Source organism: Paenibacillus terreus, assembly GCF_042138595.1.
GTDB classification, from domain to species: domain Bacteria; phylum Bacillota; class Bacilli; order Paenibacillales; family Paenibacillaceae; genus Paenibacillus; species Paenibacillus terreus.
Window position 1 is genome coordinate 115,344 of sequence record NZ_JBHIRX010000007.1, and the last position, 57,671, is coordinate 173,014.

At 50.8% G+C, this 57,671-nt stretch carries 57 protein-coding genes (2 of these 57 cut by a window edge); 39 read left to right on the forward strand and 18 right to left on the reverse strand.

Annotated elements, in window-relative coordinates; genetic code table 11:
- From ACE5KN_RS14520 to ACE5KN_RS14545, 6 genes are all read left to right on the forward strand, one after another.
- On the forward strand, positions 1-47 hold the 3' portion of the coding sequence (locus ACE5KN_RS14520) for an NAD-dependent malic enzyme (RefSeq protein WP_375523854.1). 1,708 nt of this gene lie to the left of the window's left edge; the window shows 47 of its 1,755 coding nt (coding positions 1,709-1,755); the start codon falls outside the window, past its left edge; its stop codon occupies positions 45-47.
- A 130-nt stretch (positions 48-177) separates the two neighbouring features.
- Entirely contained in the window at positions 178-915 is a 738-nt protein-coding gene (locus ACE5KN_RS14525; RefSeq protein ID WP_375523855.1) for an SDR family NAD(P)-dependent oxidoreductase, read from the forward strand.
- 154 nt (positions 916-1,069) lie between these two features.
- Positions 1,070-2,815: a S8 family peptidase gene (locus tag ACE5KN_RS14530; RefSeq protein WP_375523856.1), complete on the forward strand. Its 1,746-nt coding sequence runs from the start codon at positions 1,070-1,072 to the stop codon at positions 2,813-2,815.
- Between the two features lie 37 nt (positions 2,816-2,852).
- Complete coding sequence (locus ACE5KN_RS14535; RefSeq protein ID WP_375523857.1) at positions 2,853-3,719, forward strand: DNA/RNA non-specific endonuclease; 867 nt, start codon at positions 2,853-2,855, stop codon at positions 3,717-3,719.
- Positions 3,720-3,748: 29 nt separating this feature from the next.
- The gene (locus tag ACE5KN_RS14540; protein WP_511215700.1) at positions 3,749-4,927 is read left to right on the forward strand and encodes a DUF8225 domain-containing protein; all 1,179 of its coding nucleotides are present in this window, start codon (positions 3,749-3,751) and stop codon (positions 4,925-4,927) included.
- A complete protein-coding gene (locus tag ACE5KN_RS14545; RefSeq protein ID WP_375523859.1) occupies positions 4,927-6,516 on the forward strand; it encodes a Dyp-type peroxidase in 1,590 nt (529 codons plus the stop codon). The genes ACE5KN_RS14540 and ACE5KN_RS14545 overlap by 1 nt, the downstream gene beginning before the upstream one ends.
- Positions 6,517-6,764: 248 nt before the next feature.
- Here the strand turns inward: ACE5KN_RS14545 and ACE5KN_RS14550 are convergent, their stop codons facing one another.
- Both ACE5KN_RS14550 and ACE5KN_RS14555 read right to left on the reverse strand, forming a co-directional pair.
- Complete coding sequence (locus tag ACE5KN_RS14550) at positions 6,765-6,890, reverse strand: hypothetical protein (RefSeq protein WP_375533096.1); 126 nt, start codon at positions 6,888-6,890, stop codon at positions 6,765-6,767.
- Between the two features lie 24 nt (positions 6,891-6,914).
- The gene (locus ACE5KN_RS14555; protein WP_375523860.1) at positions 6,915-7,466 is read right to left on the reverse strand and encodes a hypothetical protein; all 552 of its coding nucleotides are present in this window, start codon (positions 7,464-7,466) and stop codon (positions 6,915-6,917) included.
- A gap of 352 nt (positions 7,467-7,818) precedes the next feature.
- Here ACE5KN_RS14555 and fumC point away from each other — a divergent pair, with 352 nt between their 5' ends.
- From fumC to ACE5KN_RS14635, 16 genes are all read left to right on the forward strand, one after another.
- Positions 7,819-9,207 (forward strand): class II fumarate hydratase, encoded by a 1,389-nt coding sequence (gene fumC, locus ACE5KN_RS14560; RefSeq protein ID WP_375523861.1) that lies wholly within the window; start codon positions 7,819-7,821, stop codon positions 9,205-9,207.
- 172 nt (positions 9,208-9,379) lie between these two features.
- The gene (locus ACE5KN_RS14565) at positions 9,380-12,151 is read left to right on the forward strand and encodes a CHASE3 domain-containing protein (protein ID WP_375523862.1); all 2,772 of its coding nucleotides are present in this window, start codon (positions 9,380-9,382) and stop codon (positions 12,149-12,151) included.
- 169 nt (positions 12,152-12,320) lie between these two features.
- Entirely contained in the window at positions 12,321-13,931 is a 1,611-nt protein-coding gene (locus ACE5KN_RS14570; protein WP_375523863.1) for a PucR family transcriptional regulator, read from the forward strand.
- A gap of 133 nt (positions 13,932-14,064) precedes the next feature.
- The gene (gene uraD / locus ACE5KN_RS14575; RefSeq protein WP_375523864.1) at positions 14,065-14,592 is read left to right on the forward strand and encodes a 2-oxo-4-hydroxy-4-carboxy-5-ureidoimidazoline decarboxylase; all 528 of its coding nucleotides are present in this window, start codon (positions 14,065-14,067) and stop codon (positions 14,590-14,592) included.
- On the forward strand, positions 14,592-14,954 hold the full coding sequence (gene uraH, locus ACE5KN_RS14580; RefSeq protein WP_375523865.1) for a hydroxyisourate hydrolase: 363 nt from the start codon (positions 14,592-14,594) through the stop codon (positions 14,952-14,954). Before uraD ends, uraH begins: the two co-directional genes overlap by 1 nt.
- Before the next feature lie 33 nt (positions 14,955-14,987).
- The gene (allB, locus tag ACE5KN_RS14585; RefSeq protein ID WP_375523866.1) at positions 14,988-16,391 is read left to right on the forward strand and encodes an allantoinase AllB; all 1,404 of its coding nucleotides are present in this window, start codon (positions 14,988-14,990) and stop codon (positions 16,389-16,391) included.
- 64 nt (positions 16,392-16,455) lie between these two features.
- Complete coding sequence (locus ACE5KN_RS14590; RefSeq protein WP_375533104.1) at positions 16,456-17,667, forward strand: M20 family metallo-hydrolase; 1,212 nt, start codon at positions 16,456-16,458, stop codon at positions 17,665-17,667.
- Positions 17,664-18,902 carry a (S)-ureidoglycine--glyoxylate transaminase gene (gene pucG, locus ACE5KN_RS14595; protein WP_375523868.1) on the forward strand — a complete coding sequence of 413 codons (1,239 nt, stop codon included), beginning with the start codon at positions 17,664-17,666 and terminating at the stop codon, positions 18,900-18,902. The genes ACE5KN_RS14590 and pucG overlap by 4 nt, the downstream gene beginning before the upstream one ends.
- A 36-nt stretch (positions 18,903-18,938) precedes the next feature.
- Positions 18,939-20,261, forward strand: a complete 1,323-nt coding sequence (locus ACE5KN_RS14600) for a 5'-deoxyadenosine deaminase (protein WP_375523869.1) — start codon at positions 18,939-18,941, stop codon at positions 20,259-20,261.
- 36 nt (positions 20,262-20,297) lie between these two features.
- Entirely contained in the window at positions 20,298-21,308 is a 1,011-nt protein-coding gene (locus ACE5KN_RS14605) for an XdhC family protein (RefSeq protein ID WP_375523870.1), read from the forward strand.
- Positions 21,253-21,876 carry a nucleotidyltransferase family protein gene (locus ACE5KN_RS14610; RefSeq protein WP_375523871.1) on the forward strand — a complete coding sequence of 208 codons (624 nt, stop codon included), beginning with the start codon at positions 21,253-21,255 and terminating at the stop codon, positions 21,874-21,876. Before ACE5KN_RS14605 ends, ACE5KN_RS14610 begins: the two co-directional genes overlap by 56 nt.
- Positions 21,873-22,745 (forward strand): FAD binding domain-containing protein, encoded by an 873-nt coding sequence (locus ACE5KN_RS14615; protein WP_375523872.1) that lies wholly within the window; start codon positions 21,873-21,875, stop codon positions 22,743-22,745. Before ACE5KN_RS14610 ends, ACE5KN_RS14615 begins: the two co-directional genes overlap by 4 nt.
- Positions 22,746-22,761: 16 nt before the next feature.
- Positions 22,762-25,080 carry a xanthine dehydrogenase subunit D gene (pucD, locus tag ACE5KN_RS14620; RefSeq protein WP_375523873.1) on the forward strand — a complete coding sequence of 773 codons (2,319 nt, stop codon included), beginning with the start codon at positions 22,762-22,764 and terminating at the stop codon, positions 25,078-25,080.
- Positions 25,080-25,613: a (2Fe-2S)-binding protein gene (locus tag ACE5KN_RS14625; protein ID WP_375523874.1), complete on the forward strand. Its 534-nt coding sequence runs from the start codon at positions 25,080-25,082 to the stop codon at positions 25,611-25,613. Before pucD ends, ACE5KN_RS14625 begins: the two co-directional genes overlap by 1 nt.
- A 181-nt stretch (positions 25,614-25,794) precedes the next feature.
- The gene (locus ACE5KN_RS14630) at positions 25,795-26,688 is read left to right on the forward strand and encodes an NAD-dependent epimerase/dehydratase family protein (RefSeq protein ID WP_375523875.1); all 894 of its coding nucleotides are present in this window, start codon (positions 25,795-25,797) and stop codon (positions 26,686-26,688) included.
- Between the two features lie 321 nt (positions 26,689-27,009).
- The gene (locus tag ACE5KN_RS14635; protein WP_375523876.1) at positions 27,010-27,801 is read left to right on the forward strand and encodes a glucosaminidase domain-containing protein; all 792 of its coding nucleotides are present in this window, start codon (positions 27,010-27,012) and stop codon (positions 27,799-27,801) included.
- Between the two features lie 78 nt (positions 27,802-27,879).
- Here the strand turns inward: ACE5KN_RS14635 and ACE5KN_RS14640 are convergent, their stop codons facing one another.
- Positions 27,880-28,413 (reverse strand): helix-turn-helix domain-containing protein, encoded by a 534-nt coding sequence (locus tag ACE5KN_RS14640; RefSeq protein ID WP_375523877.1) that lies wholly within the window; start codon positions 28,411-28,413, stop codon positions 27,880-27,882.
- A 183-nt stretch (positions 28,414-28,596) separates the two neighbouring features.
- On the opposite strand from ACE5KN_RS14640, the gene ACE5KN_RS14645 reads away from it, so the two are divergent.
- The gene (locus ACE5KN_RS14645) at positions 28,597-29,463 is read left to right on the forward strand and encodes a VOC family protein (RefSeq protein ID WP_375523878.1); all 867 of its coding nucleotides are present in this window, start codon (positions 28,597-28,599) and stop codon (positions 29,461-29,463) included.
- A gap of 74 nt (positions 29,464-29,537) precedes the next feature.
- Here ACE5KN_RS14645 and glsA read toward each other — a convergent pair whose 3' ends face one another.
- The 4 genes from glsA to ACE5KN_RS14665 form a co-directional block, all read right to left on the reverse strand.
- A complete protein-coding gene (glsA, locus tag ACE5KN_RS14650; RefSeq protein ID WP_375523879.1) occupies positions 29,538-30,479 on the reverse strand; it encodes a glutaminase A in 942 nt (313 codons plus the stop codon).
- A gap of 105 nt (positions 30,480-30,584) precedes the next feature.
- Entirely contained in the window at positions 30,585-31,838 is a 1,254-nt protein-coding gene (locus ACE5KN_RS14655) for a winged helix-turn-helix domain-containing protein (protein WP_375523880.1), read from the reverse strand.
- A gap of 169 nt (positions 31,839-32,007) precedes the next feature.
- Positions 32,008-32,226 carry a type II toxin-antitoxin system RelE family toxin gene (locus ACE5KN_RS14660; protein ID WP_375523881.1) on the reverse strand — a complete coding sequence of 73 codons (219 nt, stop codon included), beginning with the start codon at positions 32,224-32,226 and terminating at the stop codon, positions 32,008-32,010.
- Positions 32,226-32,576, reverse strand: coding sequence for an AbrB/MazE/SpoVT family DNA-binding domain-containing protein (locus ACE5KN_RS14665; RefSeq protein WP_375523882.1), 351 nt, complete (start codon positions 32,574-32,576; stop codon positions 32,226-32,228). The genes ACE5KN_RS14660 and ACE5KN_RS14665 overlap by 1 nt, the downstream gene beginning before the upstream one ends.
- Before the next feature lie 207 nt (positions 32,577-32,783).
- On the opposite strand from ACE5KN_RS14665, the gene ACE5KN_RS14670 reads away from it, so the two are divergent.
- From ACE5KN_RS14670 to ACE5KN_RS14690, 5 genes are all read left to right on the forward strand, one after another.
- Entirely contained in the window at positions 32,784-33,077 is a 294-nt protein-coding gene (locus ACE5KN_RS14670; RefSeq protein WP_375523883.1) for a DUF6809 family protein, read from the forward strand.
- The gene (locus ACE5KN_RS14675; RefSeq protein WP_375523884.1) at positions 33,074-33,253 is read left to right on the forward strand and encodes an AbrB/MazE/SpoVT family DNA-binding domain-containing protein; all 180 of its coding nucleotides are present in this window, start codon (positions 33,074-33,076) and stop codon (positions 33,251-33,253) included. The genes ACE5KN_RS14670 and ACE5KN_RS14675 overlap by 4 nt, the downstream gene beginning before the upstream one ends.
- 122 nt (positions 33,254-33,375) lie before the next feature.
- The gene (locus tag ACE5KN_RS14680) at positions 33,376-33,591 is read left to right on the forward strand and encodes a hypothetical protein (protein ID WP_375523885.1); all 216 of its coding nucleotides are present in this window, start codon (positions 33,376-33,378) and stop codon (positions 33,589-33,591) included.
- Between the two features lie 195 nt (positions 33,592-33,786).
- Positions 33,787-34,029 (forward strand): hypothetical protein, encoded by a 243-nt coding sequence (locus ACE5KN_RS14685; RefSeq protein WP_375523886.1) that lies wholly within the window; start codon positions 33,787-33,789, stop codon positions 34,027-34,029.
- 194 nt (positions 34,030-34,223) lie between these two features.
- Entirely contained in the window at positions 34,224-35,231 is a 1,008-nt protein-coding gene (locus tag ACE5KN_RS14690; RefSeq protein WP_375523887.1) for a LacI family DNA-binding transcriptional regulator, read from the forward strand.
- A gap of 96 nt (positions 35,232-35,327) precedes the next feature.
- Here ACE5KN_RS14690 and ACE5KN_RS14695 read toward each other — a convergent pair whose 3' ends face one another.
- The 7 genes from ACE5KN_RS14695 to ACE5KN_RS14725 all read right to left on the reverse strand — a co-directional run bounded on the left by ACE5KN_RS14695 (position 35,328) and on the right by ACE5KN_RS14725 (position 41,596).
- Complete coding sequence (locus tag ACE5KN_RS14695; protein ID WP_375523888.1) at positions 35,328-36,647, reverse strand: ISL3 family transposase; 1,320 nt, start codon at positions 36,645-36,647, stop codon at positions 35,328-35,330.
- Between the two features lie 19 nt (positions 36,648-36,666).
- Positions 36,667-37,848 (reverse strand): MFS transporter, encoded by a 1,182-nt coding sequence (locus tag ACE5KN_RS14700; RefSeq protein WP_375523889.1) that lies wholly within the window; start codon positions 37,846-37,848, stop codon positions 36,667-36,669.
- Between the two features lie 74 nt (positions 37,849-37,922).
- Entirely contained in the window at positions 37,923-38,213 is a 291-nt protein-coding gene (locus ACE5KN_RS14705) for an ArsR/SmtB family transcription factor (protein ID WP_375523890.1), read from the reverse strand.
- A gap of 152 nt (positions 38,214-38,365) precedes the next feature.
- Positions 38,366-39,874 carry an arabinan endo-1,5-alpha-L-arabinosidase AbnB gene (gene abnB, locus ACE5KN_RS14710; RefSeq protein ID WP_375523891.1) on the reverse strand — a complete coding sequence of 503 codons (1,509 nt, stop codon included), beginning with the start codon at positions 39,872-39,874 and terminating at the stop codon, positions 38,366-38,368.
- Positions 39,875-40,161: 287 nt separating this feature from the next.
- A complete protein-coding gene (locus tag ACE5KN_RS14715; protein ID WP_375524017.1) occupies positions 40,162-40,569 on the reverse strand; it encodes a PIN domain-containing protein in 408 nt (135 codons plus the stop codon).
- On the reverse strand, positions 40,565-40,804 hold the full coding sequence (locus tag ACE5KN_RS14720) for a hypothetical protein (RefSeq protein ID WP_375523892.1): 240 nt from the start codon (positions 40,802-40,804) through the stop codon (positions 40,565-40,567). Before ACE5KN_RS14720 ends, ACE5KN_RS14715 begins: the two co-directional genes overlap by 5 nt.
- A gap of 219 nt (positions 40,805-41,023) precedes the next feature.
- Positions 41,024-41,596, reverse strand: a complete 573-nt coding sequence (locus tag ACE5KN_RS14725) for a TetR/AcrR family transcriptional regulator (protein ID WP_375533097.1) — start codon at positions 41,594-41,596, stop codon at positions 41,024-41,026.
- 166 nt (positions 41,597-41,762) lie between these two features.
- Between ACE5KN_RS14725 and ACE5KN_RS14730 the strand changes: the two genes are divergently transcribed.
- Positions 41,763-43,439 (forward strand): MFS transporter, encoded by a 1,677-nt coding sequence (locus ACE5KN_RS14730; RefSeq protein WP_375523894.1) that lies wholly within the window; start codon positions 41,763-41,765, stop codon positions 43,437-43,439.
- A 167-nt stretch (positions 43,440-43,606) separates the two neighbouring features.
- Here the strand turns inward: ACE5KN_RS14730 and ACE5KN_RS14735 are convergent, their stop codons facing one another.
- On the reverse strand, positions 43,607-44,575 hold the full coding sequence (locus ACE5KN_RS14735) for an SDR family NAD(P)-dependent oxidoreductase (RefSeq protein ID WP_375523895.1): 969 nt from the start codon (positions 44,573-44,575) through the stop codon (positions 43,607-43,609).
- A gap of 42 nt (positions 44,576-44,617) precedes the next feature.
- Positions 44,618-45,379: an SDR family NAD(P)-dependent oxidoreductase gene (locus ACE5KN_RS14740; RefSeq protein WP_375523896.1), complete on the reverse strand. Its 762-nt coding sequence runs from the start codon at positions 45,377-45,379 to the stop codon at positions 44,618-44,620.
- Between the two features lie 241 nt (positions 45,380-45,620).
- Here ACE5KN_RS14740 and ACE5KN_RS14745 point away from each other — a divergent pair, with 241 nt between their 5' ends.
- The gene (locus tag ACE5KN_RS14745) at positions 45,621-46,232 is read left to right on the forward strand and encodes a TetR/AcrR family transcriptional regulator (RefSeq protein ID WP_375523897.1); all 612 of its coding nucleotides are present in this window, start codon (positions 45,621-45,623) and stop codon (positions 46,230-46,232) included.
- A gap of 181 nt (positions 46,233-46,413) precedes the next feature.
- Here ACE5KN_RS14745 and ACE5KN_RS14750 read toward each other — a convergent pair whose 3' ends face one another.
- On the reverse strand, positions 46,414-47,295 hold the full coding sequence (locus ACE5KN_RS14750) for a DMT family transporter (protein WP_375523898.1): 882 nt from the start codon (positions 47,293-47,295) through the stop codon (positions 46,414-46,416).
- A 319-nt stretch (positions 47,296-47,614) separates the two neighbouring features.
- Here ACE5KN_RS14750 and ACE5KN_RS14755 point away from each other — a divergent pair, with 319 nt between their 5' ends.
- Positions 47,615-48,517: a LysR family transcriptional regulator gene (locus ACE5KN_RS14755; RefSeq protein WP_375523899.1), complete on the forward strand. Its 903-nt coding sequence runs from the start codon at positions 47,615-47,617 to the stop codon at positions 48,515-48,517.
- On the opposite strand, the gene ACE5KN_RS14760 is transcribed toward ACE5KN_RS14755, so the two are convergent.
- Positions 48,518-49,396: an EamA family transporter gene (locus ACE5KN_RS14760; protein WP_375523900.1), complete on the reverse strand. Its 879-nt coding sequence runs from the start codon at positions 49,394-49,396 to the stop codon at positions 48,518-48,520. It lies immediately after the preceding gene.
- Between the two features lie 178 nt (positions 49,397-49,574).
- Here ACE5KN_RS14760 and ACE5KN_RS14765 point away from each other — a divergent pair, with 178 nt between their 5' ends.
- From ACE5KN_RS14765 to ACE5KN_RS14800, 8 genes are all read left to right on the forward strand, one after another.
- A complete protein-coding gene (locus ACE5KN_RS14765) occupies positions 49,575-50,810 on the forward strand; it encodes an aminopeptidase (RefSeq protein ID WP_375523901.1) in 1,236 nt (411 codons plus the stop codon).
- A gap of 83 nt (positions 50,811-50,893) precedes the next feature.
- Positions 50,894-51,928: an agmatine deiminase family protein gene (locus tag ACE5KN_RS14770; RefSeq protein ID WP_375523902.1), complete on the forward strand. Its 1,035-nt coding sequence runs from the start codon at positions 50,894-50,896 to the stop codon at positions 51,926-51,928.
- Between the two features lie 76 nt (positions 51,929-52,004).
- Positions 52,005-52,880, forward strand: coding sequence for an N-carbamoylputrescine amidase (gene aguB / locus ACE5KN_RS14775; RefSeq protein ID WP_375523903.1), 876 nt, complete (start codon positions 52,005-52,007; stop codon positions 52,878-52,880).
- Positions 52,881-53,139: 259 nt separating this feature from the next.
- Entirely contained in the window at positions 53,140-54,405 is a 1,266-nt protein-coding gene (locus ACE5KN_RS14780; RefSeq protein WP_375523904.1) for an MFS transporter, read from the forward strand.
- 230 nt (positions 54,406-54,635) lie between these two features.
- A complete protein-coding gene (locus tag ACE5KN_RS14785; RefSeq protein ID WP_375523905.1) occupies positions 54,636-55,241 on the forward strand; it encodes a TetR family transcriptional regulator in 606 nt (201 codons plus the stop codon).
- Positions 55,242-55,276: 35 nt separating this feature from the next.
- Positions 55,277-55,957 (forward strand): YqeB family protein, encoded by a 681-nt coding sequence (locus tag ACE5KN_RS14790; RefSeq protein WP_375523906.1) that lies wholly within the window; start codon positions 55,277-55,279, stop codon positions 55,955-55,957.
- Complete coding sequence (locus tag ACE5KN_RS14795) at positions 55,954-56,886, forward strand: LysR family transcriptional regulator (RefSeq protein WP_375523907.1); 933 nt, start codon at positions 55,954-55,956, stop codon at positions 56,884-56,886. The genes ACE5KN_RS14790 and ACE5KN_RS14795 overlap by 4 nt, the downstream gene beginning before the upstream one ends.
- Before the next feature lie 15 nt (positions 56,887-56,901).
- On the forward strand, positions 56,902-57,671 hold the 5' portion of the coding sequence (locus tag ACE5KN_RS14800) for a 5-methyltetrahydropteroyltriglutamate--homocysteine S-methyltransferase (protein WP_375523908.1). It continues 352 nt past the right edge of the window; the window shows 770 of its 1,122 coding nt (coding positions 1-770); its start codon is at positions 56,902-56,904; its stop codon lies beyond the right edge, outside the window.

The following is a 57,671-nucleotide window of genomic DNA, read 5'->3' on the forward strand; positions in this document are numbered from 1 at the left end:
AAGCCGTCTGGCAGGCTGAATATCCGGAAATTCACCCGCTTGGCTGAATGTGAGCAATGGGCTGTCCCGAACCGCATGGTTTTCGTTTGGGGCAGCCTATTTATTTTGGGTTTACGCTGCCGGATTTTTGATAGTATTAATTGTAGAACAGCAGATAGTAGCCAAGGGGGAGAAACAATGAGGAATTTTATGATCTTTGGAGCAAGCAAAGGGCTGGGGGAAGCTTTCGTCAAAGTATTGCCTGAGGCTGGAGACCATGTATGGATCGTTTCCAGAAGCCATGCCGAAACATTGCTGCTCAATGATGGAGTCAACAGATATTGGATCAAAGCGGATCTGGCGTCCGCCGAAGCGGGCAATGAGATTACCGTTGCATTCAAGGACACTGCATTGGATGTGCTTATTTATAACGTGGGGATATGGGAGAGCAATGGCTTCAGGGAAAACTATGATTTTGAGCAGGATGATCCCGCGGAAATCGCCAATATTCTGAATGTCAATGTCGTTTCCGCCATTACGTGTATCCAAAAGCTGCTGCCCAATCTGAAAAAATCGGATAATGCCAAAATCATCTTGATCGGTTCGACTGCCGGGCTTGAGAACAATCATTTTACCCAGGTTGCATTTACGGCTTCCAAGTTTGGACTGCGCGGCATCGGCAATTCCTTAAGGGAGCATGTCAAGAAGTACGGTATCGGAGTAACCATAATCAATCCTGGAGAAATTGCGACTCAGGTTCCATATGAAGACGGGGTGGAGAAAGTTTGGTCAGCGTATCAAGGCACACAAATTCCTTTGTCGGATATCGTTTCATTGGTCAAATGTGTAATTCATCTCTCCAGGGCATCCTGTGTGAAGGAGATCAACATTCCGGCAATGCTTGATGAGAATGCTCTCAAACATCAGAGGTTATAGCTGCTGGTCAGACAACAAAGATAGAAGAAAAGGATACTGCAAATTTCAACAGGATCCCGGTACCTTAGGATCCCGGTACCTTTATTGATGGAACAGATGGAGACACATTCAACGTTTTATACATAACCTTTTTGTATTTTCGAGGATACTCGCCATGTGCATAAGTTGGCGAAATGCGGTTATATTTAATGCGATAAATAAAAAAATAAAAGGGTTGATTCCGGTGCAACGACAACAGGAGCAAGACCTCGGCAGTTACGTCTGGCGGGGACAGAAGAAGATCGAACTATCAAAGGAAGACGACCGGTTTACCGTAATGGTTTCAAAACCTGAGGAGTTGGAAAGGATTGCGAATGTTTCCGGAGTCCATGAAATCGAGCCCCTCGCTCCGAATGTTTATAAAGTGAAAACTACATCAACAGAACGGGATCACACCATGGCGATGATTCGCTCCAGTTACGTTAATACGGTTGTTCATCACGCTTACCGTCCACAAGGGACGGAGGGTACGATTTATTACCTTACAGATGAAATCGCCGTGCAATTCAAAACTGGGACAAGTCCGGAGAAAGTCGAACAGTTGTTTCACAAATACAGGTTGAATCTGGTTCGTACTTACGACGACGAGCCCTTAACATGTTTGGTAGCAACTACGGTGGATAGCATGGAGAACCCGATCAAAGTTTCGAACAGATTAGCGGAAGAACAAGAGGTTGAATATGCGGAACCGAACATGATTAACAGGTTTCAGCATATGTACATACCAACTGATGATCTGTTTCACCAGCAGTGGCATCTTCAATCGTTGAACAACAAGCCCTATTTAGTCAAAGAGGCAAGTGTTTCTGCTACTGAGGCGTGGGATATCACCAAGGGTGAGCGTCGTATTGTTGTAGCGGTCATTGATGACGGATTCGACCTTACTCACCCGGATTTTCAGGGACCCGGGAAAATTGTCAGCCCGATTGACTACGCCGATGAAGACCTTGAACCTTTGCCCGTGGGTAGAGATTATCACGGCACGCCCTGTGCGGGTGTTGCAATAGCCGAAGAGAACGGACAAGGAGTAGTGGGCATTGCTCCTGGATGCTCCTTTATGCCGGTTAGGGTTGATTTAAGCCAACTTGATGATCATAAAATGAAAACGATCTTTGAGCATGTGGCGAGAGTAGCCGATGTCATCTCTTGCAGTTGGGGTCCTCCCCCGGTTTATGCTCCAATGTCATCACTTGTGAAGGACACACTCACCCGGATAGCAACATTAGGCGGACCCCGGGGCAAAGGCTGCGTCATCTGTTTCGCAGCCGCGAATTTCAATGCTCCTGTTAACGATCCGAACAATTCTGTATTTCGTTGGCGCGATTACTCTGGAAGAATGCGTGAGACGGTTGGTCCGATTGAGAATGGTAATGCTGTGCACCCGAATGTTATTGCCATTGCCGCCTCAACCAGCCAGAATCGGCATGCGGAATACAGTAATTGGGGGCAAGAAATTAGTGTTTGCGCTCCAAGCAATAATTTTAATCCGATTGATCCAAGAAAATATGCGCCGGGGCTGGGCATTTGGACAACGGATAACGGATTGGGAGGCTTTGATCCGGGAAGCCGCTATACGGACCGATTCGGAGGCACATCCAGCGCTACACCGCTTGTTGCCGGCGTAGCAGCATTAATGCTAAGTGCGAATCCGAATTTAAGTGCTTCCGACGTTAAGATAATCTTACAGCAAACTGCTGATAAAATTCAGGATAATCTGCCGGATCATAACGGAAACAACCGTGGAGATTACGATCAAAAAGGACACTCCGAATGGTTCGGCTTCGGTAAAGTCAATGCGGCGAAAGCGTTGAAGGAAGCCAAACGGCGGGTGGGGGGCATCCGGGAACCGCAACTGGTTTAAGAAACGATATAACGCTTAAGAAGGGGGCTCATCTCTGATGCCAACGACGACAAAAGGGTACGATCCGCTGTTTTTGGGAACAGACCATCAAATTGATTTTCCGACGTTAACCGGTAAAGTCAAAGAACATGCTCTAAAAGGAGGTGAAATCTTTGATTTTACTCACTTTTCCCTTGTCATGAACAAGGAAACTAAATTTGCCCTTTACTCTATAGCCATTGTCGACAAATACAAGCATCGGAATATTGAACGTGGCAATAACGATTGGCATTACGACGAACGCATTGGCAAAAACAATCAAGTCGGAGATGAATTGTATGAACAAAATGATTGGGATAGGGGGCATTTAACTCGACGTTATGATATATGTTGGGGCGACCAGGCGGAGCAGGCCAATTACGATTCGTTTTGTTGGGCCAATATTACCCTGCAGCATCATGATTTCAACACTGGCATATGGAACGATTTGGAGAATTGGCTACTGGATTATGTTGAAGATGGGGGGGAAATGATTGTCACTACAGGACCTGTCCATAAAGACAATGATAGCGAGTATTGCGGGGTACACCAGCCTTCAGGATGTAAAATTAAAGTGCCTTACGGATTTTGGAAAAGCATCACGTTCGTTGACCAGAACCAGAGCCTTAGGACACTGGCCTTTATCATCAGGCAGTATAAAAATGCTCATGACAATCTTGCTACAAGGTTCAAGCCTTTAAAGACCTATCAAGTTCCGTTGACCACAATAACCAGAGAGACGGAAATTGAGTTTGACAAGAAGCAGTACGATACGAATCCATTATTCTTCTTTGCCAATCCAACCACGGCTGAGAAAGACATACAAACGCCTGAAGCCTATCTTATTGAAAATAAGACGGATATTATTTTAGACCGCAACATTTAGGATGTTCATAACGAAAGGAAGCTGTATATATGGTGTTGTCAAGATTTGATCCGCCAGGCAATCTAGATGATTATGATTCGATCCCGAATCAGCGCGAGGCATGGAGCGAATTTATCTCCGCTGTATTTGATTCTGCAATACGGGAAAACGAACGATTACTTAGTCCAGGCAAGAGCCAGTTTTATCACCCGATGCGGACTGAAACCCCTGATGAGGCGAAGGATGCGTCTATTGCATGGCCGGGATTTCCTAAGCGGTTATCAGATGATCAGAACTTAACGTGGAGGCAAGCAATGGCGGTAGCCGACAAGCGCCCGGCACCTGGGCAACCGCGTATACACGATGAGTATCTAGAATGGTTTGTAGAATACGACGAAGGAAGCCACAAAGTAAAAAGGGTGACATTTACATGCGAGGGACCAGAATACTGGCGGGCGATGGCGAATGGGCATCCGTTCTCATCCCCGAATTGGCAATTTAATGCGAGGGGTGACCAACAGCGGGTTCTTGCACTATACCGCCAGTTTGTTTCTCCCGATGTGAAACTAGACGATCTGTTTCATGGCGACCGGTACAATCCGCTGAACAAATGGAACACGAGTCACGGAGCAATGCACTTGACTCATCCGGCTAATACGCTCGGAGCAGAAATTAACTTGGCTGCCGATGCGACGGTCCTTCGAAAAGGCGGAGACAGCACGATACTGAGTGATCAGAATGACCTGATCCGATGCGCGGGATACGGGGTTGAGGAGCGGGCAAGCGACCCGCTGATCGGCAGCGAAATCAATACACTGGCACGGCAAGGTGCGTTGATCACGTTGAAGAATCCTGTCGGACTCTACATGTTGGAGCCGAACACGAGCGGATGGACTGCACCTGATAACAGCGATCCGCTTAGTTATTGGAAGATACTGCGCGGCAAGCCAGGTTATGCAGTACGGGCCGTATATGAGGTACCCCCGGACAAACCGTTCTTAGTCGGCGATATTGAGATCGGAGGCAAACCGATTGAATTTGGTGGGCAGATTGCCCAGCATGTCTTTGTTAGTTTGGTCGGATCTTATTTCGGTTTGGGGGGAGAACTCAGTGAAGCCCAAGCGTGTATCATCCCTGGAATGGCTCCTGCGATGGCGGCCGAGAGGGAAATGGCAGATGAGGCTCAGGCAATCCTGAAGGCCCATCGCAACACATTGGAGGGAGTCTGATGGCAGTTGGGTTAGAAGAACCGTTGTTAGAAATCGATGAGATTCAGGGGAATTCGCTTGCCGGATTCAATAAGGACCACCAGATATTTCTGTTTTACAAGATCGTTGACCCGTCCTTGGCGAAGCGGTGGTTGAGATACTGGACCCCATATGTTTCGACAGCGCGTGAGGTACTCCAGTTCAATCGGCTTTATCAAATGATGTGGGCGCGGCGCGGCGAAGAGCCGCCAGGGATGATGGCGACGTGGTTGAACATCGCCTTTTCCTATGAGGGGTTAAAGCTACTTACCGATGATCTAGTCGTATTTGAAGATTCGGAGTTCAAGCTCGGTATGAAGAAGCGGTCGGGGATTTTGGGTGACCCGACAGGGCCCGCTCAAGAGATGCATGAAGGACATGCGAAGAACTGGCTGTTCGGCGGGGAGCGCAATCCTGTCGATCTTGTATTGATTGCGGCGGGAGATGATCGTTCCAGGTTGATAGAGTGGACTGATCGTATTCAGGCAAGCGCCCTGCAGCTGCCTGGAGCTGGACCGGGAACGGGCGGTGGGATTCGCCTTGTGTTTGAGCAGGAAGGGCAGGTGCGCCCTGACCTCAAGGGACATGAGCATTTCGGATTTAAGGACGGCATCTCTCAACCGGGGATACGGGGGCGAGTATCAGAGATGCCGGAAGAGTATTTGACAGCCCGACTGATTGACCCATCGGACCCGCATGCTGCTTTGTACGCCAAACCGGGACAGCCCCTTATTTGGCCGGGGCAATTCGTATTAGGCTATCCACAACAAAAACGGGATGATTCGCTGAGGCCTAAGCCGCCCAATGTGCACATGACAGGTTGGGTTCGAAACGGGTCTTATCTGGTCATCCGACGACTGCGGCAGGATGTGGCTGCTTTCTGGGAATTCGTACGGCGGGAAGCGCAGACGTCCGGGATAAAACCTGAAAGGTTGGCTGCTCTAATGGTCGGTCGTTGGCCTAGCGGAGCGCCGATCCTTCGCACCCCGGAGAAGGACGACAAGCTGCTCGCTGAGAACGATTTGGTCAACAACCATTTTATGTATGTGGAAAATTCAAGTATGGTCAAGTTGCTGCCGGAGCTGGCCGAGGATCAGTTTCCTCAGGCCAGTGGAGATCCTCAGGCCGTACTTTGTCCATTTTCCGCGCATATTAGGAAGACGAACCCTCGTGACGAAACATCGGATTCAGGAAGTTTAAGCGACTCACTGGTTCGCCGCATTTTACGACGGGGCATTCCGTTTGGAAAGTCGCTCCCCGTGGATTTCGAGACAGGAATTACAGGGGGAGATCCTCAGGAAGGGAATCGGGGGCTTATGTTTGTTGCGTACATGACCTCGATTGAGATGCAGTTCGAGTTCATAACCCAGAACTGGATGAATAGTAAGAAGGAGCCGAAGGAAGGTGGGCATGATCCGATCGTAGGCCAGAATTACCGCAACGGGCGCAAACGCGAATTCGACTTGATGGGCCGTGAAATGGTGCTGGACAAGGAATGGGTCATTCCCACGGGCGGGGAGTATTTCTTCCAGCCGTCGATCAGCGTGCTGCGTGATGTTCTGGCAAGATAATATCTAGTGCTAAAAAAAGCGTTTAAGTAAATAAATGAAAAAACAAATAAAACATCCGTCACCTTGTTTTCAGGAAGAATATGTGTGAAGTTATTATAATGGGAAAATTCACAAACGAAAATTAACTACCTCGATGACCACGCATTTATTGCGCGGTCTTTTGACGCTTATTATATAACAATATAGGAATTTAGATATTTGTCGGGTACACATATGCGTTTTCATATTCACAAAATTAGGAGTATGTATCAAATAAAACCGCCCCATTCGGGGCGGTCAACAAAAACAACATCAATTTTGATTGATGTAACGCTTTGCTTTGTAGCTGTTTTTATCATGCCCCTGCGAACAGGCAGGAAGTTGGCCCAATTCAACAGGGTGCTCTGCTTTCTCGTACATCATTTCCCTGAAGCAGAGAAGGAAAAGTCAGACATAAAAATATACCATACTAAATCGTTATCAACTAAAGTAGACAAATGATAAATATCAAGGTTGTATGTAGGGTCATCAACCATTCCCTGAACTACTAAATAATCTTTTAGAAGATGAAATCTTGGATAATACACATAGATAAACCCGTCATCATCTTCTTTGTAATGATCAGTTCCATATAGTTCCCGGAATTGACCCGCAGTCATCCCAATATGCGCTCCACGTGAAGTCATATAATCACCTAGAGATTCTGTGGAAAGATTCATTGCAGCAATCGAATCGTCGCGGTAGTACACCTCTATTCCGCCTTCATAGATGTCCATATTAAATAAGTTCCCATCAATAACCTTACCCAGAACCTTCTCTGCTTCAGAACGGTTCATTCCATAGCAGACGCGAGCTGATTCATTGTTTACTTTGACTACGCAAAGATCTTCAGATGGGGTAAATGAATCCACGCCATGCGATTCCATTGCGCTCCCTACCCATAACATCATGAAAACCAAAAATGTCTTCATTCCTTATCCCCCTATAATATTTCTTTTTCTTTTATCGGTTCGTCTCAGCTTCCCAATAAATAACACACCTTTAGTTTAAGAAAGCTAGCGCGACGATGAGCCGGTTCTCTCCATCTACTCGGAATACATTCAAACGCTCCTTGAAGTGTAAAGCGACGTATAAGAAACCGTAAGCGCCTAGATCGGCAAGATTTTAGCCGGCTTAGGCGCTGTCGTTATCGGGCCGTAACATTTCTTGTATGAAAAAGCGCTTGCAAAAAACGGTGAAGATTAACGGCATATGCGGTATAATGTGACAGGAGTCATAAATTTTGAGAGAACATGCAGTACATACGATGAGGGAGGAATTGCAGTGGAATACCGGATTGAAAAAGATACCATTGGTGAAATCAAAGTTCCCGCGGACCGTCTTTGGGGTGCCCAAACCCAGCGCAGCAAGGAGAACTTCCCAATCGGCAATGAAAAAATGCCTATAGAGGTCATTTATGCGTTTGCGGTGCTCAAGAAGAGCGCGGCGATCACCAACCACCAGCTGGGCAAGCTGTCGGCGGACAAGAAGAATGCAATTGTGTATGCTGCGGATGAAATTTTGACCGGCAAGCTGAATGATCATTTTCCGCTGGTTGTATGGCAGACCGGAAGCGGCACACAGTCCAATATGAATGTGAATGAGGTCATTGCGCATCTTGGCAGCCAGTGGCTTGAGCAGCATGGGAAGGAAGAGCGTCTGCACCCGAACGATGATGTGAATATGTCGCAAAGCTCCAACGATACGTTCCCGACGGCCCTGCACGTTGCAGGTGTGCTCGCGGTTGAGGATCATCTGCTGCCTGCCATAGCCAAGCTGAAAGATACGTTCCGCAGCAAGTCTGAGCAATTCAAGGACATCATCAAAATTGGCCGCACGCACCTGCAGGACGCTACACCGTTAACCCTCGGTCAGGAAATCAGCGGGTGGGAAGCGATGCTGGACAAGAGTGCCCGCATGATCACGGATACGGTTGAGTATATGAAGGAGCTGGCCATTGGCGGAACGGCTGTGGGCACCGGTATTAACGCCCATCCCGAGTTTGGAGCCAAGACGGCCGCCGAGATTTCCGGTTTCACCGGCAAAACATTCACTTCAGCGCCGAACAAGTTTCATGCGCTTACCAGTCATGACGAGGTCGTAGCGGTTCATGGGGCCGTGAAGGCGCTGGCAGCCGACCTGATGAAAATCGCCAACGATGTGCGCTGGCTCGCAAGCGGACCGCGCAGCGGCCTTGGCGAAATCACGATTCCGGCCAATGAGCCGGGAAGCTCCATTATGCCTGGCAAAGTGAACCCTACCCAAAGTGAAGCGTTGACGATGGTCGTGACGCAGGTGATGGGCAATGATGCCGCAATCGGCTTTGCAGCCAGCCAGGGCAATTTTGAGCTGAATGTGTTCAAGCCTGTCATCATTTATAATTTCCTGCAATCCGTGCATCTGCTGGCCGATTCCATCGTTGCCTTTAATGATAACTGCGCGGTTGGCATCGAGCCAAACATGGCGAAAATCGAGCACAACCTGCACAACTCTCTCATGCTTGTCACGGCACTGAATCCTTACATCGGATATGAGAATGCGGCCAAAATCGCGAAGCTTGCGCATGCAGAGGGCCTGTCATTGAAAGAAGCCGCTCTCAAGACCGGATTGTTAACCGAAGAGCAGTTTGACCAATATGTCGATCCGGCAAAAATGATTCAGCCAAAAGCCTGATAGCCATAATGAATTATAAACCGGCGCATTCCCGGGGCATCCCCCTTGCGAATGATGCCGGTTCTTATTTGTTATTCGAAGAATTCTGTCAATTCTTTATTGAAATCTATCAGCTAAGGGATTAAAATATTTTTGGTTTTTCACTATAGGATACAGTTGCGGAGGTTTTCCCTTGTTCAAGCACTTTAGCCCGAGTATCCGGATGAAGATATTGCTCGGATATGTATTCATTATTGCATGTCTTGGGATTTTTCTGCTGGTCGTTTCCGGCAGGATGAATCAGCTTCAACAGGAGAACGATTTTATCGTTCATCATGATTTGCAGGTACATAATCTCACAAGCGCCCTCGAAAAACACATTCTTGATATGGAGACAGGACAGAGGGGATTTGTCATTACGAGAAATGAGAGCTATCTGGCACCTTATATGGATGCCAGAACGGTATGGCAGCAGGATTTTGAAGCCTTGAATGATTTGGTTCGGGATAATCCTGCCCAGCAGCGGCGGCTGGAAACGATTCAAAGCAGGCTGCAGCGCTGGATTGAAATTGCGGGAGAGCCTTTGATTGCGGCAGGGAGAAGCGGTGACCAGGCTAAAATCGACGAGTTTTTTGCTGCCGATCCGGGCAAGGTTGAAGTTGACGGCCTGCGAAGCCTGCTCGATACATTCCGGAATACCGAGCTTCAGCTGACCGAAGCAAGAATATCGAATCTCGAACAGTCCACCCGCAGCATCCTGCTCGTCATGTATATCACATGGGCTGTGATTTTGATTTTGACCCTTACGGCTGCCGTTATGGTTTCGAGAAATATATCAAAAACCATTCGTCAGGTAACAGCTACAATACGCGCCATGGCAGGCAGCGGTGATCTTACGACCCGGGTAAAGGTCAACAGCAGAGATGAGGTCGGAGAGCTTGCACAAGCCGCCAATCGTTTGCTTGATCGGGCGGAAGATCAGAACCGGGCGAAGGAACTGGTTGCACAGCTCGCCACCGAGATGCAGAATCCCGCCAATGTCGAAGCGCTTGCCAGGCTGTTTCTGAGAAGACTGGCCTACGAGTTGAATATTCCCTATGGGGTAGTTTATCTGGTCAAAGAGGATGTTTTGGAGCGGGCAGCCGCCTATGCCGCAGGTGAAGAGCAGGAGATAACGGATTGGAAAAACAGGATTGAACTTGGGAGAGGACTTGTTGGGCAGTGCGCGGCAGAGCAGAGGCTGATCCGTCTCGATTCGGTACCGCCGGATTATATTCGGATCTCTTCCGGTCTGGGTCAGGCCGCCCCCTCACAAATCGTCATTGTTCCGGCTGTATTTGAAGGGAAGACGACAGCCGTCGTGGAGATTGCATCCTTTGAACCTGTTGAAGAAGAGAAGATGGATCTGTTAAAGGAATTTACGGCTTTGTTCGGCACTTCAGTACATTCCGCGGTTGTGAACATGGTACTGCAGCAGCTTTACAGCGAATCCCAGGTGATGAACGAAGAGCTGCAGGCTCAGTCCGAGGAGCTTCAAATGCAAACCGAGGAGCTGCAGGCTCAGACGGAGGAAATGCAGATGCAGACGGAGGAGCTTCGGATGCAGGCGGAAGAAATGCAAATCCTGAACGAAAAGCTGGAGCAGCAGAAGAAGATTGCCGAAGAAACGGCGTCGGAGCTTGAAACTTATGCGAAAAAGCTTGAAACCACTTCAAATTACAAGTCGGAATTTTTGGCGAATATGTCGCATGAGCTCCGCACCCCGCTGAACAGTATGCTGATCCTGTCGGAAATATTAGCGGAAAACAGAAACCATACACTGACAGAAGAAGAGAGACGTTATGCTGAAGTCATTCATTCATCCGGTAAAGACCTGTTGGCGCTGATTAACGATATTCTGGATTTATCCAAGGTTGAAGCAGGTGAAATGCTGGTCGAGATGGGAGCGGTCAACTTATCCGAGCTGCCTGATATCATGAATCGATATTTTCTTAAGACGGCCGAGCAGAAGGGGATCGATTTCCGTATTCAATTGGATGCTCTCCTGCCGGGGCACTTTTATACAGACGAGATGAGGCTGCAGCAAATTTTGCGCAACCTGCTCTCCAATGCGTTCAAATTTACGAAGCAGGGAGAAGTGTCGCTCACAATCAGCAGATCACTTCCCCCGTCAACAGGCTTGGCTGCGGGCAAAGACTATCTGGCATTTAGTGTGGCTGACACCGGAATCGGAATTCCCGAAGAGAAGCTGGAGCTTATTTTTGACGCTTTTAAGCAGGTGGATGGAGCTACAGCCCGCCAGTATGGCGGGACTGGTCTTGGTTTATCCATTTCCCTGTCGCTTGCCAGGCTGCTGGACGGAGATATTTCGGTGGAAAGTGTGGAAGGAAAAGGAAGCCGATTTACGTTATATCTGCCGTGTATTACAGAGCCGCCAACAGACGAGAAGATGCTGTTCCTGGAAGCGGAGGCTGCGCCGGCGCTGGATGCCGTGCCGCGATGGACAGAGAATGCTGCGCAATCAATTGAAGCGGAAGAGCGTCCGGATGATTGGATGACTCCGCTTGAAGAATCGCTTTTCCAGGGCAGAAAAGTGCTTGTTGTTGACGATGACATCCGTAACGTATATGCACTTGTCAACGGCTTGGAGAAGCTTGGAATGGAGACCTTTTCAGCATCCAACGGTTCTGAATGCCTTGAAATGCTGATGGAGCATCCGGACACAGATATTATTCTGCTGGACATCATGATGCCGGAAATGGACGGTTATGAAACGCTGGCCGCCATTCGCGGTGAGCTCCAGCTTAAGGATATGCCGGTGATTGTGCTAACCGCCAAAGCCATGAAAGAGGATCGTGATAAATGCCTGGCTGCGGGCGCCTCCGATTATCTGAGCAAGCCCTTGAATATGAAGGAACTGATTTCACGCATGAAGCTCTGGCTCGGACGCAAGCTGAGCTTATGATAATGAAGTTAAAAACCGTGCACCCATAAGGGGTGTCACGGTTTTTTTTTATGTAAAAAAATAAAATAGGAATCCATGTCATCTTTTTCTCGAAAACAGATGTTATAATAACTAACAAAATAAAAATGTATATGTGACATCTTATGATAATTAAAAGGGAGGTATCTTCATGAGACTGACGGTAAAAGAGGCTTTAGGCATTTATCCCCTCTCCGAAGCCAAGCTGGTAGCCGGTGCCGAGGGTACATCGAGAATGATGAAGTCGGTCAATGTTATGGATGCGCCCGATATAGCGGACTGGATTAAGAACGGTGAAATGCTGTTTACCACCGGCTTCATATTTAAAGACAGCCAGGAGGCTGTCATGCGGCTGCTTCATCGGCTGGACGAACGCGGTTGTGCGGGGCTGGGAGTCAAGCTGGGCCGCTTCTGGCAGCATATTCCCGAACTGGTGATTGAGGAGGCTGACCGGCTGAAATTCCCGCTGCTTGAGCTTCCGTTTCAATTTACCTTTTCCGATCAAATGGATGCCCTGTTTCGCGCGGAATATGAACGCAGCACCAAGGCCTTGCAGTCAATTGTTGACAGGCAAAAACGGCTGATGCAGTTTGCCTTGAGAAAAGGCACGGATCCCAATGTGTTCGCAGGGCTTTCCGAGGTGCTTGGATGCCGCCTTGCAGTGATCGGATCAAGAGGGCACGTTCTGTTCGCCAACAGCGATGAAGGTGCGCAGCCCGGCCTGATGCAGGGATGGCCGTGGAAGCCGGTGTATTCCAAAACCAAGTGGCGAGCCGGTCTCTGTCACCGCGTGCCTATCAGACAGCAGGAGGAGCAGTATGGTTTTCTGCTTGTGTTCACGGAATCCTCCCATTCACCCAGATCCGAGGAAGGGCTGTACCAGCAGGCCGCGGAGGTGCTGGCTTACTACATGGATTTGACCTACAGGGAGCACATTCATCCGACGGTTCAGGATGAGATGAAGGCAGTCATGATGCAGTATTTGAACGGCAAAATCAGCTCCTCCGATCTGGTTAACTATGCCGCCGGCAAAGGGCTTTCCATTGGGGAGGGGGCGTGTCAGTGCGTGCTAACCACTCTGGAGCCCGAGGCGTTTTCTTCCCAAAAGCTGCTGAAGCAAATTCACAGGGAGCTGCAATATAATCCGCTGATGCAGTTGAGCTCTGCCCATCATTTTCACGTTGATGAAGGAATATTATCCATCTATAGCTGCCCTGGAGGGAAAGACAGCGGGGAGCGGCTGGTGAAGTTCTTATCCAGCAGATTCAGCGACATTATCGAAGGCCAGCGCGCCAAAAGCGAACCGGAACCCCGATTCTGGATCAGCAAAATGAAGCCAGGGCTTGCCCAGCTCCGGGAGGCGTACCAGGAATGTCAGGGGACACGCAAGCTGGCGATCAGGTTCGGTATGGAGGATACGGCGCTGCAATTTGACACGCTGGAGTTTGCGTACGTGTATCAGCATGTTCCCGCGGAGGTGATGGCCAATTACTGCGACAAGCTGCTGGAGCCGCTGCTGCGCGACGGGGAGTCGAATCATATGCTGATGCTCACGCTGGAAGCTTTTATAGAGCATGACGGGCTCATCAATGAAGCGGCCAAGCGCCTCTACGTGCACAGGAACACGGTAACTTACCGGATGGATAAGATCGCGGGCCTGCTGCAGATGGATTTCAAGAAGAACAATGACCTTTTGAAATTGAAGATGGCCTTTACCTTTCGGAAATTCCTGCAATCGGCTGATCAACAGCAGGGTAAATAACATCGCATCATGCACGATGACCAAATTTTTTTCATAATGTTAGTTTAAGTGACAATAATGCGTTATTAACATTGTTGTATCAGAGGACGGGTTTTACAATACGTGTTAATCAAGCAGCAATGGAGGCAGGGGGATGAGCGCTACAGCGGTAACAGAATACATTAACAGTCTTGATCTTGCGCAGTTTGCAGTTGCCTTTGGTTCTCTTTTTGAGCATTCACCGTGGATTGCGGAGCAAGCATGGAAGAAGAGACCCTTTACATCACCCTCACATATGTTTGAAGAGATGAAAGTGATTGTGGAGCAGTCGGAGCCGGAAGCGGTGCTGCGGCTGCTGCGCAGCCATCCCGATCTGGGGAGCAGGCTGGCCATGAGTTCCGACTCAGTGAAGGAGCAGGCGGGGGCGGGGCTGGGTTCCTTGTCCCCCGAACAATATGAGGAGCTGAAAGAGCTGAACCGGCGTTATACGGAGAAGTTTGCTTTTCCATTTATTCTTGCAGTAAAGGGCCACACATCGGCAACCATCATTGAAGCGGCCAAGCGGCGCATTCATCATTCCGAAGAGGAGGAGCGGAGAACTGCTGTGGAGCAGGTGTTCCAGATCGCCGGTTTCAGGCTGGAGGATTGGCTCAATAAGCAGCAAGGGGTGAACTTATCCTGATGGCGGGACGGATTACGACCCATGTACTGGATACGGGTCGGGGAAAGCCGGCGGCAGGGGTGCAAATTGAGTTGTACCGCCTAACCGCGGATGGAACGGCGGAGCTGGCTGCTGAAAGCTCGACGAACGAAGACGGGCGCACCGCGGCACCTCTGCTTGAAGGTCAGGGAGTAGCTCCGGGTGTCTATGAGCTGAGGTTCGGGGCAGGAGTCTATCTGAAAAAGGTCTATGAATTAGGAGTCTCAGAACAACCGTTGTGGGATATCATCCCGATCCGGTTCCGCGTTGCCGATGCAGAGCAGCATTACCATATTCCGCTGCTGATTGCCCCGGGAGGTTACAGCACTTATCGAGGAAGCTGATTTTTAGAGGTAGTTCAAAAAGGGGGAGAACGGATGTCTCCGAAATACGATCTTATTATCAAGGGAGGTACCGTCGTCCTGCCAGATGGCTGCAAGAAGACGGATATCGCCGTAAAAGACGGAGTGATCGCGGCGATCGGCACAATTCCTGACACGGATGCGGGGCAGGTGCATGATGCGGCCGGGCTAACCGTAATGCCGGGGGCGATCGACATTCATGTGCATTTTAACGAGCCGGGTCTGGGCTCCTGGGAAGGGTTTGTCTCCGGCTCTGCTTCACTTGCCGCGGGAGGCGTCACAACTTACGTGGATATGCCGCTGAATGGGGTTCCTCCGACCGTTAGCGCCAAAGCTTTCGACCTTAAGCTGGAGCATGCGAAGGGTTCGTCCTGCGTCGATTATGCATTGTGGGGAGGGCTTGTTCCCGGCAACAAGGATGAACTGGCCGGGCTGGCCGCAAGAGGAGCGGTCGGCTTCAAGGCTTTCATGTCCGAGCCGGGAGGCGAGGGGGAAGACATTTTTACAAGAGCTGACGATCTGACTCTGCTGGAAGGCATGCGTGAAATCGCCGGACTGGGCGGGCTGCTGGCGCTTCATGCGGAGAGCGACGCCATTACACGGGAGCTGGCTGCACGCCTGCGTTCCGGGGGCAGCGCAGATATGCGGGCATATCTTGCTTCCAGGCCGGTGATTGCTGAAGTGGAGGCCGTTAACAGGGCCTTGCTGTATGCGCGACAAACAGGCTGTGCCCTGCATTTTGTTCATATCAGCAGTGTGCAGGCGCTTGAGCTTATCGACGGCGCCAAGGCGGAAGGCCTGGATGTTACGGCAGAAACCTGCCCCCACTATCTAAGCCTTACCGATGAGGATGCGGTGCGTATCGGAGCGGGGGCCAAATGCGCCCCGCCGCTGCGGGACCAGGACAATAGAGAAGGGATGTGGGAAGCCTTTTGTCGGGGCTCTATTGATATCATTGCTTCGGATCATTCGCCTTGTCCGCCTGAAATGAAGCTGTCGGCCGATTACTTCGATATATGGGGAGGCATTTCGGGCGCGCAGAGCACGCTGAACATCATGATCGAGGAAGGGCATATCAAGCGCGGTATTGATTTGCAGCGGATTGCCGAGGCAACAGCTGCCTCACCGGCCCGCAGGACGGGGCTTGCTTATCGCAAGGGCTCGATCGAGGTCGGGAAGGATGCGGATTTTGCGCTGATCGATTTCAGCAGCTGCTTTGTGCTGCAGCCTGAGGACCTGCTGTATCGCCATAAGCAGAGCCCTTATATCGGGTATGCATTTACACATGCAATCGCGGCGACCTTCTGCAGAGGGCATCAGGTATTTGAACGCAGCACAGGAGTGGCTCATGCCTGCAGGGGAATCTTTATTCCCGGCAGACCAAGCGGCGTTTACGAGCGGGGAGCGGCTTATGCATGACATGGTGAGACCTGCTGAAGAGGCTGCGCAATTGCTGGAGCAGTACTGTGATCGATTGCCGGAAATGCTGAACTGGCTTTCACAGTTCGGGAAAGATCCGGAAGGGGGAGTTACCCGCCTTCTGTACAGCGTTTCCTGGCTGGAGGCACAGGAGGCGTTAAGGCAGTGGATGGAGCAGGAAGGCCTTGAGGCTGACTTTGACCAGACCGGCAATCTTGCAGGCAGGCTGCGGGGAACCGATCCTTCTCTTCCGGCGGTCGCCGCAGGCTCACATATCGATACCGTCGTCAACGGCGGAAGGTATGATGGGGCATTGGGGGTGGCAGCAGCAGCTTTAGCCTTATCCTACTTGAGTAAAGTGTACGGTCCGCCAAAGCGCACCCTGATCGCCCTGTCCCTCTGCGAAGAGGAGGGCAGCCGTTTCCCGGTAACCTATTGGGGGTCGGGCAGCATCGCCGGCTTGCGCAGCTGGGAGGCTGACGGGCACCATGCCGACATGGATGGCATCGCGCTGCTGGATGCTGCTAAACGATGCGGCTTCGGGCCGGACAGCTCGTACAATGCCCCTTTCCTGGAGCTGCAGGCTTATATAGAGCTTCATATTGAGCAGGGCTTTGTACTGGAAAAAACAGGTCTGCAGGCAGGGATTGTATCCGCCATTGTGGGCCAGTACCGCTATGAGATTCAATTGCAGGGTGAAGCGAATCATGCCGGCACCACCCCGATGCAGTGGCGGAAGGATGCAATGGCTGCCGCAGGGCGGATGATCGCCTTGACGAGAGAAGCGGCGCTGCGGGAAGGAGATCCGCTCGTTGCGACGGTTGGCTCTTTGCATGCTTCCCCGGGGTTGTCCAATGTTGTGGCAGGTAGCGTTGTCTTTACAGTGGATATCCGTCATCCGGATGACGCTGTTCTGCAGCGGTTTGCGGATGAGCTTTTACAGCGCTTCGCTCACATGGCGGACACCGAGGGGGTGCGGTTTGCCGCTGTTGAAAGGCTGCGGGCGGCGGCTGTGCCGATGCATGACCGGATTATGCGGGAGCTTGAGCGCATATGCCGGAAGCGCGGGCTGGCAAGCAGGGTAATGCCAAGCGGGGCAGGCCATGATGCGCAGATGCTGAGCGCCATTTGTCCGACGGGCATGATTTTTGTCCCGAGCCGTCACGGAATCAGCCACAATCCTGGAGAGTACACGGAGCCCGAAGCTTTGAAGAACGGCTTCAAAATCCTTGCAGATGTCTTATACCAATTCGGCTACGGGAGTGTAGATTTATGAGTGCTTACAGAGAGCTGTCCCCTTCATTGCGAACGATTATGACACCCGGCCCCGTGGAGGCAGACCCGCGTGTGCTGAGGGCCATGTCCTATCCGGTTCTGGGCCAATTCGACCCCGAGTTCACCGGCTTGATGAACGAAACGATGTCCATGCTGAGGGAATTGTTCCGCACCGGCAATGAGTGGTGTTTTCCTGTCGACGGCACCTCCAGATCGGGGCTGGAAGCCGTACTTGTCAGTTTGATCCGGCCAGGGGACAGGGTGCTGGTGCCGATCTTCGGGCGCTTCGGCCATCTGCTGGCGGAAATTGCGGAGCGCAGCGGGGCCGAGGTCAGCGTCATTGAAACGGAGTGGGGAACGGTATTTGAGCCGGAAACCGTCATTCAGGCCATCCACCGGCATAAGCCGCATCTTGTCGCTATCGTGCACGGGGAAACGTCCACCGGGCAGATGCAGCCCCTGGAGGAGATCGGTAAAGCGTGCAGGGAGCTGGACATCCTTCTCGTCGTTGATGCTGTGGCCACAATCGGCGGCACGGCGGTGGAAACGGATCAATGGATGCTGGACGCGGTGATCGGTGGCACACAGAAATGCCTTTCCGTTCCTTCCGGTATGGCGCCCGTTACTTATAACAGCCGGGTGGAGCAGAAGCTGCTGAGCCGTAAACGGATTGAACGCGGGCTCGCTGATCCCGCGGCTGGCGAAGCGGCTGCGCGTCCGGTGTCCGACTCGATCCGCAGCAACTATTTTGATCTCAGCCAGCTGCAGGATTACTGGGGCCCCATGCGCCTGAATCATCATACCGAGGCAACCAGCATGCTGTACGCGCTTCATGAAGGGCTTCGCATCGTGCTGGCTGAGGGGCTGGAGGAGCGTTTTACAAGGCATCGCATCAATGAGATGGCACTGACAGCCGGCCTGCAGGCGATGGGGCTGCAGCTGTATGGAGATCAGGCCAGCAAGCTGCCGGTCGTAACGTGCCCGCTCATTCCCGAAGGCATTGACGGTGAACAGGTGCGCTCCATGCTGCTGCATCAATTCGGCATCGAGATTGCCAGCTCATTCGGGCCGCTCAAGGGACGGATCTGGCGGATTGGCACGATGGGCTTCAGCTGCCGTCAAACGAATGTGCTGCAGGTGCTCGGCGCGCTGGAGGCTGTTCTGCTGCGCTGCGGCTTCCGGCTTCCGGCCGGGGAGGCGGTGCAGGCGGCATTGGATGTGTATACCGGGAAATAATGGACGGCGCTCGCAATTTATAAGGGGGACAACAGCATGGCAAGTATTTTGATCAAAGGCGCGCAAATCGTGTCCATGAACGCGGATGAAGATGTTTTTGTCGGGGACCTGTATGTTGAAAACGGTCTGATTGCGGATATCGGGACGGAGCTTCAGCAGGAGGCCGACCGTGTCATCGATGCGAAAGGAAAGGTTTTGCTGCCAGGCTTTGTGCAGACACATGTTCACCTTTGCCAAACTCTGTTTCGCGGGCGCGCCGATGATATGGAGCTGATGGATTGGCTGCGGAAAAGAATCTGGCCGCTGGAGGCGGCTCATGACGAGGAATCGGTCTATTATTCCGCTTTGCTGGGCATTGGGGAGCTGCTTGCCAGCGGGACGACAACGGTGCTCGATATGGAAACGGTGCACCATACCGAATCGGCTTTCCAGGCGATTGCCCAGAGCGGGATTCGCGCTATTTCAGGCAAGGTGATGATGGATCATGGAGACGAGGTTCCCGAACCGCTGCGCGAGAAAACGGAGGATTCTATCCGCGAAAGTGTCGATTTGCTTGAGAAATGGAACGGCTTTGGCGGCGGGCGCATCCAGTATGCGTTCAGTCCGCGCTTCGTCGTATCCTGTACGGAATCGCTGCTGAAGCAGGTGCGGGACTTGTCGGCCAAGTACCATGTCAGGGTGCATACACACGCTTCGGAAAACCGCGGGGAAATCGCGCTGGTGGAAGCGGAGCGGGGCATGCGCAATATTGTCTACCTCGATCATATCGGGCTGGCGCATACCAGACTCATTTTGGCCCATTGCATATGGCTTAGCGAGGAAGAGAAGGAGATTATCCGCAAACGGGGCGTCAAGGTCACCCATTGTCCAGGCTCCAATTTGAAGCTGGCGTCAGGCATTGCCGAGATTCCCGATTTGTTAAACCGTCAGATCCATGTCGGCATCGGCGCTGATGGAGCTCCCTGCAACAATAACCTTGACATGTTTCAGGAAATGCGGCTGACGGCGCTCATTCAGAAGGTGGCGCACGGACCGACGGCGATGGATGCCCGCACCGTGCTGCGCATGGCGACGATGGGAGGAGCGGAGGTGCTGGGCATGAGCGGCGAGATTGGCAGCCTGGAGGTCGGCAAGAAGGCTGACATGGTGCTGCTGGATCTGGTTGATTACCATACGTACCCGTCCTATGACGTGGACATTTATTCCCGTGTTGTATACTCCGCGACCAGAAGCAATGTGGATACGGTTATGGTGGACGGGAATATCGTTTTTGAAAACCGCAATGTCATGACGATGGATCGTTCCATTGTGCTAAAGGAAGCGGATAAATCGATCGCACGTCTGATGAGAACGATGTAACAGATTGCCGGCCCCAAGGCAGAGGAGGAGTAACCGATGGAAATGGCGGACTTATGTGCGGCGGCGGTGAACAGCAAGGAACGCAAAGTGCTGGCTACCGTCTTATGCGTTGACGGGCATGCTTATCGTAAGGAGGGAGCTTCCATGCTGCTCGGCGAGCAGGGCTCCATCTGGGGCAGCATCAGTCCGGGATGTCTGGAGAGCGATCTGCTGGCATGGGCGGAAATGGTGCTGCGCTCCGGAAAAATCCAACGTGTCCCTTATGACATGCGGCCGGAGGATGACCTCTCCTGGGGCGAAAATATTGGCTGCGGAGGCTTGCTGCATATTGTGCTGGAGCCTGTAACGGGAACACTGGAGCAGGTGATGCATGAGATGCATATCCGCTTCCTTGAATCCGAGCGCGTTATGCTTACCCGCCGTTATAAGTGGGACTCCGGTACGGTGGAATATGAGCTGGGAGCAGCTGCAGATGTGCAGAAGAACTCGCCTTGGCCGGAAGTATACTCACGTGCTTATGAGCCCAAACCGCGACTGATTATTGTGGGTGCAGGGGAGGATGCCGTGCCTGTATGTCGTCTTGCGGCAGGGGCCGGCTTTCGGGTCACGGTCGCGGACTGGCGGAAGGCGCTGCTGACGGCGGAGCGTTTTCCCGGGGCGGAGCTGGTCTGCGGGTTTCCGGCTGAGCTCTTTGCCCTGCTGCATATCCGCAGCGGTGATTATGTGCTGCTGATGAGCCATCAATTCCAGCGGGAGAAGGAATTTCTCGCTCTGCTGCAGGGCACCGCTTGCGCTTATCTCGGCATTATGGGCTCTAGGGACCGCACGGCACGGCTGACCGAGGAACTGGCCCTGCCTGCGGCGCTGTATTCGCCGGTCGGGCTCGCCATTGGCGCAGACGGGCCGGAAGAGATCGCCGTCAGCATTGCGGCCGAGCTGATCGCCGTCCGGCGCGGAAAGCAGCTTGGACTGCCGAAAGGAGGAGCGCGCTATGAACGCAGCCGGATTAGTGCTCGCGGCCGGACGCAGCTCGCGGATGGGCTGTGACAAGCTTGCCCTGCCGCTCGCGGACGGAAGCAGCCTGGCTGCTCGGGTGCTGCAAGCGGCGCTGGCCTCCCGGCTCGATGCCATTCTGGTCGTCGGACGAACAAAGCAGCCGCCGCTATGGCTGCAAAGGGCACATGACGCCCAGACTGCACCGGAGCGAATCCGCTACATCGTTTGTCCCGATGCGGACAAAGGGCTTGCACACTCGCTCAGATGCGGCATCCGGGCAGCGGAAGCCGTCCGGAGCGACGCCGCGTTGATTTTGCTCGGTGACCAGCCTTTCGTAAAGAGCGAGCATATCAACACACTGCTGGAGCGATTTGCATCAAACCGGCAAGCGGATTACATCGCGGCCTCCGATCAGGGGAAGGCCAAGCCGCCCATACTGCTGGCCCGCAGCTTGTTCGACAGGCTGCAATCGCTTGAAGGGGACCAGGGGGCAGGCGCTTTGATTAACAGCTCCATGGTGCAAGGTGTGAGGATTTCCATGCCCTCACATGTATTCCTCGACGCAGATACGCTTGAGGATTTCGATTTCATTAGTAAGAAGGAGGCCGAAGGAACATGAGCAATGGAAGTTTTGCAATTCGCCCGCTGCCTGCTGTTCGGCTTCCTGCAGCCGTCGAGGAAGCGATGCATTGGAAAAGCTCTGCGGAAGGAATCGCCTGCTACGTTGCGGGCGGAACCCTTTTGCGCACCCAATGGGAGGGAGATACCGTTCCGCTGCCGCAGCAAATCGTATCGCTGCAGGGTATCCGCGCCATGCATGGAATAAGACTTGAGGATGGCGTGCTGTCCATCGGGGCCATGACCAGCTTGGCCGAATGCTGCCGCAGCCCGCTTGTGGCTGCAAGCGCCCCGCTGCTGGCGGAAGCGGCACGGCGGATCGGTGCTCCTTCGATCCGGACGACGGCTACTCTCGGCGGCAATATCGCTTCAGGTATCGGGGACTCCATCCCCGCTCTGCTCGTCTCTCAGGCACAGCTGGAATGGCATACGGAAGACGGGACTGTCCGGATCGCCATCGAAGATTGGCTGGAGACGGTGCGTCAGGGCACGCACCGGCAGGGGGCCATCCTGCAGCGGGTGTTTATTCCCGTACCTTCCGGTGATGAGGTCACGTTGTTCCGTAAAATCGGCAGACGTGAAGCATTCACCCCTTCCCTGGTGAGCGTTGCGTTCATGGGCAGGCCTGCCGGCAGCGAAGGCTGGAGCAGTGTATATGCAGCGGCAGGCGGAGGATCAGGCATCGCCATGAGACTTGCACGCTCCGAGGCCTTGCTGCTTAAGGGGATCACGAATCTTTCGCTGCTCGCCCGGACGGTGAAAGATGAATTTATTACCTTCACAGACGCGTTTGCTGCGGCGGAATACCGTGCCATGACAGCAGGCAATCTGCTGGCCGCAGAGCTGTATAAGCATATAAGCCATGATTAGGAAAGGAAGTGGTCACATGCTGCTGAATCGTGAAAACAGCGGAAAGCGCTGGTATCCACGCCCGGACGGTCCGGATAAGGTGGCGGGAAAGCTGCAGTATTTAACGGATCTGTCGCTTCCCGGCATGTTATACGGACGCGTACTGCGCAGCATGGTTCCGCATGCGCGCATCCTTTCGCTGGACACGTCCGCGGCGGAGCGGCTTGAAGGAGTGCATGCCGTCCTGACCCATCGCGATGTGCCGGGGCTGAATCTGTTTGGCATCGCCACACCGGATCAGCCGGTGTTCTGCGATACGGTCGTGCGTTATACAGGGGATGCCATTGCGGCTGTTGCGGCCGAAACTCCACAAATTGCCGAAGCCGCGCTGCAGCTGATCGCTGTGGAATACGAAGAGCTGCCGGTAATGGATTCCCCCGAAGCGGCGCTTGCGCCGGATGCGATCAGCCTGCATCCGCAGGGCAACGTCCTTCATCGGACGGAAGTGAAAAGAGGCTCGGCGGAAGAGGCTTTCTGTTCCTGCGCTTACATTGTGGAGGAGACTTACTGCACTCCGCGCCAGATGCATACGTATATGGAAACCGAGGGCGGCCTGTTCGTACCGGAAGTGGATGGCCGCCTGACTGTATATGCCGCGACACAGCACGGCTATAAAGACAGAATGCAGCTGTCCCGTATTCTTGACATGCCGGAGGAGTCGATCCGCGTTGTCTCCAGTCCTATCGGCGGCTCGTTCGGCGGCAAGGATGAGCTGAATGTGCAGCCTTACGGCTCGCTGCTGGCGCTGCGCTGCAAACGTCCGGTCAAAATGCACAACTCGCGCAAGGAATCCGTTCGGGCCGGGTTAAAACGCCATCCCATGAAGATCGAGATGCGGACTGGAACGGATGCCGACGGGAAGCTGATTGCCCATCAGGTCCGGATCACGGCGGATACCGGAGCTTATGCCACCCTGGGGGCGCCGGTGCTGAATTTTGCGACAGAACACAGCATGGGTCCCTATAACATCCCCCATGTGAATATTGAAGGGGTGTCCGTTTATACGAACAACGGGGTATCCGGGGAATTCAGGGGATTCGGCGGCAACCAGGCGATTTTCGCAATGGAGGGGCAGATGGACCGGCTGGCAGAAAGACTGGAGATGGATCCATGGGAATTCCGCCGCATCAATCTGCGCGCAAGCTCGGACCCCGGTCCGCTTGGACAGCGTATCCTGCAGACAGAAGGATTGGCACAGGTTTGGGACGCCGTAGAGAGAGCGGAGCTTTGGCAGCGTAAGCACAACCTGATGCTGGAGGATAACCCGCCTTGGATCAAAAGAGGAATTGGAGCCGCGATCGCCATGCACGGTGCGGGGCTTGGCTACGGTATACCCGATCCGGCCGGGGGCAGGTTGTCGCTGACCACGGAGGGCAAAATTGAAGCAGCCTTCAGCTATGAGGAGTTCGGGCAAGGGCTTGTCGCTACACTTGAGATCATACTGATGGATATTTTCGGCTGTACGGCAGCGGATATCAACATTGTCATCGGGGATACGGACAAGGTGCCCCACAGCGGCTCCAGCACAGCCTCAAGGTCCACGACGATGGCGTGGATGGCGCTGCAAAGGCTTAAAGTTCCCTTTATAAGCAAAATCAAGGCTATTGCCTCCGCACTCAGCGGCATTCCGGAGGAACATCTGGTTACTGGGCCGGAGGGAGTATGGGAGATGTCCATGGAGTATGGAGCGGACGAAGGTTTCAACGAGGTTCCTGACGTTGTTCCTCTTGTTACTTATGCCCAAATCGCAGCTGCGGCTGAAGAAGAGCTTATATTTGATACCAAATTTGATTATCCGACCACGCCGGATCACGTCGTCGGCGGCCATTATTTATATACCTATGCAGCCGTCATTACCGAGGTGGAAGTGAACACGCTGAGCGGGGAGGTCAAGCTGCTCGATACGAAGCATGTGGTAGCGGCCGGTCCGGTCATCAATCCGATGGGCTACCTTGGGCAGATTGAAGGGGGCAGCGTTATGGCGCTCGGCTTTACTCTGACCGAAGATGCGGTTATGGCGGGCGGTCGTTACCTGACACCCAATCTGGACACGTACATCATTCCGACGATCAGCGATATCCATACTTCGCTGGAGGTTGAAGCCATTCAGGACCTCCCTGAAGGCGATCCATTCGGGCCGCGGGGCATCGGGGAGGTCGGCTCCGTTGCGCTGGCCCCGGCTATGGCCGCCGCCATTCATCAGGCGACAGGCGTGTGGGTCAACAGACTGCCGGTGAACCGGGAGCTGCTGATTCGTCCGGTTGAGCTGGCGGTCAAGGAAGGAGCGGAGCGCTGATGAACGATCAAAATTATACTTGGCATGCCGTAATTAACGGAGTGCCCATCGAGCTGCAGGTTCCTCCGGCAAGAAGGCTGCTGGATATTTTGCGAACGGATTTGAACATGACTGGGACGAAAATCTCCTGTGAAGTGGGCCGCTGCGGAGCCTGCATGGTGCTGCTTGACGGGGAGGCAGCCAACGCCTGTCTACTGATGGCCTACCAATGCGAGGGGCGCCGGATTACGACTATTGAAGGCTTGATGCCGGATAGTGAGCAACTGCAAGATCATGGTGAAACGATGGGCAATCTTCATCCCATTCAGCAGGCGTTTGTGGAAGAGGGCGGCTTTCAATGCGGCTATTGCACCCCGGGCATGATCATGTCGACCAAAGCGCTGCTTGACCGCAATCCCTCGCCTTCGCAGGAAGAGATCGAGGAGGCGCTGTGCGGCAATCTGTGCCGCTGCACAGGTTACGGCAGCATCGTCCGTTCCGTGCAGAAGGCGGCCGGGCTGTGCAGCAGGCAAGCCGAGCCAGCCGCGAAATAATGGAGAAGCAGGATTCAGGAAGAGCCGGCATCGGCTCTTTTTTTCGTGTTGTCCGTAATAGCCGAACTATTCTGTACAGATTTGATTAGGGAACGACAATTTTGGCGTAGAGTGTTAAACTGTCTCTAGCAGTTCCATTTTCAGGGAGAGTATACCCGTTAGAACAAGGAGGTAGCTGGAGATGACTAAGGTGCTTGTATTGGGAGGAACCCGTTTTTTCGGTAAAAGATTGGTCGAGCGTTTGCTGCAGGATGAACAGTGCGAGGTAACCATCGTAACAAGGGGGCTTACACCGGATTCCTTCGGTGGCAGGATCACCCGCCTGGAAGCGGACCGGACGGATGCCGGCAGTCTGTCTGCCGCTTTGGGAAAAGGGGAGTGGGATGTGGTCTATGATAATATATGTTTTTCTCCGAATGAGGCTTTGGAGGCCAGTAAAATCTTAGCGGGCAGAGTGCAAAAATATATACTGACTTCCAGCCTGTCTGTTTACGATTTCAATCCCCATGCGCTGACTGAAAACATGTTTGATCCGTATACATATCCGCTGCAATATGGCGATGCAGGCGATTTTTCCTATCAGGAAGGCAAAAGGCTGGGAGAGGCCGTGTTCATGCAGGAGGCTGCTTTTCCGGTGAGCGCGGTCCGGTTTCCCATTGTATTGGGAGAGGACGATTATACGAGAAGGCTTCATTTCCATATTGAGCACGTCCGCCAGGGCGTTCCGATTGGCATTCCTAATCCGCAGGCGCTTATTTCGTTCATCCGTTCCGACGAAGCTGCTGATTTCCTGTATTGGCTGGGGCAATCCGACTTGACGGGTCCGGTAAACGCATGCTCGGACGGTACGGCGGCGATAGGTGATGTGATCTCCATTATTGAGGAAATTACAGGCCATAAGGCCAAGATCGTAGCTGAAACCGATGAAAAAGATATGTCCCCGTTTGGCATTCCGGAGTCCTGGTATATGGATACAACGAAGGCGCGTTTGGCAGGCTGCCGTTTTTTATCACTGGCTGAGTGGCTGCCCGAACTGGTGAGAACGCTTAATGCTGCTTATGAGCACAAGGCTTGATACTTTCTGAAATACACTTCATATTGGACGAAAAATAAAAAGTGATCCTGTCTCCATCCTATACAGTAGTAAGCACGCTGATACAAAGCGTGCTATTTTTGTGCCCTCGGAACCGTTCACGGGAGTCCTTAATATGATATAGGTGAGGATGCCTTGGGATTCTCATTTTTTCGAGAAATGATTTTCTGTATCGCGAACTTGCTCTTGATCACCAATGAAAATGTCGGTAAACCGGACGAGCTGGTTCCGCCAGTGATCTGCCAAGCGGGGGAGTGCTGAGGGGACAGACGGAAATATGGAAAAAGGGGATGTGAGCGAGAAGTGAGCCTTACACGAAAGCAATTTATCGAGAAATTAGCCCCATATGCCGTGGATTGCATGAAGAAAACGAATATTTCCGCAGCTTTAACGATTGCCCAGGGATGTCTTGAGAGCGCAGACGGAAACAGCGGTCTGACCAAGAAAGCAAATAATCTCTTTGGAATCAAGGGGAAAGGTGATGCAGGCAGCATCGTCATGCCAACCAAGGAACAAAGGTCGGATGGCTCCGAATACACCATTGACGCATCCTTTGCCATGTACAGCAGCTGGGGGGCTTGCGTTGAGGCGAAAGCCAATATGTTTTTGAAGGGCGTTTCGTGGGACAAAGACAAATACAAGCCTGTGGTCGGTAAACGCGGCGAAGAAGCTGCCAAAGCTGTCCAAGCCTGCGGGTATGCCACGGATATCAGGTATGCAGATAAGCTGATTGCCATTATGGATGCTCATAATCTTTATCAATACGACAAGCTAGAATCAGATGTGCAGGAACTCACCAAGGAAATCACTGTTTATTACGAAACTGACAAGGATACCGGCCAATTGCTTAATAACACCACATATGTAAAACTGACCAAGCTTGGCGAGGTGTTTGGTTTTGCGTGTTCTTTTGACAATAGCACGAAAAAAGCAAACATTAACGGCCGCGAGCTGCAAGATACTCTGCTGGTAGATGGAAGGGCTTATGTGCAGGTCAGACCCCTGGTCAAGGCTTTTGGCGGTGAACTGATTTGGGATAATTCCAATAAAACATTGACTGTCAAGAAGTCTGCATCAGAGGATAAAACGGAGTAATTCCCAAGTGTTTGGAATTAGGGTGAAAGCTCTGCTAACCACTATGGTAAGCAGAGCTTTTTTGGTCATCCATACATTTCACTGGGCCGATTCCCTATGAATTGAGATCAATACGATCGCCGTCTCATCTCCGATATTTTCCGCATAATGGGGGAAACAGGCTTTCCAGCTGAACGTATCCCCTGCATATACAACCGCCGAGTCCTGCCCCTGCCTGATGCGCAGCGTTCCCTGCATGACATAATGGATTTCATCCCCCGGATGCGAATGAGCCTCCTCCGTTGCAGCGCCTGGCGGCATTTCCACCAGCATCATTTTCACACTTCCCTGATCGTTTAAGTGCTCGACATGAAAATTGTTTTTGCCATAAATCGTTTTCCGACGTTCGTCCTTGCGCGTAATACGCATACGTTCGTTTTTTTGCAGCAGTAGAAATGCGAGTGGCACCTCTAGCGCTTCGGCAATACTGTTTAAAGTAGAAAGGGAGGGCGACGTCTTATCGTTCTCAACCTGGCTCATAAATCCCTGAGATAATCCTGTTTTTTCACACAGCTGCTGAATGGACATGTTTTTTTGCCTGCGGGCTGCTCTGATATTTACGCCGATTTCCATGCTGTATCCCCTCCGATCTATTATTTATAATACTAAACTTTTATTGATTGTAGCAAAAAAATAATTGACTTTCTAATAGTAAGATGGTAATTTTGTCACACAGAGATACTTTAAGTATTAAGATTGAAATTTAATATAGCTACGTAATAAAAATTATGTATACCAAATGGAGGCAGAAAAGCTATGAAACCGCAAATTCATCCGGCAACGGATATTGGTCTCGTGAGTCTGAAAATTAAAAATTTGGAGCGGTCCATTACGTTTTATACTGAGGTTATCGGTCTCAAAGTGCTGAAGCAGGAGGGAAGCCAGGCCGAGCTGACGGCCGACGGGGTCCACCCGCTGCTGATTCTCCGGGAAATCGAAGACGCGCTTGTGCTGCCGGAGCGTTCCGGAGCGGGCTTGTACCATTTTGCCATCCTTGTTCCTGACCGCGCATCGCTCGGCCTGGTTGTCCGCAACCTGATCCATCATAACATTCCGGTGGGACAAGGGGACCATCTGGTCAGCGAAGCTCTGTATCTGAACGATCCGGATAATAATGGCATTGAAATTTACGCCGACCGGCCCCGTGAAACCTGGAAGCGCGACAGCAGCGGCCATTATGTGATGGGTACCGATCCGGTGGATGTAGAGGGGCTGCTGGCGGCCTCCGAGCATTTGCAGTGGGCAGGCCTGCCTGCGGGTACGGTCATTGGGCACGTCCATTTCCATGTATCGGATTTGAAGGCTGCGGAGCAATTTTATGTCAACTTGTTGGGATTCGATATTACAGCCTTTTACGGCTCCATGGCTTTGTTCGTCTCGGCTGGCGGTTATCACCATCATATCGGATTGAATACGTGGGCAGGGGTGGGCGTACCGCCAGTGCCCGAAAATGCTGCGGGTATTGACTATTTTACACTGCGGCTGCCTGATCAAAAGGAGCTGGATGCAGTCGTCACTCGGTTAACCGAGAGCGGTTATTCCGTTACACAACGGGATGGCGCCCTGTTTGTAAAGGACCCGTTTAATATCGGGATCAAGCTGGAATCCAAATCCAACGGATAATTCAACATTTAAACGAAAAAAAGTATCCCTCAACCGGATGACAGGTTTGAAGGGATACTTTTTTGCTGTATCGGTCAGAACATGCTCCAATCCAGCTCCCGCGACAGCGTCTCCAGCAGATGCACACCTGTCGTGCTGTTACCCATCCGGTTCAGAGCCGGTCCAACAACGCCGATGCCGTAACGTCCGGGTACCATCGTCAATATGCCGCCGGACACGCCGCTCTTCGCGGGCAGCCCGACCTGAATGGCAAAATGGCCAGACGCATCGTACATCCCGCAGGTGGTCATGAACGTCTTGGCAATCTGCACATAGCGGCGCGGGATCAGCTGCTCATTTCGGATCGGATCGTAACCGTTATAAGCGAGAACCAGGCCCATACGGGCAAGATCGGCACAGGTGGCGTTAATGGAGCAATGGCGGAAGTATACCTCCAGCACGTCCTCAACCTTGCCTCTTAAAATCCCTTTTTCCATTAGAAAATAAGCGAGCGAGCGGTTCAGGTGACCTGTTGCCGATTCTGATTCGTATACTTCTTGGTCGAAGTCCATCCGCTCATTATGAGCGAGCAGTCTGAAAAATTGCAAAATCCGCGCGTATCTTTCCTCAATGCTGTTGCCGGCAATCAGGGAAGAGACGGCGATCGCGCCTGCGTTGATGAACGGATTAAAGGGAATACCGGGCTCCACCAGCTCCAGCTTAAGCATAGAGTTAAAGCGGTCTCCTGTCGGCTCCATGCCTACCTTGGAAAATACGAGACTCTCGCCGTTATCCATCAAGGCCAGGATGAGTGTAAATACTTTGGAAATACTTTGCAGTGTAAAAATACAGCTGCAGTCACCGGAAGTGATCGTATTTCCTCTGCCATCCATAATCGTAATTCCAAGCGCATCCTTTGGGGCTTTGGACAGCTCGGGAATATAAGCGGCGACCTTGCCGTGAACATGCTGCCCGCGGCTCTCTTCCACCCATTTCGGCAGTTTGTTTTGAAGTTGCTCCCATTCGTAGTTGTACATGTTGTCCTCCTGTCCTGGACGGTATCTCCTATATAACCTGCTCTTCCTGCAGCTTCAATATGATTCTACTGTCGATTGCCCGTTTATAACAAGCTCGAAACTCGGTTATATGGACAGCATTTCTTTCAAAGCCGACGGTTCTGTTCTTTCCACTGTGATATGCTCTGCCTGAAAAGAAGCTGCAAAACGGACCAGACCGCCGCGCAGGGCCTCAACCAGTTCATCCGTCATCTGGATATGCTCATCCAGCTGCAATAGAGGAACACTTAACGTACTGCTTTTGCGGTCAAGGCGGGGGTCCATTCTGCCGATCAATTCGTCCCCATGCAGAATCGGCATCGCGTAGTAGCCATAACGCCGTTTGACAGCCGGGGTGTAGATTTCCCATCTGTAATGAAAGCCGAACAGGTCGGCCAGGCGTTCCCTGCGCCATAACAGGTTGTCCAGAGGCGGCAAAAAGATCACCGGAGAGCCTTCATTTCCACCTGCTGCGGATTGGCCGGAAAACTCCTGCAGCATCTCCACATCGGCGGCAGGCATGTAATACGGCCTTGCTACATCCTCAATCTCCAGGGCCGCAAGCTGCCCCGCTTGAAGGCGGGATTCGATCCAGCTTTTTCGCTCGGATGCGGACGATTTAACCCAGCCAAGGCGGGGGTCTTGTGCGTCGAACACTCTGTAAGCCCGTATGTATTTGTCCAACAGCTTGCTGCGGACGTCCGCGGGGTCGAATGATGCAGCTTTCTGCAGCAGCTCGTTAGGAACGGTCATATCCGTCAATGCAAAAAAACGCTCCGTGCCTTTGCGCCCAACCACTCGCACGATACCTGCATCCACAAGCAGCGTTAGTGCATGGGACGTATCTTTGGTTCTCGGAATGTCGTTCGGATTTTCCCAATAGCCCGTCACCTTGGCGCCAGATTGAAAGGCACGGGAGGGGAGAGGGCCTTCGGCCTGCAGACGGGCAAGCACGGCTTGTGCGACCGGTTCCATATCCTTCAATCTGTCCTGTACTGCATTGCGCCTCCGTTCGCGGACAGGCTCGTAAAGTGGATAATCCTCCATCGGTATCACGCAGGCCGCGTTAGCCAGATACTCGAACACTTTATGCTCGGCCAGCAGTTCTTCGAGCATCTTCGGCTGATACCCCGCCATTCGGGCTGCCAACACGAGGTGCTGATTGGGAGCTACGGCAGATACCGGGTCCAATTGTACGGCTACCAGGGAACGAATCATGTGCAGAACGGTGTGCGAGGAAGGTGTTTCCGTTACAGGCAAAGAGGATGGAGCCGGCAGCAGATGCTGGGTATGAAGAAGAAACCTTCGTAAAGCTTTGCGATCTATGCGTATGGATGGCATGAATCTGCATTCTCCTTTTTAGAAAATCCACAATTTACAAACCAGTATACTGCTTGAGTGAAGGGAATGAAACCGAAACAATTGGATTCATTACGTAAATGATTAATCTAATAAATTATTTATGCAATAAATAAACAAAGATACAATTATACGTTCTCTGATGAACTCCTCAAAGAATGGACTTGGTCCTCCAAGTATGCCAGCGGTAACCGATACCCAGGTGAGTAAAAGACCATTTTTTCAAGTGCGACAAGTCGCCGTGGAGTGGCTCACCGGCATGGGGGTTTTCTGCAATATCATCCAATATACTGAGAACAATCTTAATGATCGGTCTATCCAGTCGCTTCAAATCTTTTTTGGCTTGGTTGGTGACAAATAATTGGTACATTATAAGTAGCCCTCGTCGTTAAGCTCCTTTTTCAAATCCTGCAGCGAAGTAAGCTCGCCCTGTTCATACTGCTCCTCGGACTCCATAACGGCATTCATAAGAGCTTCGGCTAATTCTTTCTTGCGTTCAGGGATTTTTTCGGCAAAGTCTTTTTCGGAATATCCTTCGTTAATCAGATCTCGTTTAATCAAATCCTCCAGATCGTCCAGCAAATCCTTTTTATACAAGATCAAACGACCTTGTTTATCAATGTCAATTTTCAGGTTGTCGCGGGGGTTAATATTAGACCTTTCACGAAGCTCTTTGGGGATTGTTATTTGTCCGCGTTCATTTACTTGAATGTCGAACATCCTAATTCTCCTTTCGTCATTTCAGTATTCTGATTTGTATTTTCATTAACTGTATTCGGACTTCCTCCGCATTAAGGATATAAACAAATATTTTTTAGTGATTATATCGCTAAAATACAATGTGTTGTGATCTGATGATGTATGATATGACAGCGGGGCCCCACTATGTCCGGGAGTTCCATAATTGCAATAAATAGGAGGAGAATTATGGGAATTGTTTTGGAAAAGCTGTTCTATGGAGATCTCAGACCTAACGAATGCATACTCCCTGCAAATTCTGAATATCTCAGCCTTGACCAAAAGATTTCTTCGTTAATGGATGCCTATCACAAGAAGCTTTCACCGGAAGAATATGATGAGTTGGAGAATTTAATCGAATTGTTGGGACAATCGACATCCATATACTCAGCTGCTGCGTATACAGAAGGCTTTCGGCTGGGGGCCTTGATCATGATTGAAGTGTTTGGGGGAACGGATTTAAAAGGGGGGAGCAGTGAGTGAACTTTATTGAGGACGAAAGCGACAAGATTGTCATTACAAAATCAAATGTGGTCGCGTTACGCGAATTTTTAGATTCGATGGCGAAGGAAGCCAAGGCTAGAGGAATCAACGAAAACGACTTGCTGCACGATTTAGAACAAGTTCGGGAGAAAATGTGGAGCAAACGAAACAAATAGTGGGATACTTGGCTCCATCTGATTTATTAGTATTGTTGCAGAATGTGCCGATTCCGTGTATCTTTTTGAAAGTAAGAAAAAAAACTTACTATTAGAATAGACTACATAGGAGGGGAACCGGGATGACCCGTTATCTTTTTGAATATGAATTGAAATCTACCGGCTACAAAGGAGAATTCAGCTGGGTGGCTGAAACCGAGGAGCAGGCAAAGGCGGCCGTTCACGAGCGCATCGCCGATCTGGAGTTTGCGGACATGGATGATGTGATTGTGGGCAAGCTGCTGAAAACATTGGACGCCACCAATCAATATTATGAATGCGAGGGCTGCAGTTCCTAATCTACAGATGATGTAACGAGCATAAAAGGTCAAGAACAGGTGGAAGCTGCCCACGTTCTTGACCTTTTTTTCTTTTGTGTTTGGGGTAGTAACCAGCGTAGCTGATACTACCCGTATTTGTTTAAGAAGCAGGGGTTCCGAGGCTGTGATATGCTGAATTTAAGTGGAAAATAAAAAAATAGGGAGACAGGGTGCATGGATAAACTCGACTTGATCCTCCGGAAGATCGAAGCTCTTGAAGAAGGACAGAAAGAGCTGATCCCAATCAGCCGTGCGATTAGCGACCGTCAAGAAGAAACCGATGCAAAGCTAGACGGCATGGCTATGGATGTACATAAACTACAAGGCAAGGTAGAGGCACAAAATGAGAAGCTGAATGCCGTAACCGATGAGCTGTACACATTCGCAGGAACACGAAAAGCAACTTCCGCCAGTTGAAAGGGCATATGCGAATGCTCGACAATGACTTTGAAGAAGCTGTAGAACGCATTGATCAGTTGGAATCCCGTCAATAGGGGGCTCCGTCCCCATAGAAGAGGTTGAGCAAATCATCAATCTGTGCTTTTGGAGCGTACTCCTATTATGGTATTGTTGTGATATACGCTAATACGAACGGTAAAGAAGGTGCAAAAATGGCAGCCACAATTAAAGATATCGCCAGACTGGCCAACGTATCCCATACAACGGTATCCAGGGCGCTGAACAACAGCCCATTGATCAAAGAGGAGACCAAACGCAAAATTTTGGAGCTGGCTGAGCAGTTAAATTACACTCCGAATTACAATGCCAAAAGCCTTGTGATGCAGCGTTCCCATACGATCGGCTTATTCTTTACCAGCATTTCGCGTGGAACGTCTTCCAGCTTTTTTGCAGATACGATCAGGGGAGTGAACTCCGTTATTGATACGCATTTTAACCTGTTTGTGCGCGGAATCGATGAGTTCGGCGATTTTTCTTCCATCCATGGCAGGCGGTTTGACGGCATTCTATTGATGAGCCAGAGCGAAAAGGACAACCCTTTCATTGACCATGTGCTTCAGCAGGGCATCCCGCTTGTTGTTCTGAACCGCCAAGTCTCGGGCGAGGGATTGATTAATATCATTTCAAACGATTTGGAAGGTGCCTATCATGCTGTTTCGTACCTTATAGAATGCGGGCATAGCAGGGTGGCATTAATAGAAGGCAGGGAAGGGTTCAAGTCTTCACAGCGGAGAAGAGACGGGTTCGTAAAAGCATTGGTAGAGCATCAGCTGCCGATCCACAATGAATACATGGTTGCAGGCCAGTATGATACCGAAAGCGGAAGCGAGGCAATGAAGCGGCTGCTCGCGCTGGCGGAACCGCCTACTGCGGTTTTTTGCTCCAATGATGATATGGCCATAGGTGCCATGAATGCGGTGTTCGAGCAGGGCATGAGGGTGCCTGAGGATATTTCCATCGTTGGCTTCGATGATATCGGATATTCGCAGTATATGACCCCGCCGCTGACGACGGTGAAGAGACCCATCGAACAGATCAGCGCAGCAGGAGCGTCCCATATCCTGGAGCTGATCCAGTCACCTTCAACTGAAGAAAAATTGATCTATATGGGAACCGAACTGGTTATCCGAAAATCGGTTAAGGTACAAAGAATGGTATAATTAAAAAAGAGACAGTGTTCTGATTTCTACAGAGCGCTGTCTCTTCTGTGCAATTACAACAAAATAAGGGTATTCGGAAGTTATGTTGGAAAAGGGCTATGAAACGCCCTTCTCCAATCTCTCAATCAAAGCGGAAATATCAACACCAAGCAGAATTGGTTCTTCCGTTTCACAAGGTGGCATTTTGATTTTTGGAAAGTTTTCTTCCAGTACGCAGGTATCGATCCGCCGCTGATTTTTTGGCTTACGTTTCTTTTCGGGCCCGTCAGTAAAGAGAATTTCGGCTCGCAAAGCTTCAAATGAATAACCCCTACCCAACCGGTTAATGAGACGGATAAGGCAATTCATTGACTCTGTATAAGCGTTCGTGACGGGGTGGTCGAAGTAGGAGAATATCTCTTCTTCCCAGTTGTCCATAGCTTTTGTAAGAGGCTCAAAAGCCATTAGGAGTTCATCTGGAATCTTGGCTTTCCAATCGCAGTATTCGAGGTAAGCCTTTTGTCTGCTGCCGCTATTCCATATGTCAAAAAATGATTCCTTCAGGTTATATGCAATGCTGAGAGAAGGGTGATTATTCGTCCATAGGTCAAGAGTTATCTTATCCATCTCTGTTAGCTCATTATGACGTTTCAAGAGAATAAAGCGGTCGTTCATGAGTCCACGCCGTTCCTTCGGTGATAACCCCTCTCTATGCTGTTTACGGATGGTTTCTAACGCTTGGTTTGCCATACGGACAACGTGAAACTTATCGACGATGATCAGAGCTTTTGGCAGTACAGATCTCACGGCGTCCTTATAGGGTTGCCACATATCCATAGTAACGTATTGTATTTGTCCTCTATTTGGAAGGCGTGAGAGATAGCCTGCAACGGATTCCTTGTTACGATTGGGCAAAATGTCCAGCAAAGTACGTTCCGCAATATTGGTTAGCACGCATCTTGGCTTAATCATGTGTATTTCGTCAATCCCAAGCCAATTAGGTGTTTCAAATCGAAAAGTTTCTTTAAGACGTTTGATGTAATCACGAAAGATGTTACGTATTGTTTTCTCATGCAATCCAACTTCCTCGGATATACTGACAAACGTGCGTTTAAGGCTTTGCTTCTCTATATAACACAATAAACGTTTGGTGCAGTTTCGCTTCTCGTCTATGGTGTGGTGTAGGTGTTCCCAAAAGGTTCGATTGCAGTCTCTGCAGCGATACCTCTGACGCTTTATAAGAAGCTCTACACGCTTGCCGTGAATAGGTAAGTCCATACAGATTTGTTCCCTGCTATCGTGTTTGTAAAGGTTGGCTGCACATCCACAATGAGGGCAAGTCAAAGGTAGAGAGTTCGCCATCACTTGAATTAGAAAATCGAATTCATTCTCATCAATACTTAGGATGTTGAATTTCGATAGATTTAAAATATCCATTTGAACTTCTTCTTTGCATTTATGCTGCAAACTCCTTCTTTGTTTTCGCATCACTGGCCAAGATACCGCTGAATATAAACAATAACAACGAACCTGCAAAGCATATAGCCGCAAACATGCCTACGGCGGAAAAACCGTTAAAAGTCGCGTAAATCAGGCCTGCGATCCAAGAACCGAGCGTTGTCGCAGCGTACATAATTGAATTGGCCAAGCTGGAGATCGTGCCGCGTATGGCCGGATTTAATGAATTCAGAAGTCCCAATATGAGTGGAAAAGCGATTCCCATGGTAACGAATATGAAAAAGTAAACACTTTCGAAGGCCGCAACCGATCGCAAGTGGGGCAAAACAATAAAACATGCAATAGAGACAAGAAAGCCCGCGACCAGCGTGTTGAAACGGTTTAATGTTTTGATCACATAGGCACCGCAGAGGCTCCCGACTATATTCCCGAGACCAAGAAAAAACATCAAATATCCCGCTTGATCGATCGAAAGGTGAAAACGATCCGTCACCCATTTTCCGATGAAAGAGAAGGCGGCAAAGAATCCGCATTGAAATAAGAAATGAGCGAAGAAAGCTCTTCTCGCCATTGAACTGTTCAATAGCGGGATGTATCTACTGAAAATAGGAGATTTGGTGATTTGGCCTTGATCCGGTTTCACTTCGGGCATAGCATAGTAGATGAATATTGCCACGAATAATGCGGATGTTCCGATTGTAAAAAAAGAATAAGACCATTGGATGGAGGCAAGCAGACTTCCAATAGGGATGCCGAATGCTTGGGAAGCAGCCACGGCGGCCATGACGATTCCGGATACTTTGGCGATCTTTGGCGTTGGGAACAGGGCAGGGATCGAGGCCCAAACTTGAGGAGCCGTAAATGCCGCGCTGACTCCGGCTAAAAAACGGAATAAGAACATCGACCAAAAACCTGTGGCAAAGCCGCATAACAGGGTTGAAACCGAGAAGCATACCATGCCGGAAAGCATGACCTTTTTGCGATCCCAACCATCGGAAAGCGGTCCGGCAATCAGCGCGAATAGGGCATAACCTAAAGCATAGGCTCCGACCATCCAACCTGCGGATTCGGTCGGGATATGAAACAACTGTTGAAGCGTGGGGATGAGCGGAGAAATCAAAAAAGTATCCGTGCCGATGACAAACATGATGAGAAATAATAAGATTGTTAATCTTAACATGGTATCCACCCTTTTCATTTTTGTTCTAAAGTTCAATGATCATTGAACTAATGAAGAAAAAAAGAGATTTCCTTCTACAGCGTATCCAGAAATCCAGGTAAATAAGTTTGAAATGTTTCCAAATCGAGACTCGTATACTTTGCTTGGGCATCTTTTCGTACGTTGATTAATTTCGCCTCCTTCAAAGTACGCAAGTGATACGAAGTATTCGATTTAGAAGTATCGCGAATGTTTCCTATTTCTCCGCAATTCATTTCCTTCTTGCCGACGTATAGAGCTCGTATGATTTCCAATCTTGTTTCATCAGCTAATGCTTTGAATATTTTGACTCTGAGCTCATCACTTGTTATTTTTTGAGTAGTCATAAAACTATTGTACTAAGATGCCGTTACAAATCAAGTCTTTAGAAAAATACCACCACATTCTCCGATTTATAAGTGAAGTGTTTTTAGTTGTAAAGTAAATGGACCTGTATACCACACTCGGATGTGGAATACAGGTCCGTTTTGACGTCACTTTACTTACTCAGCGCATGACTTCCCCAGATGGCAGTACCGTCTCCGGACAGGGCCGAGAAGGTCATAACGTAGCTTTGAGCGCCGCTGTCCCATTGACGCAGGAACTTTCCTTTATAAGCCGTTCCGTTCAATGTGAGGGTGACGTTGTTTTTACCGTTCTTGTTCCATGTTCCCGACACGGTCCCTGTGACTGTGCCGTTCTTGTTTAGCTCGATTGCTGTGGCAGACTTGATGTCTGCCGATATATCCCTGCCGTGATTCACGTATTTATATACCCCTGCAATCTCCTTGGGCTGAACGGAGGTTTCTGTCTCACCGGCATAGCGGTGAGGCGCGATGACCGGCCATCCGTCTTCATTCATCATGACTCGATGCACGCGGACCTGATGTTCTTCTCCACGCCCAGGGAAGCGGGTATGGAAGAAGATGAACGTTTCGCCGCTTTTCGGGTCGACATATACGGAGTTGTGGCCTGGAGATACATAACCCTGCTCTGTGTATTTCTCTCCAGCGAGGGCGGTAAATTTAAAATTGCCAATGAGCTTGGCCCCGTACGGAGCAATCGCAGCATCGTCGAAGAAGGTGCCGTCCGCGCCTTTGGCGTTGATCATATCCTTACCTGCCGAGTCTACATAAGGGCCGTCCGGGCTCTTGGATCGTGCAACCCTGATGTTATAGCCCCCGACTGCATCCAATCCGCCAAAGGACAGGTACAGATAATAGTAGTCCGTTTGCGGATTATACACAATATAAGGGGCTTCGATCCGACTGTGGTTGCCGCCCAGCAGTTTTTTGCCGTATCCTTGGCCGGGAAGCGGCTTGCCGGTTTGCGGGTCCATTTCCATAATAAAAATGCCGCCTGAATACGATCCGTACACCATCCACAGCTTGCCGTTCTTATCGAAGAAGACGTCCGGATCGACGACATTCGGGTGAATGGTCGCATCGTAAATGGTTCCATCTTCACTGATGTCATCCCACATGCCGGACTTTAAGATAATGCCCGTATCCTTGTAGGGCCCCTCCGGGCGATCGGCGACCGCAATACCCATGGCCGATCGTGGGGAGTCCCCCTTGCAGGCGTTATAATACATGTAGTATTTCCCGTCCGCCAGTTGGATGACGTCAGCAGCCCATAATGTATTGCTTTGCGCCCATTCGAACGTTTCACCAAGCTCCTCGAAAACATTGGGAATGAGCGGGTTATTGTTGTCGACGACAGTGGAGATTTGCTGCCAGTGCATCAGATCCTGTGTTTTTGCGGAGGCCAGATGGGAACCAAAGACGTAGAAGGAATCTCCGCTTTTAATGACAGAAGGATCATGAACAGTGACTTCGGAGAAAGAAGGGATTGTATCCGTCTTATTGACAACGCTTTCAATAGTGAGCGATGAATCGGCACCCGTTTGTGCGGCAGGAGAGGCAGCGGCAGTTCCATTGACGATACTGCTGCCGGCCGCGGTCAGGCAGGATAGCAAAACCAAAGCAGTTTTTTTACTTTGTTTCATTAATAAACCATCCTTCCGTATGTATATTGATATACAAATATATTTACGAATTAACATTATTATAAATCACGAAAAGAGGCAACTGTTTTTTCCATTTCAGGGTAGACCTCCACTAGAGACACACTCTTCAGGCTGATGATCTCTTTGATCAGTTCACTTTATTTTCTGTATCTAATGTACAGGATTATGGGACGAAAATACCGGATGGAACAAATAAACGCCCTTCATCCTCCTTGTGGAGTCAGTAGGGCGTTATTTGTGTCCTGGTAATTGGAATTAAAGGATATTCAGGCCCCATCACTAAAATCAATCACCTGAACACCATAATCTTTCTTTGCAAATTGTAAATCACGATCTGAAGTTACCAAAACTAAATTATATTCTATAGCGGTAGCAAGTATCAGTGCATCAGGAGTTTTCAACTTCCGTCCGTGTAAATCTTTTTGCTCCCTGCGTATCCTGCCTGCCTTGACAGCGATATGAGAATTGACGTTTATAAACTCTCCCATAAGAAAAGGTACGTCTTCAAGTTTGGTATTAAGCGGGAGACCCGCTATAAATTCAGACTTTGTTATAACTGAAAAGCTGATCTCTTCTCCTAGACGAACCGCGTCATCAATTATGGCGTTTAGCTCAGCTGCTTGTCGATGAAGGGCTATAGCCGCATTAGTATCAAATAGATATCCTATTTTAATCCCAACTTTCCCTGGATTCCTTCACGCTTTCCTCAATACCCTTTAACTGCTCCTCTGTAAGACTTCCTCTTGCCTTTAAAACAGCTTGTAGGCCTTGTGGTAAATCGGGACGGAATTCAATAACCTCTCTTTCAGAAGAATCGAATTCCAAAATCACTCGTTTCGGGTCCATCCCACTTTTTCTCAAAAGCTCTATTAGACTTCTGCGGAAAGAAGGATTTGGTTGTTTTTCCATTAGATCTCCTCCTGACGATCAGCTTTTAACTACCCACTTATATTATATCCATTCTCAGAACCAGACTGCACTATAAATCATAGGACTTTGCGTGCTGCAGGCAACCGAAACGGCCTTAGGAGAAAACTCGCTAAGACCGTTTCTATCAAATTTATTTCTGCAAATGATAAGGCACAGTAGTCACAACGACATTTCTGCGGTAGAGCAAGTGCACATAGATCAGGAAGGTAGCTGACCCTCGATCAGCACCTTACAGGCGTCGAGGAAATAATCCGGATGATAAGCATCCTTATCCATGTATCCGCTCATCATGGCACCTTCTTTCAGCAGCTGGAGCTGATAGGTGAGCTGGACGGGATCGCGTGCGCCAGCCTGGCGGACAATGTCTTCCACTTGTTCCCAGATCTTGTGGCGGCTCACCATGGCTGCCTGGTGTCCGGGATGCTCCTCATCCGGAAACTCAACGATGGCGTTCATAAATGAACAGCCGCGATAATGAGAGCTCTTCATCCGTTCAACCAATTCTTCCAGAAGAGCATAGAGCTGTTGCTTGGGAGAGTTCGGGAACTGCCGCTTGACTTCTTCAATAGCTTCCAAGCGGACCTCGGAACGCCGCTCCAAATAGGCGACAATCAGATGGTCCTTGGTGGGGAAATTGCGGTAAAAGCTGGCTTTGGCAACGCCCGACTCCTCGATAATCCGGTCAATACCAACCACTCGTATACCTTCTTTATAAAATAAATCGAAAGCCACACTTAAAATTCGCTCTTTGGCGGATTCTTTCTTCGGCAAGCTGATCACCTGTTTCCTGATTATAGATAAATTATCTGTTGACATGAGACAGATCTGTCTGTATCATGTGGTTACTGTCCGAATGAGACAGATCTGTCTCATTTATTCTAAAGGGAGATTCCGGCTGCTGTCAAATCATCCGGATTCTGAAGGAGGATGCAATACTATGAACCAAAGGAACGATTCCATACCTGTGCCTCCTGCGGCGACGGCAGCCGAGCCGCGTCAGAGGCCGCGTCTTATGCTGGCCGTCATGCTGCTGTCCGTTTTTATGGCAGTGGCCAACATTTTCATCGTTAATGTGGCGACTCCGTCTATTCAGCGCGGCCTGCATGCCGACTTTTACGATGTTCAGCTTGTCGTATCGGCCTATACGCTGGCTTATGCTGTAGCCTTGATTATCGGTGGCAGGCTGGGCGACAGATATGGACGGCGGAGAATGCTGCTTATCGGGATCGCCGGATTTACGCTCACGTCATTGTTGTGCGGAATAGCGAATAGCAGTGGAATGCTCATTGCGATTCGTGTGCTTCAGGGCCTCAGTGCAGCGCTGATCTCGCCGCAGGTGCTGTCGCTTATTCAGGCGCAGTATCCGCCCGAGAGAAGGGGCATGATTTTCGGCTTGTACGGGGCTGCGCAGGGATTGGCCGCTTCCACCGGTCAATTGATCGGTGGTTTATTGCTGGCCTGGAATCCCTGGTCGCTGGACTGGCGGCTTGTATTCTTCTTTAATGTGCCAATCGGATTGGTGCTCCTGTTCATGGTTCCGTTCGTTTCGGAATCCCGGGATACCGACCGCACGCGGATGGACTGGTACGGCGCGGCCATTGCCGCTGCCGGACTGCTGCTGCTCGTATATCCGCTGGTGCAGGGCCAGAAGCTGGGATGGCCGGCGCTGCTCATCATTAGTCTGATCCTGTCGGTTCCTGTTCTGGCGGTGTTTGTATGGACGCAGCGCAGGTTGCTTGCCAGCGGGCGGCGGCCGTTTATGAACGTCAGGCTGTTCGGACAAAAGTCTTTCAGCCTGGGGCTGGCGGTTATCTTTCTGATGATAACCGCCCAGTCCGCCTTTTTTCTGATCATGGCCTACCTGCTGCAAATGGGTCACGGCTTCACCGCCCTGAAATCCGGCCTGATCATTCTGCCGCTGGGGCTTGCCTACTTCCTGGCTTCGCTGCTGTCGCCGAAGCTGGCGGGCAGAATCGGGGCTTATGTGCTTACGGTCGGTGCGGTTATGACCTTCATAGGATATCTGGCGCTTGGATTTTCAGTCTGGGCAACCGGCTGGTCGCCGAATGTGTGGCTGTGGCTCCCGGCTTTGACGCTGCTCGGGGCTGGACAGGGCTTTGTTGCCTCACCGCTGACCAATGTCGTGCTCTCCAAGGTGGAGAAGCAGGATATCGGTTCGGCCTCCGGTATTCTGACAACTGGCATGCAGCTGGCCTCAGCCATCGGCATCGGTCTTATTGGCATCGTCTGGATGAGCTCCCTCGGTCATTACGCAGGCCAAGCGGAAGCCCGTACTGAACTGCAGCTTCGGCAGAACTTGGCGGCCTACGCCTTGACGGAAGAGCAGGGGGAAGGAGCACTGGCCGGACTGCGTGAATGCCTTTCGGCAGGAAGCGGGGGTGGGCAGTCGGTAGCAGCAGGCTGCACGAATGTTGCCGTGGCTGGAAGTGGGGAGGAGAAGCTGATTGCGGATGGCGTCTCTCAGACAAATATGCGGAATTACACAAGTGCCTTTACTTTCAGCATGTATGTGCTCGGGCTTTACACCATGTTTATGATACCGATGACAATTGCTCTTGCCGGAAGAAAACGGCAGAACCATTCGCGGGGTTGAAATTGGGATCACATCTATAAAGTCAAAAAAGTGAAGAACAGGGGAAGTTACTCCTGTTCTTCACTTTTTTGCTAATTAATAGTATAAAACCAAAAATGGTATGATGATGGATCGTCAGTGCATTCAGTAAGTCAGAGTGATCAACTTACCGTGTGCGCGGGTAACCTTCACGACGCAGCGCTTATCATTTCCTCGCTTTTCACCCAAAGCCGTTCGGCTTTGTTAGCGTCGAGCGCATATGACCTTACGCCGTCGGCAAACGGGTTGGGTGTGTCATCGATCGGTGCGACCGCGCAATCTTCGAGATAACGTCCGCCGATTTCGTCTTTGTCAGCGACGACTGCGGCCCAGACCGACGTTGCGGCTGCCTGCGCAATTTCTTTGAGCTCCGCTGGGGGAAGACCCGCTTCGGCGCGAGCTTTGCCGGCGGACTCGAAAAGACCCTGCAAGTCTTCCTGCGAGAAATGGCGCGGGAGATCGGTAAGACTATTCCCGGGCATCACCGCGGCAGCGCGGATGCCACGATTGCGATGCCGCTTATCGAATTCCACTGCGAAGAGAGTAGTGGCCGTTTTCGATCGGCCATAGGCGACAAATGGGTCATATGCCTGCTGCTCGAAATTCGGATCGTCCAGGTCAACATCGGCGGCGCGATGAGCTTGGGATGACAGCATCACCAAACGCCCGTTATCGGCGAGCAGCGGCTCGATCCGATTGATCAAAGCGAAATGACCAAGATAGTTCGTCCCGAACTGGACTTCGAAGCCGTCGACCGTCCGACCGAACGGGGTTGCCATGATGCCAGCGTTGGCGATGATGGCGTCGAACTGCTGGCCGTCGGCCAACAGTTTATCCGCGCAGGCGCGAACGCTTTGCAAGGATGCGAGATCGAGCTCAATCAGCTCCAAGCTGCCGCCTCCTTGCGCCGCGGCGTCAAGGACCGATGCAGTGGCCACCTCGGCTTTGGCGAGGTCTCTGACCGTGCCAACGACGCTGGCGCCGTGAGAGACCAGTGAGCGGGCGGTTTCGAGGCCAATGCCTGATGATACACCTGTAATGAGAAATCGCTTTCCCTTGAGATCAACGCCGGAAAGCATCTGATCGGCAGTTGACTTTGCACTGAATTTCCCTGTCATATATTTTCTCCTTAATTTCGTATTTATTAACTCCAAACGGGTTTAGATTCCGATACCACCGGCCACATTGATGGTCTCACCGGTGATGTAGCCTCCATGTGGTCCGGCGAGGAAACAGACAGTCTCTGCCACCTCTTCAAGGGTTGCAAAGCGACGGATCGGATGCATGTCCAGGAAGGTTTCAAGGGGGGGAAGATGATCGGCCACGTCCTTGTTCATGTCGGTGGGCATGGCGCCCGGCTGCACGACATTCACAGTGATATTACGGGGACCGAGGTCACGCGCGATGCCCCTCGCATATCCGGTGATCGCCGCCTTCGTTCCGGCGTAGTCGGCGACCCCTCTTAAGGGCACGCGTTCGCCGAGTAGAGAGCCGATAAAAATAATGCGGCCTCCGTCCGCCAGTTTGGGTGCAGCAGCGCGGGTATTTGCGATCGATCCCATGACATTGACCTGCCACTGCCGATTGTATTTTTCTTCGTCTAAGCCGGGATCATCTACCATATGGCCCTGGATCGCGATGCCCGCGTTGTTCACGAGGATGTCGAGCTTGCCGAATTCGGCAATCACCGAGTTAATCAGGGGCTTGGCGGAAGAAAGATCCGCTTGGTCACTTTGGATTGCCAATGCACGAACTCCCTTAGCCTTCAGCTTCTCCACGACAGCCTCCGCCTTTTCAGCCGAAGCAGCGTAGCTGATCGCAACATCCGCTCCGTGATCGGCAAGCGTTTCAGCCATAACGGCACCAAGGCCGCGTGAGCCGCCCGTAATGAGGACAGTCTTGCCCTTTAATGATTTTTGCACAAATATAACCTCCTTTAATGATTTCTGCATGATAGAGAACCATTTTGTACCTGGCCGAACGCCTATGTAATGGAAATTGGCAACATTTCATAACGACCATTACAGTAACGGATGTTACACAATTTATTGCGTACTGTCAAGCGGTCTATCTCCTTGCCCGAAGGATTGGCAGTGATCTGTAACGTGTGTTATGATAACGTATATTATGAAAATTGGACATGAAGGCGAGATGATCTGACTGATGGGACGTAACCGCGAGTTTGATGTGGATCAGGCACTGGAAGCGGCACTTAGCGTGTTTTGGCGCAAAGGCTACGAAGGCGCGTCGTACACCGACCTGACGCAGGCCACAGGTGTCGAACGACCCGCGCTCTACTCGGCGTTTGGCAACAAGGAAGCGTTGTTCCGCCAAGCGCTGGAGCGCTATTACGAGCAATACCTGGATTTCTTCCCGGCGGCGCTGGAGCTGCCGACCTCACGGGAGGTGGCCGCACACATCCTCCGCAAGGCGGCCGAACTGCATACCCGTTACCCGGATCACAAGGGGTGTCTGGGAATCCACGGCGCCTTGGCTGGCTCGGACGATGCCGAACCTATTCGGCGTGCCCTGATTGATGCGCGTGCGAACGGAGAGGCGTCGCTGCGTGATCGCTTCGAACGGGCAAAGCAGGAGGGAGATTTGCCGGAGACTGCTAACTGTGCTGTGTTAGCTGCATACGTGATGGCAGTGTCCCACGGAATGGCTGTTCAGGCCAAGGCCGGTTTCAGCCGCGACATGTTAGAGGCTGTTGCTGAGCAAGCGCTCTCCACGTGGCCTACCGGAAGTTCCACACTTTCGGGAAAGTCATCCTAAACCTTAGTGCAGAAGAGCAGGGACGCATGGGATGAACCGCTGGCTGAGGGTGAACTGTTTCTGTTGAGCATTACACGCTTTACGGGCGCCAGCCAACATTTTGTTTTTTTAAAGTGGAGGTGCCCCGGGTCAATGAATCTTTCGAGGCAGCTCCATCATAAACACAATTTTGTTGCAGGCTTCAACCTGTATGAGCCTGCGCTCGAGTACCAGCAGAATTTGCAGGCTGATTGGCTATGAATACCCCCATCAGGATAATCCCGGCGCCGATATAACCTTGCAGCCCCATGATTTCATTCAGGAAGGCAAAGGCGAATATGGCCGAAAAAACCGGCTCAAGCGAGAACAGGAAGCCCACACTTTCAGGGGTGGTATATCTCTGAGCAATCGATTGCATGACAAACCCATAAGCGCTGCATATCAAGGCCAGGCCAAGCACGGCCACCCAGTGAACGGGAGTTGACGGCAGTACAGGCTGTTCGAAAGCCAGCATTCCAACCGACGCAAACAAGGCAGCAAACCCCAGCTGATAAATGCCCAATTGCAGCGAATCCACTTCACGCACAAATCGGTTTGAAACGATAATATGAATGGCATACATCAGCGCGGCGACCAGGCAATAAACCGAGCCGATATCGAGAGCAAAACGGTCCCCGCTGGTCAGTAATAACAGCCCGGCAGATACGACGATCACGCCGAGCATGATTTTGGAATGCGGCAGCTTGCGGGTGATGATGGCCTGAAGGATGGGAACCATGATCACCGTCGTGCTGGTCAGGAAGCCGGCCGAGGAAGCGGTGGTGCTTTTCAACCCATACAGCAGCCCGGTAAAAAGGCCGCATAATAGTGCGCCGCAAACGGCGCTGTACTTCAAAGTCTTCACATCAACCTTTCTTATTTTAGGGAAGAAGACAAGAGCAGTTACAAGGAAAGCAATGCCGCATCTCAGCGCAGTCATGTTGAATGGGGGAATTCCTTGAACGCCCAGCTTCATTAATAGGTACGATAACCCCCAGGCTAAGGATACCGTTGCTAAAATCCAGTTCGCTTTCTTCTGAGTCATGATGTCCACCTTTTAGAGGTAGTTCAAAAAGTCATCTTTTGATCACGAAGGAAGTCAAGAAGCGGACTCGACATCGAATCTTGAATTCAGCCGGGACTTCCGGTGCTCACGTACCCAAAAGTACGCTCCGCTCCTCAGTCCCAGCTTCATCCAATCTTCTCGGTGCTGAAAACCTGACTTTTTGAACACACACTTTTAGTAAAATAATTGCAGCGTCTTAATGCAGCATCTTGAATCCCATCTTAGCCAAAGGTAGTATATAAGAGAAGCGAATATATATGATGCTGAATATTACATTTTCTAATATGGCGGTGCCTGAGTGAAAAGATCTAAATACGAGGTATTTGTAAAAGTGGTGGAGTTCGGGAGCCTGTCACGAGCTGCAGATTACTGCAACTACTCCCAGTCTGCGGTTAGCCAGATTATCAGCTCTCTGGAAAATGAGCTTGGCATCAAGCTGCTCAACCGGAGCCATGCCGGGGTCTGGCTTACATCGGACGGGGAGCAGCTGCTGCCGTATATCCGGAATTTGAGCAGTGCTCATCATGAGCTGTCCGATAAAGTGTTTGAGTTGCTGGGCATCGAAAGCGGGCTGATCCGGATCGGCTCTTTTTCCAGTGTTTCCTGCCATCTGCTGCCGCCGATTCTTAAAGATTTTAGAGCAATACGCCCGAATATCAGGTTTGAGCTGCTGCAAGGGGATTATCGCGAAATTGAGCAGTGGATTGCGGACGGGACGGTCGATTTCGGGTTTGTGGTACAACCCGCCTTGAAAGAGTTTGAGATTATTCCCATCTGTGAAGACAGAATGCTGGCAGTTCTTCCTGCAACGCATACATATGCGAATCATGAGCTTGTGCCTTTGCAGCTTTTTGAGCAGGAGCCCGTTATACTGCTGGATGAAGGCACGAAAAAAGAAGTGCTGGAGATGTTCCGCAAGCATCATATGAAGCCCCGCATCGAGTATCGCTCGGAGGATGATTACACCATCATGTCCATGGTGGAAAACGAGCTGGGCATCAGCATACTGGCTGAGCTGGTCTTGAACAGAAATCCTTACCGTATTGTCGGCAAGGCAACGAATCCCGGCTTTTCAAGGAAAATAGGCATTGCCATCAAAAATAAAAGCCAGGCGTCCATGGCTGTCCGCTGCTTTCTTGATTATGTCGTGGAGAATAAGGAGCGCTATATCATGAGTCCCTTAAAATACTCCGCCAGCTGATTAACTTCCGAACAACCGCATGACCAAAATACCCGCAAATGCGGTAACCAGCCCGGCTGTTTCCAGCCTGGTGAACCGGTCCCTGACCACGAAGCGCGTATACAGCAGAATGATGACCACATTAAGCGCGGCAACGGCCGACACGAGGCCTGCTTTACCATTATCAAAGGCGGTCAGGATCAGTACCATGCCGACTGCATTGGTGATGCCGATACCCATGCCGATCAGGAAAGTTTTTTTAGCCGACCAGGCAGCTTTGTGCCCGGAGAGCATCACAGGTTTGGAAGCCTGCTTCCTGTAATCCAGCAGGCTTCCCGCTCCAAAGCAAAGCGTCCCGGTAAAGAACATGAAAACCAGCGTTGGAAACATGGGCGCTTGGAGCAGGGTAGACCATTTGCCCGTTAAATCATTTCCCGCAAAGAGAACGAGCGCAATCAGTCCCCACTGCGCCCCCTGCAGGTTTTGTAGCGAGATATCATTGGAATACCTGACCAGGAGCACACCGCTGACGATGATCATGAAGGCGATAAACTGCATCAGATTAAGCCGCTCACCCCAAATAAAATAAGCGCCAATCACCACCAGCACCGCCGGCAAGGCTGTGAGAATGGCGACTACGGAGGCTTTTCCGACCTTGAAGCCCTGGAAGAGGCTTGCATTGGCTACGAAGGAGAAGAGACCCATCTGGATACCGACGAGGGCGGAAGCAGTCCAGTCTTGTTGATATACCAGGCTGCAGACCAGACTGATCAATCCGCCCATAAAAAAAGTGCCGCAGAGCAGCATGTTGCGCTGGGCGGATTGCTGGCTTGTCCAGTGGTACAATATTCCGCGCAGTCCGAAGCATATGGCGGAAAGCAGAGCAAAAATTAGCCACATTTGAGTTGAAACCCCTTTCTGTACCTAAATAGTAATCAATTCATGCCGAACCGGCAACCATATCTTGGGTGGTTATTGTATCTGTTTTTTTGAGTAATCGCTTTGCAAGCGTACCGATACAGGCGTATGATGGAAGGCGGCGGTTTACATTTTACATAACAGGAGTGTGTGCAAGATAATGAAGGATTTCGACAATTTGCTGGAACAATACGCCGAACTGGTCGTGAAGGTGGGAGTGAATGTCCAGCCAGGCCAGGTGCTGATGGTGACTTCGCCGCTCGAAACGGTGGAATTTACGCGGCTGATCGTCAAGAAGGCTTATGAGGCGGGAGCCAAATACGTGCAGGTTGACTTTGAAGATGAACAGATCGTCCGCAGCCGCTATGAGTATGCCGATGACAGCACGCTCGATTATCATCCGGCCTGGAAGGCGGAAATGCTGGAGAAGTTTGCCGAAGAGGGCGGGGCCACATTGACGATCCGGGTGCCGGATCCGGAGCTGTACAAGGGAATTGATTCGCAGAAGGTCGCCCGTTCCACCAAAGCGGCAGCCCAGGCAAGACGTGCTTTTGCCGATTATACGCGCAACAGCAAAATCAGCTGGTGCCTGATCAAGGCGCCGACCAGGGCATGGGCCAACAAAGTATTTGCCGATATTCCCGAGGAAGAGCGGATCAGTGTCATGTGGGACACCATTTTCAAAATGAACCGTGTCGACGGCGGGGATGCCGTGCAGAATTGGCATGAGCACCTGGGCCGTCTCATGGAGCTGCGGCAGAAGCTTAACGGCAAAAGATACAAAAGCCTCCATTATCGCGCGCCCGGCACGGATTTGCATATCGAGCTGGCCGAGGGGCATATTTGGCACGGGGGAGCAAGCCAGACCCAGGATGGGACCTCTGTTGTACATAACATGCCGACGGAAGAAGTATTTACAATGCCGAAGCGGGACGGTGTAAACGGATATGTGACCAGCACCATGCCGCTGAATTTGAACGGCCGGCTCGTGGACCACATCCGCTTTACCTTCAAGGATGGGAAAGTAACGGAATTTACAGCCGGATCGGGCGAAGAGCATCTGGCAAGTCTGCTTGCAACGGATGAGGGAGCCAGTTACTTGGGCGAGGTCGCCCTGGTGCCTTATGATTCTCCGATTTCGAATTTGAACCGGATCTTCTACAATACTGGCGTTGACGAAAATGCCTCCTGTCACCTGGCTTTAGGCAGCGCTTATCCGACCAATATTGAGAACGGAACGCAGATGAATAACGAAGAGCTGCTGCGGCACGGATGCAATGTCAGCCTGATTCATACCGACTTTATGATCGGCTCCGCCGAGCTTGATATTGACGGCGAACTGCCGGATGGAAGCATCGAGCCTGTTTTCCGCAAAGGGAATTGGGTTATTGATTGAGTCGGAGGTCAACTTATTGTATTATGTTCTAGGTGCCCGCGGAGCGGGTGATCACATTCTATTGTAAAGCGAGCCTATAACTTATGAATTCAACCCATTTGAACTATACCATGCCGCCTGAATGGGCTCGGCATGAAAGAACTTTTATATCCTGGCCGGTACGTGAGTCCATGGTATATCCAGATACACATCCCGCCGTATGTGATGGTTATGCGGAGATCGTGCGCGCCATGGCGGAATTCGAGCCTGTGACGGTCGTTGTGAATCCGGAGGACTTGGAAACCGTGCAGAAGTTCGGATTTGGGCCGCAAGTCGAGCTGCTGCCCATCGAACACAGCGACGCCTGGCTGCGGGATAACGGACCAACCTTTGTGAAGAACGATAAGGGAGAGCTGGCCGGAATCAACTGGAGATTCAACGCCTGGGGAGGCAAATACGCCCCTTGGGATCTGGACGATCAGCTTGCGCCCCGCATTCTTGAGAGGCTGAACGTTCCCCGTCTTGATGCGCCTCTTATTATGGAAGGCGGCTCCATTCACGTGGACGGTGAGGGCACATTGATTACGACGGAGGAATGCCTCCTGAACCCGAACCGGAATCCGGAGCTGTCGAAGGCGGATATTGAAGAGTATTTGCGGAAATATACCGGAGTCAGCAAAATTATCTGGCTGAAAAGAGGACTAAGCGGCGACGAGACGGACGGCCATGTCGACAATATCGCCTGCTTTGCTGCTCCGGGTAAGATTCTGATCCAGGTATGCGATGATCCGTCAGACGAGAATTATGAGATTTCCCGCGAGAACCTGGAGATATTGCGGCAGGAGACGGATGCCAAGGGAAGAAAGCTTGAGATTATTCCCATCCAGCAGCCGCCGCAAAGAATGCATGAAGACAGCCGTTTAACGCTGAGCTATATTAACTTTTATTTTGTAAATGGCGGAATCATCCTGCCTGTTTTCGGCGGCGAGGCGGAAGAGACCGACCGTCAGGCTGCACAGCGGCTGTCCGAGGTGTTCCCTGACCGGAAAATCCGTACGGTAGACGGCATGGCTGTCATTAAGGAAGGCGGAAATGTGCACTGCACCACCCAGCAAATGCCGGCTGCCGGAACTGTGTAACAGATTATCCGATATCCGTTTTGGTTAATATATCAACATGTATTGTGGGGGAGCCCATTCTGAGGAGGATAAGTGCTTGAGAAAAGTAAAAGTAGCGGCTACACAAATGAGCTGTTCAGCCAACATTGACGAGAATATAGCGAAAGCCGATAAGCTGGTAAGAGAAGCGGCGGCGCAGGGCGCTCAGATTATTTTGCTGCAGGAGCTGTTTGAAACCCCGTATTTCTGCCAGAAGGAGAAGGCCGATTACTTTGCTCTGGCTACGGAATTGGAGGCCAACAAAGCGATCAGCCATTTCAGAAAGGTCGCCAAGGAATTAAAAGTGGTGCTGCCGATCAGCTTTTACGAGAAAAAGAACTATGCTCGCTATAACTCTCTGGCCGTCATTGATGCGGACGGGGAAGTGCTGGGCAAGTACCGTAAAAGCCATATCCCTGACGGGCCGGGTTATGAAGAGAAGTTTTATTTCAATCCGGGGGACACTGGCTTCAAGGTGTGGAATACCCGCTACGCCAAAATCGGGGTAGGCATCTGCTGGGATCAATGGTATCCTGAAGCGGCGAGAGTGATGACACTGATGGGAGCAGAAATTCTGTTCTATCCGACTGCCATCGGTTCTGAACCGCAGGATTCTGCCATTGATTCGAAGGATCACTGGCAGACTGTTATGCTGGGACACGCAGCGGCCAATCTGATTCCAGTAGTGGCGTCCAACCGAATCGGTGTGGAAGAGGACGATGATTCGAAAATTACGTTCTATGGTTCCTCCTTTATCGCGGGTCCGCAGGGGCAGAAAGTTGCCGAGGCTGGTCGTAATGAGCAGACCGTGCTTACAGCGGAATTTGATCTGGACGAATTGGAAACCGGGCGGATTGAATGGGGCATTTTCCGGGATCGCCGCCCTGATTTGTATAAACTGATTGCTACGTATGATGGCGAGCAAAACGTATAAATGAGCCAAGGGGTTGTCCCAAAAGGTTATGAATCATGACCTGAGGGCAGCCCTTTTTTAATGCCGACTGGAAAGCATTGATGTGCCCCTTTTATGGAATGGTGAAATTAATCCATAATTTTATATCGCTAAATGCGGTCTGGCTTTTTTCTTATATTGACTTGTTTGTGGCCGGGAGTAGAATGAGTGGAGAAAGTACCATCGTGGCAGTTGCTGACTGTCGAAGGAGTGCATTTCCATCGCTAACCCAGTACATCCAGTGAAACGTCCTTTTCGTCCGCGGCGGCGCGGAAAGCTTTCGGAGCAGCGCAGGCAGATTCGGATCGCCACCTGGGAGGGCGTGCCCTCCACCATATTTCAGGTGCTTCTGGGCGGTCCGTTTCTTACCGGATTTCTGCTCTATCTGGGAGCCAATTCGAGTCAAATCGGTTTTGTATTGGCTGTCACCACATTGGTAAATATTACGCAGCTTGGTGTTGCATACGGCATCCAGCGCATTCGCAGCCGCCGGACGGCCCTGATATGGTTTATTGCTGTACATCGTTTATTATGGGCGGGAACGGGGCTTATCCCGTTTTTGTTTCCCAGGGATGTATGGGTTACTGTGTATATCGTGACATACACTATAGCTTTCATGGCGAACGCGGTTTCCGCCATGCTGTGGACTTCACTCATCAGCGATCTGATACCGGCCAAGGTGCGCGGACGGCACTTCGGGATTCGTAATACCGTGCTGAATGCCTTAAGCAGCATCTGTCTGTTTGCGGGCGGCATGCTGCTTGACCGTTATCCTGGCGGGGAAGGTTTTTTGCTGCTCTTTATACCGATCTGGATATGCGCGGTTGCGAATATCGTCATCTACTTTTTCTATCCGGATTTACCTTTTGAACGATCAAAAGAAACCGCTTTCCTGCCCATGGTCCGCAAACCCTTGCTGGATTCCGGGTTTATGAAGGCTGCCTGTTTTCTTGCCGGCTGGCTGCTCATGCAGACGCTGATTGTACCGCTTTATTCTTATGCCATGCTTGAGTTAATGCGGCTCAGCTACAGTACCGTTTCTGCCTTAACGGTGATCCAGACCGTTGCCATGATGATCAGCTTCTACGTATGGGGCAACCTGAACGCCCGCTACAGCAACAAAAAGCTGCTCTTCTGGACACTGCCGTTAATCGCAGGCTCCTGTATGTCCTGGGGGATGCTGTCGGTACTGCCGGCGCTGCCGGTGCTGGTCGTGTCCCACATTTTGCTCGGAGCCGGGATAGGCGGCTTCAATCAGCTGGCTTTTAACTTCACCATCGGCGATACGCCCAAGAGTGAACGGCCGATGTATGTGGCCATGTATTCGGCGTTAACCGGTCTGACCTCTTTTCTCGGACCGCTTGCAGGCGGAGCCGCCTATCAGTGGATGAAGAGCTGGCCCCCGGCGATGGACTGGTTTGAATTATTCGGATTTCCGGCATGCATTGGCGTGCTGATGCTGGTTATGGCTTTCACGTTAGGAAAACGTATTCTGACCACAAATTGATGGGCTAAAGCAAGAAACTGCTGGGCTCCTGCCATTACTGAATTGAAAAAAAGGTCAAGAACAGGATCAAAAATACCTCTGTTCTTGACCTTTTTGTCTTTCATACCCGCTTTTTTGCGATTAAACCGGAGATTTGACATCAATGAAAAACACGGTATAATTCTGATTAACCATTCAATAAATTTACACTTGATCAATTTATTGATCATTCGATCAAAGAGAGGTGCTTTATGGAAGGCAAACAGTCCTTTATTGCTGAAGCAAGAAGGGAACAAATCATTAAGGCAGCGATTGAAGTCCTTGGCGAGGTGGGATATGTCCATGCAAGTCTGTCCCAAATCGCCAAAAAAGCCAAAATCAGCACTGCGCTTATTTCTTATCATTTCACCGGCAAAGAAGACTTGATGAACAATACGCTGGTGTATTTGACCGAGCTGGAATGGTCCTATATAAGTGACAAAGTCGGGCTGAAGCCGACTCCTTCGGAAAAATTAGCCGCATTTATTGAGGTAAGTCTGGACTATCAGGCCGCTCATCGTCTAAACAACCTTGCTTTAATAGAAATTGTTTTTAATGCACGGACACCGGATCATGTTCCTTATTACAAACTGGAAGATGACGTGGAGGAGGATTTGACATCTAATCTGCTGCAGGAGATCCTGCTCCATGGACAGGAAGCGAAAGAATTCGGTGATTTTAATCCTCAAGTGGCATCCACAGTGATAAAAGGAGCCATTTCCGAGTCCATATTATCCTCGCACAAAAAAATGGATTCTATGAAATATAACCAAGAGCTTGCCGAAATGATCATGAAAATGGTCAGACGAGAGGGATAGAAGATAGAATCTCAACTGACTGGGAGGCCGGAACTATGGGAGAAAACAGAACGATTTTAGGAATAAACAAGTTCGAAAAATCGCTTATCCTTGTAATTTGTACTATACTGGGAGCTATCATTGGATGGTATTTGCCTGTTATTGCGGATTGGGTGTTAAAGCTGCCGATTATTCCTATGGAACAATGGGTACGTTTTATTTCCTCGCTTGATCATTTCTGGGTTTCTGTGATTGCCGCAGCGGTTGGCATCATTGCAGGTCTGATTTTTTCTTTGGTTGTGTTTCACGAGAGCCTCACAGTAACAGTATCGGATCATCAATTGGAGCTGGTCTTAGGGGACGAGGTAAAGACCTTCAAGCGGGAAGATATTTATGCTGTTTATATGGAAAATAAAAATCTGGTAGTCCTTGGACAAGACAGTCAGGAGCTGTACCGTGAAGTGCTGGAAGCAAAGCTGGATACTGTAAGGCAGGCATTTTATCTTCACGGCTACCCATGGATGGACGAGGATCCTTTCGCCGATCATTATCAAAGGTGGGTGGAAGGTCACCCTGATTTTCCGCCACCGGTAAATGCGCTTATGCGTGCCAGGGAACGGGCATTAAAAGAAGACAAAAAAACCGCAAAATATTTACGTGAGGAGCTTGCGGAATTAGGCGTTGTTATTCGGGACGAAAGAAATGGTCAATTCGCCAGGAAGGGGGGAATGGATTGACACTTCAACAACTGCGGTATGTGATCGAAATTGCAAACTGCGGCTCCATGAGCGAGGCGGCCAAAAGGCTGTTCATATCCCAGCCAAGCCTCTCCAATGCGATCAAAGAGCTGGAGAGTGAGCTGGGGATCACGATTTTTGAGCGCACCAACCGCGGCATCAGCCTCTCAGTCGAGGGGATGGAATTTCTGGGATACGCCAGGCAGATGATTGAGCAGGCTGACTTCATCGAAAACCGCTACAGCGGGAAGCAGCACAGCAGCAACCGTTTTGCCGTGTCTACCCAGCATTATGCATTTGCCGTGGACGCGTTTGTGATGCTGATGAAGCAGAGTGAATTGAGCGACTACAGCTTTCATTTGCGCGAAACGCAAACCTATGAAATCGTGGACGATGTCAAAACTCTGCGCAGTGATTTGGGGATTTTGTATATCAATGAACGCAATTCGAAAGTGTTAAACAAGCTTTTCAGTGACGGAAGCTTAAAATTCACGCCGCTTTTTAATACACACCCGCATGTATTTATCCGTGCAGGCCATCCTCTGGCGGGCAATAAGACGATTTTGCTTGAGGATATCTCTCCTTATCCTTTCATTAGCTTCGAGCAGGGAGACAATAATTCACTGCACTTTGCAGAGGAGATGGTGGTAGCCGCCCGTATCGATAAAAGCATCAAAGTTAACGACAGAGCCACCTTGTCCAATCTGCTGACAGGCACGGACGGATATACGATAGGCACAGGTCTTCTGGCCTCGGAGCTGGACGGAAATTCCATCATCACACTTCCGGTGGAAAATGGCGAAATGTTTACGGTCGGCTGGATAACGCATAAAGAAAGAAAGCCCAGCCTGATTGCATCAGCCTATATTGATCTGCTGAATGATTTGGTTTCCAGGCATTTCTTTAGTATTAATCACTTCTTACTTTAGTCCAGGAGGAACTATATGCCAATATCTATTACAGGGAGCAAGCGAAATACACCGCCGTTTCGGTATGATATCGTCGGCAGCTTTCTTCGCCCTGAAAGTCTGAAAGAGGCGCGCCGCCGTTTCGCAGAAGGAGAAATAACAGAACAGCAGCTGCAAGATGCGGAAAATGAGGAAATCGCCAAGCTGGTCAGCATGGAAAAGGAGATTGGACTGCAGGCCGTAACGGACGGCGAATTCCGTCGTTCCTGGTGGCATCTTGATTTCTTTCTCGGGATTCAAGGTACCCGGAAAATTTTGCTCAACCAGGGAGCCGGACGGCCAGAAGCAGGGTCACGGGCGGAATCCTTTCAGATCATGGATAAAATCTCCTTTGACCATCATCCCATGGTGGAGCATTTCAAACAGCTTCATGCCTTGGCAGGAGCTACGGCAGTTGCGAAGATGTGCATTCCTTCTCCGTCGCTGTTCCATTTCGTCCAGTATTATAACGGAAATGCAGTGTATGCCGATCAGGAAGAGCTTTACCGCGACATCATCAAAGTGTACCGGTCAGCCGTTCAAGCCTTCTACGATGCGGGCTGCCGTTATCTGCAGCTGGATGATACCGCATGGGGCACGCTGTGCAGCGAGCGGCACCGGGAGCACCTGCAATCGGTTGGCATGGACCCTGACCGGCTTGCCGCAGATTATGTGCGCCTGATCAATGAAAGCATTACGGATAGGCCACAGGATATGGTCATTGCACTGCATGTGTGCCGCGGAAATTATCAATCCACCTGGTTTGC

Excerpts from the sequence above, each read along its gene's own strand:
- ACE5KN_RS14525 (WP_375523855.1), top strand. The coding sequence starts at position 178 with ATGAGGAATTTTATGATCTTTGGAGCAAGCAAAGGGCTGGGGGAAGCT.
- ACE5KN_RS14530 (WP_375523856.1), top strand. The coding sequence starts at position 1,070 with ATGTGCATAAGTTGGCGAAATGCGGTTATATTTAATGCGATAAATAAA.
- ACE5KN_RS14535 (WP_375523857.1), top strand. The coding sequence starts at position 2,853 with ATGCCAACGACGACAAAAGGGTACGATCCGCTGTTTTTGGGAACAGAC.
- ACE5KN_RS14540 (WP_511215700.1), top strand. The coding sequence starts at position 3,749 with ATGGTGTTGTCAAGATTTGATCCGCCAGGCAATCTAGATGATTATGAT.
- ACE5KN_RS14545 (WP_375523859.1), top strand. The coding sequence starts at position 4,927 with ATGGCAGTTGGGTTAGAAGAACCGTTGTTAGAAATCGATGAGATTCAG.
- ACE5KN_RS14555 (WP_375523860.1), bottom strand. The coding sequence starts at position 7,466 with ATGAAGACATTTTTGGTTTTCATGATGTTATGGGTAGGGAGCGCAATG.
- ACE5KN_RS14570 (WP_375523863.1), top strand. The coding sequence starts at position 12,321 with ATGAGACTGACGGTAAAAGAGGCTTTAGGCATTTATCCCCTCTCCGAA.
- uraD (WP_375523864.1), top strand. The coding sequence starts at position 14,065 with ATGAGCGCTACAGCGGTAACAGAATACATTAACAGTCTTGATCTTGCG.
- uraH (WP_375523865.1), top strand. The coding sequence starts at position 14,592 with ATGGCGGGACGGATTACGACCCATGTACTGGATACGGGTCGGGGAAAG.
- allB (WP_375523866.1), top strand. The coding sequence starts at position 14,988 with ATGTCTCCGAAATACGATCTTATTATCAAGGGAGGTACCGTCGTCCTG.
- ACE5KN_RS14590 (WP_375533104.1), top strand. The coding sequence starts at position 16,456 with ATGCTGAACTGGCTTTCACAGTTCGGGAAAGATCCGGAAGGGGGAGTT.
- pucG (WP_375523868.1), top strand. The coding sequence starts at position 17,664 with ATGAGTGCTTACAGAGAGCTGTCCCCTTCATTGCGAACGATTATGACA.
- ACE5KN_RS14600 (WP_375523869.1), top strand. The coding sequence starts at position 18,939 with ATGGCAAGTATTTTGATCAAAGGCGCGCAAATCGTGTCCATGAACGCG.
- ACE5KN_RS14605 (WP_375523870.1), top strand. The coding sequence starts at position 20,298 with ATGGAAATGGCGGACTTATGTGCGGCGGCGGTGAACAGCAAGGAACGC.
- ACE5KN_RS14610 (WP_375523871.1), top strand. The coding sequence starts at position 21,253 with ATGAACGCAGCCGGATTAGTGCTCGCGGCCGGACGCAGCTCGCGGATG.
- ACE5KN_RS14615 (WP_375523872.1), top strand. The coding sequence starts at position 21,873 with ATGAGCAATGGAAGTTTTGCAATTCGCCCGCTGCCTGCTGTTCGGCTT.
- pucD (WP_375523873.1), top strand. The coding sequence starts at position 22,762 with ATGCTGCTGAATCGTGAAAACAGCGGAAAGCGCTGGTATCCACGCCCG.
- ACE5KN_RS14625 (WP_375523874.1), top strand. The coding sequence starts at position 25,080 with ATGAACGATCAAAATTATACTTGGCATGCCGTAATTAACGGAGTGCCC.
- ACE5KN_RS14630 (WP_375523875.1), top strand. The coding sequence starts at position 25,795 with ATGACTAAGGTGCTTGTATTGGGAGGAACCCGTTTTTTCGGTAAAAGA.
- ACE5KN_RS14640 (WP_375523877.1), bottom strand. The coding sequence starts at position 28,413 with ATGGAAATCGGCGTAAATATCAGAGCAGCCCGCAGGCAAAAAAACATG.
- ACE5KN_RS14645 (WP_375523878.1), top strand. The coding sequence starts at position 28,597 with ATGAAACCGCAAATTCATCCGGCAACGGATATTGGTCTCGTGAGTCTG.
- glsA (WP_375523879.1), bottom strand. The coding sequence starts at position 30,479 with ATGTACAACTACGAATGGGAGCAACTTCAAAACAAACTGCCGAAATGG.
- ACE5KN_RS14655 (WP_375523880.1), bottom strand. The coding sequence starts at position 31,838 with ATGCCATCCATACGCATAGATCGCAAAGCTTTACGAAGGTTTCTTCTT.
- ACE5KN_RS14660 (WP_375523881.1), bottom strand. The coding sequence starts at position 32,226 with ATGTACCAATTATTTGTCACCAACCAAGCCAAAAAAGATTTGAAGCGA.
- ACE5KN_RS14665 (WP_375523882.1), bottom strand. The coding sequence starts at position 32,576 with ATGTTCGACATTCAAGTAAATGAACGCGGACAAATAACAATCCCCAAA.
- ACE5KN_RS14670 (WP_375523883.1), top strand. The coding sequence starts at position 32,784 with ATGGGAATTGTTTTGGAAAAGCTGTTCTATGGAGATCTCAGACCTAAC.
- ACE5KN_RS14680 (WP_375523885.1), top strand. The coding sequence starts at position 33,376 with ATGACCCGTTATCTTTTTGAATATGAATTGAAATCTACCGGCTACAAA.
- ACE5KN_RS14685 (WP_375523886.1), top strand. The coding sequence starts at position 33,787 with ATGGATAAACTCGACTTGATCCTCCGGAAGATCGAAGCTCTTGAAGAA.
- ACE5KN_RS14690 (WP_375523887.1), top strand. The coding sequence starts at position 34,224 with ATGGCAGCCACAATTAAAGATATCGCCAGACTGGCCAACGTATCCCAT.
- ACE5KN_RS14695 (WP_375523888.1), bottom strand. The coding sequence starts at position 36,647 with ATGGATATTTTAAATCTATCGAAATTCAACATCCTAAGTATTGATGAG.
- ACE5KN_RS14700 (WP_375523889.1), bottom strand. The coding sequence starts at position 37,848 with ATGTTAAGATTAACAATCTTATTATTTCTCATCATGTTTGTCATCGGC.
- ACE5KN_RS14705 (WP_375523890.1), bottom strand. The coding sequence starts at position 38,213 with ATGACTACTCAAAAAATAACAAGTGATGAGCTCAGAGTCAAAATATTC.
- abnB (WP_375523891.1), bottom strand. The coding sequence starts at position 39,874 with ATGAAACAAAGTAAAAAAACTGCTTTGGTTTTGCTATCCTGCCTGACC.
- ACE5KN_RS14720 (WP_375523892.1), bottom strand. The coding sequence starts at position 40,804 with ATGGAAAAACAACCAAATCCTTCTTTCCGCAGAAGTCTAATAGAGCTT.
- ACE5KN_RS14730 (WP_375523894.1), top strand. The coding sequence starts at position 41,763 with ATGAACCAAAGGAACGATTCCATACCTGTGCCTCCTGCGGCGACGGCA.
- ACE5KN_RS14735 (WP_375523895.1), bottom strand. The coding sequence starts at position 44,575 with ATGACAGGGAAATTCAGTGCAAAGTCAACTGCCGATCAGATGCTTTCC.
- ACE5KN_RS14745 (WP_375523897.1), top strand. The coding sequence starts at position 45,621 with ATGGGACGTAACCGCGAGTTTGATGTGGATCAGGCACTGGAAGCGGCA.
- ACE5KN_RS14750 (WP_375523898.1), bottom strand. The coding sequence starts at position 47,295 with ATGACTCAGAAGAAAGCGAACTGGATTTTAGCAACGGTATCCTTAGCC.
- ACE5KN_RS14760 (WP_375523900.1), bottom strand. The coding sequence starts at position 49,396 with ATGTGGCTAATTTTTGCTCTGCTTTCCGCCATATGCTTCGGACTGCGC.
- ACE5KN_RS14765 (WP_375523901.1), top strand. The coding sequence starts at position 49,575 with ATGAAGGATTTCGACAATTTGCTGGAACAATACGCCGAACTGGTCGTG.
- ACE5KN_RS14770 (WP_375523902.1), top strand. The coding sequence starts at position 50,894 with ATGAATTCAACCCATTTGAACTATACCATGCCGCCTGAATGGGCTCGG.
- ACE5KN_RS14785 (WP_375523905.1), top strand. The coding sequence starts at position 54,636 with ATGGAAGGCAAACAGTCCTTTATTGCTGAAGCAAGAAGGGAACAAATC.
- ACE5KN_RS14790 (WP_375523906.1), top strand. The coding sequence starts at position 55,277 with ATGGGAGAAAACAGAACGATTTTAGGAATAAACAAGTTCGAAAAATCG.